Source organism: Leucobacter sp. UCMA 4100 (assembly GCF_027853335.1).
Classification (GTDB): domain Bacteria; phylum Actinomycetota; class Actinomycetes; order Actinomycetales; family Microbacteriaceae; genus Leucobacter_A.
In genome coordinates this window covers 1-55,540 of the sequence record NZ_JAFEUS010000002.1, presented here as the reverse complement: position 1 = coordinate 55,540, position 55,540 = coordinate 1, and the positions used below count along the sequence as shown (strand labels likewise).

General features: G+C 59.7%; 58 protein-coding genes (1 of these 58 cut by a window edge). 35 read left to right on the top strand and 23 right to left on the bottom strand.

All coding sequences use genetic code 11. The features are described from left to right. The 6 genes in view from JSO19_RS00475 to JSO19_RS00450 are tightly spaced (at most 4 nt apart) and all read left to right on the top strand, a layout consistent with a single transcriptional unit that may run on beyond the window. On the top strand, window positions 1-365 hold the final stretch of the coding sequence (locus JSO19_RS00475) for an SDR family oxidoreductase (RefSeq protein ID WP_270909092.1). 406 nt of this gene lie to the left of the window's left edge; the window shows 365 of its 771 coding nt (coding positions 407-771); the start codon falls outside the window, past its left edge; it ends in the stop codon at window positions 363-365. 4 nt (window positions 366-369) lie between these two features. Then, complete coding sequence (locus tag JSO19_RS00470) at window positions 370-1,182, top strand: methyltransferase (RefSeq protein WP_270909091.1); 813 nt, start codon at window positions 370-372, stop codon at window positions 1,180-1,182. After that, a complete protein-coding gene (locus JSO19_RS00465) occupies window positions 1,097-2,584 on the top strand; it encodes a site-specific integrase (protein ID WP_270909090.1) in 1,488 nt (495 codons plus the stop codon). The genes JSO19_RS00470 and JSO19_RS00465 overlap by 86 nt, the downstream gene beginning before the upstream one ends. A 1-nt stretch (window position 2,585) precedes the next feature. Next, window positions 2,586-4,418, top strand: coding sequence for a hypothetical protein (locus JSO19_RS00460; protein ID WP_270909089.1), 1,833 nt, complete (start codon window positions 2,586-2,588; stop codon window positions 4,416-4,418). Then, a complete protein-coding gene (locus tag JSO19_RS00455) occupies window positions 4,415-6,511 on the top strand; it encodes a hypothetical protein (protein ID WP_270909088.1) in 2,097 nt (698 codons plus the stop codon). The genes JSO19_RS00460 and JSO19_RS00455 overlap by 4 nt, the downstream gene beginning before the upstream one ends. Then, window positions 6,508-6,906, top strand: coding sequence for a hypothetical protein (locus JSO19_RS00450; protein ID WP_096256314.1), 399 nt, complete (start codon window positions 6,508-6,510; stop codon window positions 6,904-6,906). The genes JSO19_RS00455 and JSO19_RS00450 overlap by 4 nt, the downstream gene beginning before the upstream one ends. A gap of 4 nt (window positions 6,907-6,910) precedes the next feature. Here JSO19_RS00450 and JSO19_RS00445 read toward each other — a convergent pair whose 3' ends face one another. The 4 genes from JSO19_RS00445 to JSO19_RS00430 are packed head-to-tail and all read right to left on the bottom strand — an operon-like array spanning window position 6,911 to window position 12,147. Beyond that, window positions 6,911-7,105, bottom strand: a complete 195-nt coding sequence (locus JSO19_RS00445; RefSeq protein ID WP_270912074.1) for a helix-turn-helix domain-containing protein — start codon at window positions 7,103-7,105, stop codon at window positions 6,911-6,913. Between the two features lie 50 nt (window positions 7,106-7,155). Beyond that, entirely contained in the window at window positions 7,156-8,190 is a 1,035-nt protein-coding gene (locus tag JSO19_RS00440) for an Eco57I restriction-modification methylase domain-containing protein (RefSeq protein ID WP_270909087.1), read from the bottom strand. A 2-nt stretch (window positions 8,191-8,192) separates the two neighbouring features. Beyond that, the gene (locus tag JSO19_RS00435) at window positions 8,193-11,495 is read right to left on the bottom strand and encodes a DEAD/DEAH box helicase (RefSeq protein WP_270909086.1); all 3,303 of its coding nucleotides are present in this window, start codon (window positions 11,493-11,495) and stop codon (window positions 8,193-8,195) included. Further along, window positions 11,488-12,147 carry a hypothetical protein gene (locus tag JSO19_RS00430; RefSeq protein ID WP_270909085.1) on the bottom strand — a complete coding sequence of 220 codons (660 nt, stop codon included), beginning with the start codon at window positions 12,145-12,147 and terminating at the stop codon, window positions 11,488-11,490. The genes JSO19_RS00435 and JSO19_RS00430 overlap by 8 nt, the downstream gene beginning before the upstream one ends. A 366-nt stretch (window positions 12,148-12,513) precedes the next feature. Between JSO19_RS00430 and JSO19_RS00425 the strand changes: the two genes are divergently transcribed. The 3 genes from JSO19_RS00425 to JSO19_RS00415 all read left to right on the top strand — a co-directional run bounded on the left by JSO19_RS00425 (window position 12,514) and on the right by JSO19_RS00415 (window position 14,983). Continuing rightward, window positions 12,514-13,368, top strand: a complete 855-nt coding sequence (locus JSO19_RS00425; protein ID WP_270909084.1) for a hypothetical protein — start codon at window positions 12,514-12,516, stop codon at window positions 13,366-13,368. Between the two features lie 106 nt (window positions 13,369-13,474). After that, on the top strand, window positions 13,475-13,930 hold the full coding sequence (nrdR, locus tag JSO19_RS00420; protein ID WP_270909083.1) for a transcriptional regulator NrdR: 456 nt from the start codon (window positions 13,475-13,477) through the stop codon (window positions 13,928-13,930). A 9-nt stretch (window positions 13,931-13,939) separates the two neighbouring features. After that, entirely contained in the window at window positions 13,940-14,983 is a 1,044-nt protein-coding gene (locus JSO19_RS00415) for a quinone-dependent dihydroorotate dehydrogenase (protein WP_442915701.1), read from the top strand. 65 nt (window positions 14,984-15,048) lie between these two features. Here the strand turns inward: JSO19_RS00415 and JSO19_RS00410 are convergent, their stop codons facing one another. After that, window positions 15,049-15,630, bottom strand: coding sequence for a DUF3043 domain-containing protein (locus JSO19_RS00410; protein ID WP_270909081.1), 582 nt, complete (start codon window positions 15,628-15,630; stop codon window positions 15,049-15,051). A gap of 143 nt (window positions 15,631-15,773) precedes the next feature. Between JSO19_RS00410 and erpA the strand changes: the two genes are divergently transcribed. The 5 genes from erpA to JSO19_RS00385 all read left to right on the top strand — a co-directional run bounded on the left by erpA (window position 15,774) and on the right by JSO19_RS00385 (window position 19,786). Next, on the top strand, window positions 15,774-16,142 hold the full coding sequence (erpA, locus tag JSO19_RS00405; protein WP_217132192.1) for an iron-sulfur cluster insertion protein ErpA: 369 nt from the start codon (window positions 15,774-15,776) through the stop codon (window positions 16,140-16,142). A 167-nt stretch (window positions 16,143-16,309) separates the two neighbouring features. Further along, on the top strand, window positions 16,310-17,167 hold the full coding sequence (gene ctaC / locus JSO19_RS00400; RefSeq protein ID WP_270909080.1) for an aa3-type cytochrome oxidase subunit II: 858 nt from the start codon (window positions 16,310-16,312) through the stop codon (window positions 17,165-17,167). Between the two features lie 14 nt (window positions 17,168-17,181). Further along, window positions 17,182-18,840 (top strand): aa3-type cytochrome oxidase subunit I, encoded by a 1,659-nt coding sequence (gene ctaD / locus JSO19_RS00395; protein ID WP_217132195.1) that lies wholly within the window; start codon window positions 17,182-17,184, stop codon window positions 18,838-18,840. A gap of 14 nt (window positions 18,841-18,854) precedes the next feature. Beyond that, window positions 18,855-19,277 (top strand): aa3-type cytochrome oxidase subunit IV, encoded by a 423-nt coding sequence (ctaF, locus tag JSO19_RS00390; RefSeq protein ID WP_270909079.1) that lies wholly within the window; start codon window positions 18,855-18,857, stop codon window positions 19,275-19,277. A gap of 2 nt (window positions 19,278-19,279) precedes the next feature. Continuing rightward, window positions 19,280-19,786, top strand: a complete 507-nt coding sequence (locus JSO19_RS00385) for a GNAT family N-acetyltransferase (RefSeq protein WP_270909078.1) — start codon at window positions 19,280-19,282, stop codon at window positions 19,784-19,786. 1,168 nt (window positions 19,787-20,954) lie between these two features. On the opposite strand, the gene qcrB is transcribed toward JSO19_RS00385, so the two are convergent. The 4 genes from qcrB to ctaE are packed head-to-tail and all read right to left on the bottom strand — an operon-like array spanning window position 20,955 to window position 25,130. Beyond that, window positions 20,955-22,565: a cytochrome bc1 complex cytochrome b subunit gene (gene qcrB / locus JSO19_RS00380; RefSeq protein ID WP_270909077.1), complete on the bottom strand. Its 1,611-nt coding sequence runs from the start codon at window positions 22,563-22,565 to the stop codon at window positions 20,955-20,957. Beyond that, the gene (gene qcrA, locus JSO19_RS00375; RefSeq protein ID WP_270909076.1) at window positions 22,562-23,632 is read right to left on the bottom strand and encodes a cytochrome bc1 complex Rieske iron-sulfur subunit; all 1,071 of its coding nucleotides are present in this window, start codon (window positions 23,630-23,632) and stop codon (window positions 22,562-22,564) included. The genes qcrB and qcrA overlap by 4 nt, the downstream gene beginning before the upstream one ends. Before the next feature lie 47 nt (window positions 23,633-23,679). Then, window positions 23,680-24,498, bottom strand: coding sequence for a cytochrome bc1 complex diheme cytochrome c subunit (gene qcrC / locus JSO19_RS00370; RefSeq protein ID WP_270909075.1), 819 nt, complete (start codon window positions 24,496-24,498; stop codon window positions 23,680-23,682). A gap of 17 nt (window positions 24,499-24,515) precedes the next feature. Continuing rightward, window positions 24,516-25,130 (bottom strand): aa3-type cytochrome oxidase subunit III, encoded by a 615-nt coding sequence (gene ctaE, locus JSO19_RS00365; protein ID WP_217132216.1) that lies wholly within the window; start codon window positions 25,128-25,130, stop codon window positions 24,516-24,518. Window positions 25,131-25,334: 204 nt separating this feature from the next. Between ctaE and trpD the strand changes: the two genes are divergently transcribed. Both trpD and ybaK read left to right on the top strand, forming a co-directional pair. Beyond that, entirely contained in the window at window positions 25,335-26,396 is a 1,062-nt protein-coding gene (gene trpD / locus JSO19_RS00360; protein WP_270909074.1) for an anthranilate phosphoribosyltransferase, read from the top strand. A gap of 10 nt (window positions 26,397-26,406) precedes the next feature. Beyond that, window positions 26,407-26,898 carry a Cys-tRNA(Pro) deacylase gene (gene ybaK / locus JSO19_RS00355; protein WP_270909073.1) on the top strand — a complete coding sequence of 164 codons (492 nt, stop codon included), beginning with the start codon at window positions 26,407-26,409 and terminating at the stop codon, window positions 26,896-26,898. Between the two features lie 39 nt (window positions 26,899-26,937). Here ybaK and JSO19_RS00350 read toward each other — a convergent pair whose 3' ends face one another. Further along, window positions 26,938-27,375 carry an OsmC family protein gene (locus tag JSO19_RS00350; protein ID WP_270909072.1) on the bottom strand — a complete coding sequence of 146 codons (438 nt, stop codon included), beginning with the start codon at window positions 27,373-27,375 and terminating at the stop codon, window positions 26,938-26,940. A gap of 255 nt (window positions 27,376-27,630) precedes the next feature. Between JSO19_RS00350 and JSO19_RS00345 the strand changes: the two genes are divergently transcribed. The 5 genes from JSO19_RS00345 to JSO19_RS00325 are packed head-to-tail and all read left to right on the top strand — an operon-like array spanning window position 27,631 to window position 33,370. Further along, entirely contained in the window at window positions 27,631-28,800 is a 1,170-nt protein-coding gene (locus tag JSO19_RS00345; protein WP_270909071.1) for an ABC transporter substrate-binding protein, read from the top strand. Window positions 28,801-28,828: 28 nt separating this feature from the next. Beyond that, a complete protein-coding gene (locus tag JSO19_RS00340) occupies window positions 28,829-29,704 on the top strand; it encodes a branched-chain amino acid ABC transporter permease (protein ID WP_270909070.1) in 876 nt (291 codons plus the stop codon). Next, window positions 29,704-31,416 (top strand): branched-chain amino acid ABC transporter ATP-binding protein/permease, encoded by a 1,713-nt coding sequence (locus tag JSO19_RS00335; protein ID WP_270909069.1) that lies wholly within the window; start codon window positions 29,704-29,706, stop codon window positions 31,414-31,416. Before JSO19_RS00340 ends, JSO19_RS00335 begins: the two co-directional genes overlap by 1 nt. Beyond that, entirely contained in the window at window positions 31,413-32,141 is a 729-nt protein-coding gene (locus JSO19_RS00330; protein WP_270909068.1) for an ABC transporter ATP-binding protein, read from the top strand. Before JSO19_RS00335 ends, JSO19_RS00330 begins: the two co-directional genes overlap by 4 nt. Next, the gene (locus tag JSO19_RS00325) at window positions 32,138-33,370 is read left to right on the top strand and encodes an alpha-hydroxy acid oxidase (protein ID WP_270909067.1); all 1,233 of its coding nucleotides are present in this window, start codon (window positions 32,138-32,140) and stop codon (window positions 33,368-33,370) included. The genes JSO19_RS00330 and JSO19_RS00325 overlap by 4 nt, the downstream gene beginning before the upstream one ends. Window positions 33,371-33,399: 29 nt before the next feature. Here the strand turns inward: JSO19_RS00325 and JSO19_RS00320 are convergent, their stop codons facing one another. Continuing rightward, window positions 33,400-34,338 carry a LysR family transcriptional regulator gene (locus tag JSO19_RS00320; RefSeq protein ID WP_270909066.1) on the bottom strand — a complete coding sequence of 313 codons (939 nt, stop codon included), beginning with the start codon at window positions 34,336-34,338 and terminating at the stop codon, window positions 33,400-33,402. Window positions 34,339-34,469: 131 nt separating this feature from the next. Between JSO19_RS00320 and JSO19_RS00315 the strand changes: the two genes are divergently transcribed. The 4 genes from JSO19_RS00315 (at window position 34,470) to JSO19_RS00300 (ending at window position 37,378) form a co-directional block, all read left to right on the top strand. Beyond that, window positions 34,470-35,648: an NAD-dependent formate dehydrogenase gene (locus JSO19_RS00315; protein ID WP_270909065.1), complete on the top strand. Its 1,179-nt coding sequence runs from the start codon at window positions 34,470-34,472 to the stop codon at window positions 35,646-35,648. A gap of 73 nt (window positions 35,649-35,721) precedes the next feature. Then, window positions 35,722-36,276 (top strand): HPP family protein, encoded by a 555-nt coding sequence (locus JSO19_RS00310; protein ID WP_270909064.1) that lies wholly within the window; start codon window positions 35,722-35,724, stop codon window positions 36,274-36,276. A gap of 4 nt (window positions 36,277-36,280) precedes the next feature. Beyond that, window positions 36,281-36,826 carry a hypothetical protein gene (locus tag JSO19_RS00305; RefSeq protein ID WP_270909063.1) on the top strand — a complete coding sequence of 182 codons (546 nt, stop codon included), beginning with the start codon at window positions 36,281-36,283 and terminating at the stop codon, window positions 36,824-36,826. A 90-nt stretch (window positions 36,827-36,916) separates the two neighbouring features. Continuing rightward, the gene (locus tag JSO19_RS00300; RefSeq protein WP_270909062.1) at window positions 36,917-37,378 is read left to right on the top strand and encodes a DUF7832 domain-containing protein; all 462 of its coding nucleotides are present in this window, start codon (window positions 36,917-36,919) and stop codon (window positions 37,376-37,378) included. On the opposite strand, the gene JSO19_RS00295 is transcribed toward JSO19_RS00300, so the two are convergent. Beyond that, a complete protein-coding gene (locus JSO19_RS00295; protein ID WP_270909061.1) occupies window positions 37,349-37,918 on the bottom strand; it encodes a hypothetical protein in 570 nt (189 codons plus the stop codon). The genes JSO19_RS00300 and JSO19_RS00295 overlap by 30 nt on opposite strands. A 189-nt stretch (window positions 37,919-38,107) precedes the next feature. After that, window positions 38,108-38,509: a hypothetical protein gene (locus JSO19_RS00290; RefSeq protein WP_270909060.1), complete on the bottom strand. Its 402-nt coding sequence runs from the start codon at window positions 38,507-38,509 to the stop codon at window positions 38,108-38,110. Window positions 38,510-38,737: 228 nt separating this feature from the next. Here JSO19_RS00290 and JSO19_RS00285 point away from each other — a divergent pair, with 228 nt between their 5' ends. The 3 genes from JSO19_RS00285 (at window position 38,738) to ilvD (ending at window position 41,992) form a co-directional block, all read left to right on the top strand. Further along, entirely contained in the window at window positions 38,738-39,496 is a 759-nt protein-coding gene (locus JSO19_RS00285) for an SDR family NAD(P)-dependent oxidoreductase (protein WP_270909059.1), read from the top strand. 108 nt (window positions 39,497-39,604) lie between these two features. Next, entirely contained in the window at window positions 39,605-40,057 is a 453-nt protein-coding gene (locus JSO19_RS00280) for a hypothetical protein (RefSeq protein WP_270909058.1), read from the top strand. Window positions 40,058-40,141: 84 nt separating this feature from the next. Then, the gene (gene ilvD, locus JSO19_RS00275; RefSeq protein ID WP_270909057.1) at window positions 40,142-41,992 is read left to right on the top strand and encodes a dihydroxy-acid dehydratase; all 1,851 of its coding nucleotides are present in this window, start codon (window positions 40,142-40,144) and stop codon (window positions 41,990-41,992) included. A gap of 153 nt (window positions 41,993-42,145) precedes the next feature. On the opposite strand, the gene JSO19_RS00270 is transcribed toward ilvD, so the two are convergent. Continuing rightward, window positions 42,146-42,982 (bottom strand): TrmH family RNA methyltransferase, encoded by an 837-nt coding sequence (locus tag JSO19_RS00270; RefSeq protein WP_270909056.1) that lies wholly within the window; start codon window positions 42,980-42,982, stop codon window positions 42,146-42,148. A gap of 1 nt (window position 42,983) precedes the next feature. Next, complete coding sequence (locus JSO19_RS00265) at window positions 42,984-43,850, bottom strand: alpha/beta fold hydrolase (RefSeq protein ID WP_270909055.1); 867 nt, start codon at window positions 43,848-43,850, stop codon at window positions 42,984-42,986. A gap of 99 nt (window positions 43,851-43,949) precedes the next feature. Between JSO19_RS00265 and JSO19_RS00260 the strand changes: the two genes are divergently transcribed. Then, window positions 43,950-44,648 (top strand): exonuclease domain-containing protein, encoded by a 699-nt coding sequence (locus JSO19_RS00260; protein ID WP_270909054.1) that lies wholly within the window; start codon window positions 43,950-43,952, stop codon window positions 44,646-44,648. A gap of 80 nt (window positions 44,649-44,728) precedes the next feature. On the opposite strand, the gene JSO19_RS00255 is transcribed toward JSO19_RS00260, so the two are convergent. Then, window positions 44,729-44,977, bottom strand: a complete 249-nt coding sequence (locus JSO19_RS00255) for a type B 50S ribosomal protein L31 (RefSeq protein WP_217132243.1) — start codon at window positions 44,975-44,977, stop codon at window positions 44,729-44,731. An 84-nt stretch (window positions 44,978-45,061) separates the two neighbouring features. After that, a complete protein-coding gene (locus JSO19_RS00250; protein ID WP_217132245.1) occupies window positions 45,062-45,850 on the bottom strand; it encodes an ABC transporter ATP-binding protein in 789 nt (262 codons plus the stop codon). A gap of 90 nt (window positions 45,851-45,940) precedes the next feature. Between JSO19_RS00250 and serB the strand changes: the two genes are divergently transcribed. Next, window positions 45,941-46,606 (top strand): phosphoserine phosphatase SerB, encoded by a 666-nt coding sequence (gene serB / locus JSO19_RS00245; RefSeq protein WP_270909053.1) that lies wholly within the window; start codon window positions 45,941-45,943, stop codon window positions 46,604-46,606. A 75-nt stretch (window positions 46,607-46,681) separates the two neighbouring features. On the opposite strand, the gene fabG is transcribed toward serB, so the two are convergent. Beyond that, window positions 46,682-47,392 carry a 3-oxoacyl-ACP reductase FabG gene (gene fabG, locus JSO19_RS00240; protein ID WP_270909052.1) on the bottom strand — a complete coding sequence of 237 codons (711 nt, stop codon included), beginning with the start codon at window positions 47,390-47,392 and terminating at the stop codon, window positions 46,682-46,684. Between the two features lie 111 nt (window positions 47,393-47,503). Between fabG and JSO19_RS00235 the strand changes: the two genes are divergently transcribed. The 5 genes from JSO19_RS00235 (at window position 47,504) to JSO19_RS00215 (ending at window position 51,152) form a co-directional block, all read left to right on the top strand. After that, on the top strand, window positions 47,504-47,986 hold the full coding sequence (locus tag JSO19_RS00235; protein WP_270909051.1) for a DUF3099 domain-containing protein: 483 nt from the start codon (window positions 47,504-47,506) through the stop codon (window positions 47,984-47,986). Then, complete coding sequence (locus tag JSO19_RS00230) at window positions 47,983-48,204, top strand: hypothetical protein (protein WP_333734743.1); 222 nt, start codon at window positions 47,983-47,985, stop codon at window positions 48,202-48,204. The genes JSO19_RS00235 and JSO19_RS00230 overlap by 4 nt, the downstream gene beginning before the upstream one ends. Window positions 48,205-48,212: 8 nt before the next feature. Further along, entirely contained in the window at window positions 48,213-49,094 is an 882-nt protein-coding gene (locus tag JSO19_RS00225; RefSeq protein WP_270909050.1) for an SURF1 family cytochrome oxidase biogenesis protein, read from the top strand. An 88-nt stretch (window positions 49,095-49,182) separates the two neighbouring features. After that, window positions 49,183-50,244 carry a hypothetical protein gene (locus tag JSO19_RS00220; RefSeq protein WP_270909049.1) on the top strand — a complete coding sequence of 354 codons (1,062 nt, stop codon included), beginning with the start codon at window positions 49,183-49,185 and terminating at the stop codon, window positions 50,242-50,244. Next, window positions 50,241-51,152 carry a hypothetical protein gene (locus JSO19_RS00215; RefSeq protein ID WP_270909048.1) on the top strand — a complete coding sequence of 304 codons (912 nt, stop codon included), beginning with the start codon at window positions 50,241-50,243 and terminating at the stop codon, window positions 51,150-51,152. The genes JSO19_RS00220 and JSO19_RS00215 overlap by 4 nt, the downstream gene beginning before the upstream one ends. 14 nt (window positions 51,153-51,166) lie before the next feature. On the opposite strand, the gene JSO19_RS00210 is transcribed toward JSO19_RS00215, so the two are convergent. The 5 genes from JSO19_RS00210 to sufD all read right to left on the bottom strand — a co-directional run. Continuing rightward, the gene (locus JSO19_RS00210; protein ID WP_270909047.1) at window positions 51,167-52,765 is read right to left on the bottom strand and encodes an ABC-F family ATP-binding cassette domain-containing protein; all 1,599 of its coding nucleotides are present in this window, start codon (window positions 52,763-52,765) and stop codon (window positions 51,167-51,169) included. A gap of 205 nt (window positions 52,766-52,970) precedes the next feature. After that, the gene (locus tag JSO19_RS00205; protein ID WP_217132257.1) at window positions 52,971-53,309 is read right to left on the bottom strand and encodes a metal-sulfur cluster assembly factor; all 339 of its coding nucleotides are present in this window, start codon (window positions 53,307-53,309) and stop codon (window positions 52,971-52,973) included. Between the two features lie 20 nt (window positions 53,310-53,329). Then, window positions 53,330-54,085, bottom strand: coding sequence for a Fe-S cluster assembly ATPase SufC (sufC, locus tag JSO19_RS00200; protein WP_270909046.1), 756 nt, complete (start codon window positions 54,083-54,085; stop codon window positions 53,330-53,332). Then, window positions 54,085-54,414 carry a non-heme iron oxygenase ferredoxin subunit gene (locus JSO19_RS00195; protein ID WP_270909045.1) on the bottom strand — a complete coding sequence of 110 codons (330 nt, stop codon included), beginning with the start codon at window positions 54,412-54,414 and terminating at the stop codon, window positions 54,085-54,087. Before JSO19_RS00195 ends, sufC begins: the two co-directional genes overlap by 1 nt. After that, window positions 54,414-55,540: Fe-S cluster assembly protein SufD (sufD, locus tag JSO19_RS00190; RefSeq protein WP_270909044.1), on the bottom strand; the 1,127-nt coding region annotated here is incomplete at its 5' end. The genes JSO19_RS00195 and sufD, both read right to left, overlap by 1 nt.

Sequence of the window (55,540 nt, the reverse complement as noted above, 5' to 3'; positions counted from 1 at the left end):
TTGTGTTCGTCACGAGCCACCAGGCACACTTCATTCACACGACCCCAACGATGCCCGAGTACGAACCAGTAGCGCTCTCGAAACGTGCCGGTGAAGACGCTCTGCGCGAGCGAATCCCGGGCCTCGCCGAGCGCGGCATTGAGTTCGTTGTCGTCTCAGGTGACATGATTGAGGGCACGATCACCGCGACCCTGCTCGAGCGTTCGAACCCCGGTGCGATCTCAGAGCGCCGCGAGTCGGCCGGCAAGCTGTACAACGTCGCTGAGTTCGCCGCCGAGGTCGCTCTCGCGGCGGTCGAGCCCATCGCCGAGAACAACACCCGCTACGTCGGTGACGTCTCGGGCTTCGCTCCCGTCGCGAAGTAGCCTCGTGCAGCCAGCAGCGCTGAACCGTCTTCGCGAAGACCTTCTGCGGTCTTCATACACGGCTGAACAGTTTGAAGCGTTCGTCGCTGCCGACGCTCGCGACGCGCTGCGCAGGGGAATCGTTTTTCCTGCGCAGCGCGAACTCGCTGATCGCGAGCACGCGGGGCAGATCGATGCCGCGACGCTCACGCTCATGAGGTTATTCGCGCTTGGGCTCGACGTGTCGCGCACTGAAGCTTCAGAGGCTTTCTCTTCGCTCGGTCTCGAGGGAGCTGAGACGCTCGGGCTTGTGAGCACCGGTCGCAACGATTCGACCGTACGTGCTGCCGTGAGCCTCACACCCTTCGGGTCGTGGTTTATTCTTTCCGATCTCGACGACCATCTGCGACAGGCCGAAGCTCGTCCCGATCACGTCATGGGCGTTGGTGGGGCGACTCGCTCGCTCATTGAAGCCATCCCGCACCATGCCGTTGCCAGTGCGCTTGAAATCGGTACCGGTTGCGGAGTCGTGGCCCTCATTGTGGCTCAGCACGCAGACCAAGTCGTCGCAACCGACGTCTCAGAGCGTGCCATCATGTTTGCTCGCGCTAATGCGGTGCTCAATGAGGTCGAAAACATCGAGGTACGCCTCGGCGATCTCTTCGACCCGGTCGCGGGCGAAACCTTCGATCTCGTGGTCACCAACCCGCCCTTCCCTCCAAAATGTCCGTGTTGGGGTGTAGGGTGCTGCCATGACGAGCAACGACGAGATTGCCGGATGGAGACTACGCAGCGCCCGGCCACGCCGACCAGACACTCCTTCCAGCTGGCTGCCTGAAGATTTCCTGAATCTCGCCCAGCGAGAAGAGGAAGCGGGGCTTCGCAACGACGAGCTCTTCCTCCTCAAGCCCGATGGCTACCCGGACCTAGATGTTAGTGCCTATCTGCACGACCGGTCGTTCCGCCGTCTATCCCGCGCGACACAAGTTTCCTACGCCAAGGATCTGCGCACACACTTCAACTTCCTGTACAGCCAGCACATTGGCTGGCGAGAATGCACAGTCGAACTATTTGAAGATTACGAATACTGGCGTCGCCGCGATGAACGGAATCCCTCCAGGATCTCTGGGGCCAAATTCAGCAGAGAGCTTGCAGCCTGCCGCCGATTCTACGAGTGGCACGCTAGACGCGGCACCATCCGCATCTCTCCCATTCAAACGTTCACTGATGACAGCTCCTCGAACCGGGCCGGTGTATCTGTACCGCTGATGCCCAAGAACGCCCGGAACAACCGGGTCAAGTGGCTCACCCCCGAGGCCTACCGCCAGTGGAAGCATGTTGGTTTGTCCGGCTACAACTTGGAAGGCCGGCAGAGGCACAACTGGCGCGGGAGGAACGAAGACCGCAACATCTGTTTCGCCGACCTGCTCTGGGATTCCGGGCTCCGGCTCCGTGAAGGCGCAACGCTGCTGTGGTGCGAGGTCCCTGCACTCCAAGAACGTACGAACTTCCACCAGGCGCGGCTGGCGACCGCAGTGGCGAAAGGCCGAGGTCGTAACTTCTGGGTGTCGAGGGCAGCCTTGCAAGGCCTCGGGGCCTACAAGTTGACCACTCGCGCAGAAGCTGTTTCACGGGCCCAGAAGGAGGGGCGGTACGACAATCTTTCTGGCAAACTGGTGCTTCAGTCCGTGGACGCAAACCGCCGAGCCAAGCTCATCGATGACAACGGCCGCGTGACCGCTTGCTCGCTGGACGACCTCTACGCCGAAGAACGCGAACGCCTGTTCATCCAAGGCGATGCGGGGCTTGAGCCAGCAATGGTCTGGCTGGCTGAATCGGGTCTGCCGATGAAGTACATGACCTGGGAGATGGTGTTCAGTACAGCTTCACAACGCTGTCGGTCCCAGTCGGTTCCGATAGCCTGCACTCCGCACATGCTGCGTCACTCATTCGCTTTGAGAATGCTGGTGTCGCTCATCCACGCCACCGATACCCGGCTTGGCATCACGCCGGAGGAACGGCGCGAGTACCGGATGCTCTTTGGAGACCCATGGGTTCTGGTACAGACCATGCTCGGTCATGTGAACGTCGAAATAACCAGGCAAGTGTACTTGGAACCGGTCCAGGGATTGCAGGTTGACTTGTTCCTCAACGCCGGCGAAAACGACGAGCACGACTTCTCGGCTGTACTGTCCAGAGAAATCCTGTCCTCACCTCTAGTCAACAAGGGAGTTCGTTAGCATGCCACGACTCAGAGCTGAGTTTCCGTCCGAGGCGTATCGTCGCCCGAAGAGGACGGACAGCAAAGAAACTGTGGTTACTGTTGTTGGTGAGAACGGTGAGTCGCTGGGTTCTTTCGACTTCAGCCGGTACCCATTAGTCGGGACGCTTCGGCAGTCTCTGATCCTTGCGTTCATCAAAGCCACCAGCTCGGGTGGGCGCTGGAGGCGTGCTGGAAGCTGCGCGGCAGGGCAGAGCGTGATTGGTACATTCCTGAAGTTCGTGGAAGCAAATCACCCAGATGTAGAGAGCATTGAGGGCATTACACCGGAGGTCTGGAATTCCTGGCGTGCCGACCTTGAGAGCCGGGTGAAATGGCCAGGACAGATCAATCTGAGCAGATCCTTGCTTGCTGACGTTGAAGGTCTTCCCGAGGCTACCCAACTGGTGCTACGAACCAGGGCACCGAAGCCAAAGTCCCGTGATTACAACGCCTATTCCCGTGAAGAGTTTGCCCGGATCAAGCGTGTGTATACGGGCTACGTGATGGAGGCTGAGAAGCGCATTACGTCCAACGTGAAGACCCTGATCGACTACTGGAACGGAGTAGAAGATCCTGAGGATAAACCGTATAGGGCGAGATGGAAGGATTGGAGCAAAGGCCAGATTCTTGACCATCTGCTGACCACCGGTGAGATACCGAAGGTCATGGAGAAGTTTCCGCACCATTCAGGTTTGAAAGAGCACTTCGGTCTTGAACCTCATCAACGGTCGAGGAATTTGCTGTTTCCAAGTCCTGCGGAAATCTTGGCCCTGGTAGTGCTGTTCATTTGCGAGCGGGGTTACAACTCGTCGGTAGTGTTCGGCATGGAAGTTCCCGAGTTGGCGTCTGGGATCCCCATCAAGTCCAGCGGATCGGTGTATACGGCCCATTTGGACAAACCCCGGCGTGGTCCAGCCAAAAGGTATTTCACCAGCAACTTCGCGGGAAACGAATCCCGTCTCATGGAGCGGGCTATTCGGATGACCCAGCCAGCTCGCTACACACTTGAGCAATTAGGGTTCCCCACAAACCAGTTGCTTATTGCTTTGGGCACACACACGACCAGGCATCCTTCCGGGATTTTCATTACGGACTGGTCAACGAGCGGTTACTTTGTGAAGTCCTTGGAGAAGCTGGCTCCAGTGCTCGGTGACGACGGTACTCCACTTCACCTGAATCTTCGCCGTCTCCGGCTGACCGAGCAGGTACACAGCCAGAGGAGCCGGCAGAACTCCGAGACGGTAAGCGAGGAAATCTACCGGCGGTCCGAGCCAGCGACTGTCAAGCAAGCGGTACCGGTGCTCTTGCAAGGGCAGCAAGAAGCTCTCCAGCACGCACAGAGGTTTGTCGAAATCCGCACCGTCACCACACAAGAGCTGCCGGCGGACGGAGCCCATGTGGAAGCGCTGTCCGCACGGCTGGGTATCGGCCAGGAGGCAGCCCAGTCGCTGCTCAACGGGGCACTGGATACGGCTACTGCCGCCTGCACTGACTTCTTCCACAGCCCCTTCGATACAGACCAGAACGGTGCCTGTGCGGCTTCCTTCATGATGTGCCTCGGCTGTGACAACGCTGTTGCCACTCCACGGCACTTGCCCCAGCTTGTGGTGCTATTTGATGCCTTGCAGTCCATCTCGTCCACGGTCAGCGAAGAGCGGTGGAACCGGGAGTTTGCAATGCACCAGGCAAGGCTGCGGAACCTCTTGTCTCGGCTTGCCACCAAGGCAGAGATCGCTGGAGCACGGTTGCAGAAGACAACGGAAACTGAGGATTTGATTTCTCGACTCATCGGAAGGGAGCTAGACGCATGACTACGCAAAGGCACGCTGAGGTCGCCCAACGTTTGCCTATCCAGGGGCACACGAAAGTCCATCCGGAGCTGTCAGACTCGGTCTTTAGCGACGGCGTGTGGACGCTTGATGTCAGCCGGCAGAAGTCAACGGCCCCATTGATCAACTTTCATTTTGCGAACGTGCCACCTAGGACTAGGGACTTTTGTAAGCATTTCCTCTGGTTGCTTCTGAATGAGGAAACGCCAATTAACCAGATGAACCGCAAGCATTCGATTCGCAGCCGGTTATCGGTGCAGAGCGTGCGGACAACCTACCACGACATATTACCGTTCCTGAGATGGTTTGAGTTTAGTAAAGAACGGAACCTGTCGGATCTGACCCCGGAAGCGCTGGACCAGTACGCGGATCTCATTGCTGACAGCAAGGTCTCCTACAACCCCAAGCGGCGGCAGTTACTGGCGGTGAGCCGCGTCTGGTTGCTTAGTCCATTTCTGCCTGCCCACTACCGACTTGTGTCCCCGCCCTGGGAGCGGCTGGGAAACCTCGAAGACATCGTGGGGGCCTCTGACTGGACTGCGGAAAACAAGACTGAGCCAATTCATCCAGCCACCATGTCGCCACTGTTGATCTGGTGTCAACGACTGGTCAACGATCTGTCCACCGATGTCATCGAAGCCTCCTCGGTGCGAGACAAGATGAAGTCCTCAATCCCCAAGGAACAGCCATCGAACGGGTTGGAAATCATCAATTCATATATCCGAGAACTCCAGCTAACTGGACAGAAGTTACCAGCAACGATCGTAAGGAATCGACGGCAAGGAAGAAGCACAGCTGTAGCAGCTGAATACCTCTCCGCGACACTAGGCGTACCCCAGTTCGCCCTGAAAGGGATTCACCACAAATACGAGGTATCCAACGAAGCCTCTGCTCCACTGCCCTACAAGCCGATGGGAACTATCGACGGCAAACCATGGACTGATTCAATCGACTACTACGAAGCTACCCGCCTGAAGCGGCTGGTGCTTACTGCCTGCTTAGTGGTCGTCTGCTATCTGAGCGGGATGAGAGGTGAAGAAGTCAGAGCGCTCAAACGAGGATGCTGCACGGAAATCACAGACGACGACGGATCGACGAGTTTCCGTATCGAGGGTCAGACTTTCAAATCCGCTACTAATGAGCATGGGAATCTCATTCCTGGAGGCAAGACCCGAGAGGTTCCGTGGACTGTGATCGGACCTGTCGCTCATGCTATTCATATTGCTGAACGACTGCACGGTCAAGAATTGCTCTTCCCGCAGAGCGAATTTAACGTCATATCTAGGCCTTCAGCAACAAGAGGAACCAGCGTCAGTAACCAGAGTGCTAAGGCGAATGTCGGCTGGCTCATCGACTGGTGCAACGAGCAGGCCGAGCGGCTGGAACGCGAACACGAAATCATCCCAGAAGACCCGGCCGGCCTGGTTGTCCTCCGTCGGTTCCGGCGTACCCTGGCCTGGTTCATCTACCGACTGCCAGGTGGCCGGGTCGCGTTGGGTGTCCAGTACGGGCATCTGCACAGCTACACCACTGATGGCTACGGTTCCAGGGTATCGGCAGGGTTACGCGATCTGTTTCCCATGGAGGAAGCCCTGAGCGTGTCAGATGGGCTGGCCCGTGCAGTGGATGCCGCTGACAACGGGAGCCACGTCAGCGGACCTGCTGCCGAACGGTACAAGCGTGCGGTGGAAGAATACCGGGATGTGTACTCTGGCAAGGTCATGAACGCTAAACAAGCCGCATCCTTGATGCGGAATCCGGCATTGCGTATCTACGACAACGGGCCGCAGATTCTCGCCTGCTGTTACGACCCCGCCAAGGCCCTGTGCCACCCAGACCGGAAAGTGAGCACGTCTGTAGGGCAGAGCCCGGACGCGACAGCCTGCGACTCACGGTGTGCCAACATTGCGCGGACCGATGAGCACATCGAACGCATCCAGCAGCTGATTGACGAGTCCAAGCGGGAAGCAGAATCCGAGGCGGTGCCATTGCCATTGCGTGAGCGTTCGAAGCAGCGCGTCAGCTTGCTGGAGGCACTGGTACAGGCCCACGATGAAACAGGGGTGGAGCTATGACTGACGAAACTCAGCGCCAGGCAATCCGTGATGCCATGACCAGGCTGGTCGAGGGGAAGCCACTGCGCTCAGACGGCAAGCTCACCATCAAGTCACTCGCGAACGAAGCCGGGGTCAAACGCTGGCTGCTGACCCACAAGTTCACCGACCTGCAAGACGAGTTCAAGGTCCGCATGGAGCTCACTGGCGGCGAACCTGCCGTGGTGGTCAAGCTACGCGAACAGCTCAAAGAACGCGACGAGACGATCACGCGGCTCAGAGCAGAGATCCGCGAGCTGACCAACGACCGGCAGCAGCTGGAGCGTGTTATCAACGTGCTGTCACTGGAGCAACAGCATGGTAGGACGGACAAGTCCAAGGTGGTTGGCATCCGGCGGCCGAAAGACGGTAGCTGACGGTCTACTGATCGTCGTCGGGTGGCACCTCAGCGAGGGTAAGCTTAAGGCCCAGCACCTCGGAAATCTTGCTCAACGTATCCGTGCTGACAGCGTCACTTGCTTCGACTCGTGCCACCGACGGGCGGGATACACCCGCCTTCGCAGCGAGTAGGCCCTGAGACCACCCGAGGTCTTTGCGCGCAACACAGACCTGCATGGCGATCCCAGACATGGCGGTTGAATCGGTTTCAGCCATGACTGTCGTGCTCAACTCATTGCTTTGACATTGGTTTCGATGAAGTCCATTTCCGAAGCGCTGAGATTATATTTCTTGTACAGCTGCTGGTCAATTTCGGGGATTGACTTCGACCAATCGATATCAGACTCGGACGAAAAGTCCTGTGCCGGGACATGCTCCCAGACACGAGACGGATTATCTTGCGTAATCTTTAACACGCCAAGAAGTGCACGAGCAAACTTCGTTCGGATGTAGTTGAGACAAGCAGAAGCCTCTTCAGACTTCTCAAAGCTTCCAACAGTCAGGAATGTCTGAGTAGTCGCGACTTGCGGCTCGAGTACAACTGGGGTGGAAAGAGCTTCGCCAAAATTCCCAGAACCATTAGCTTTTGCGACGGCCACTTTGAAATGTTCAAAGCTTTTTGGCCCTGTGATGAAATCACGACGAACCCAGCGAATTTCCCTCTTATTGCCCGATAGACCCATAATCCGTACATATTTATCACTCGAATCCGGCTTACCAGCGGTAAATAGGAAAGGGAGCTTTTCGAAAGCGTTAGCAATCACGATGTGCTGGGCAGAATGCGACATAGCTTCCGACGCTTCTGGATGTTCCTCGTGCATTTTGTGCGTGTATTTGTAGGCATCCCGCTTGGTCACGAGACTCGCAAATGAAGTTCCACCGAATGAAGTAACTTTTCGCATGATGCTAGTGAGCTCTTCGTGCTTGGTGAAGACTCCAAGTGGACCCAAATTTTGCTCAGAATCGCGATAAGTGACAGCGACGCCTCCCTTGATGTCCGTTCCTGGGAACAGTGTATTGCTATTTGGTACGTAGACCGGGACACTCAGATGTTTGTCATCGAGCATTTTCTGGTTCCATGTCTTCGTTGTGTAGCCCGCGTTGAACAGGAAACGGGCGGGTGTAATCAGAACTGCTTTCGAGCCGATTTCGTATGCCGCATCCATGAATTGCGGATAGATAGGCGGCGCACTGGTGGCACCGCCCACAGCTTCATCTTGATATGGTGGGTTTCCGATGACTACATCGAACTTCTTGGTCATGATTAGTTCCTTTCGGTAAGCATGTTATCGACAAGCTTCGCGAGTTCTGCTGTGCTCATTTCGGTGACGTTCTGCACCCGGAAATGGCCTGATTCCGTCATCCACTCTTTGCGTTCTTCCAGGCCGCCAGAGACAGCTTCGATGGTGATGTCATGGAGAATCTGGTTATGGCTCATCTCGAAGACTTGCTTCGTCAAGATGTGCTTGAGCCGCTGGTGCTGATCAGGGATCGTAGTAGCAAGCCCCGAATCCAGGCGACGAACCAGTTCCATGATGAACAGACCTGCCGTTGAGAAAGGATCGATAAAGGTCTTTGACGGATCCTCAAAGATTCCTGGGTTTTCCTGTTCAAGCAAGTCAACCATTTGGTTCACCACAGCCTGTGGCGTGAACACCAGTGACGACTTCTGCCGTGGAATGTAGGCAAAGATGTTCTCGGTGAGCGAGTTGTCAAAGTAATCAGCGAGTTCTTTCTTCTTTGCAAGGAACTCCTGGATTGACTGATCGAATACAGCCTCATCGAAGAAACCAGGGATCTGGACTACCTTCCCGTCTTCTTCGACTATTTCCTGGCCGTCCCGGAGGATGCGGAACTCGGATTCGCTGATACCGGTGATTTCCTTGAAGACCTCATCTGGGGTGTGGTCATCGAAGTTTGCCAGACGCATGTCCTCGCGTCCATATGCCATCAGGAACAGAGGGATGGTGCGTGCAAAACCGCGCAGATGGGAGCGAGCATCGTCCATCGTGGTGTTGGCACGTTTCTGCTCCTTCTTGGTCTCTTCACGGGTAACGGTTTCCATTGCCACGTCCTCGGAAGATTTCTTCAGAATGGCCATGAGCTCTGTCTCAAACACAGAATCATTTTCGGCCTTCTTTTTTTCGACAGCTGCCACTTCTTCGTCAGTGGTGGCCTTCTCCCGTTCGTCGTCGAGGTGCTTCTCAGCAATGTTCTTTTCGACGATGGCACGCTCAACAGCAGTCTCCACCTTGGCTTCAGTCTGCTTGATGTCCCGGTTCACCTGGGCGGCAGTCAGGCCGTATTCGTTTTTGAGTCTCTCACGAATGTCTTTAGTCTTCTCAGTGACGAAGCTGGCGAGCTCTTTGGCTAACTTAGTCGGTGGCTTCGCTGGATTGATGGCAGGCGCTTCTTCCTTGCTCCACACAGGAGCGCCAAGTTCAGCAACCTTCGGGTTGATGACCGTGTCAACATCAACCTGGACGTTGCCTTCGCGGTCGGTTGAAGGTACTGGTTCATCAAGGGAGATCGTAGTGCCGCTCTTGAGCTTGCCTTCTTTGGCTTCCGGGAGCTTCTCAAGAATCTTCTTGACGTGCTCCGAGTAGCGGAAGATTCCGGCCACGTTATCGAACAACAGATTCGAGAGGAACCCACGTCGCACCACCTCCTTGGCCTTGAAAACCTGCGGAATGGTGAGCACCTGGGCGGCGTCAAGCTCCACCATCCGGCCTTCTGAGTCTTCACCAATGACCGGGAAGAAGTTCAGTAGGCGGCGGATGTTGTCTTGACGCGCCTCCGGGCTGCCGGATTGGTTGGAGCGCAGATTGTTGGCGAACTCGTCAAAAATCGTGAGGGTTCGCTCGGGTGCAAAGTCGAAGATGTAGGCGTTCTTCTTCTGCAACACATGTTCGCCCCGCATGAAGGTATGGGGATTCTGAGCACGAAAAGCTGCCTGCATGTACAGTGCCGGCGAGGAAAGGTTCGACAGCATCAGCACCGCTGTCCACTCCGGCACGGTGACTCCGGTGGTCAGCTGCCCGACAGAAAGAGTGATCGTCTTGCCGCCGTTCTTCTCGGCTTCAGCGATAGTCTTTCGCACCTTGTCCAGCGACTTCTCGGAAACCGCCGTGTCCATGCTGTCGTGGCTCTTGCCATCGCCAGCAGCGAGAATGATCGTGTAGTCCTTGAACACCTCGTGTTGCTTCAACAGCTTTTCGAGCGCCTTGGCCGAAGCGACACGGTCCAGCAGCCAAAAGGAGTGCCGGATTTCTTCGCGTAGTTCAGGCGTGGAGAACGGGTACTTCTCATTGTGTGTCAGGCAGTCCAAGAACTTGAGGATGTCCTCGCGGTGCTCGAAAACGCCGTTGTCCTTGGTCGTGAAGAACTCGTTGAGGTCGAAGGCATAATCAATGTTGGCCGCGTCTTCGGAGATCGCTACGCCCTGGGCAAGACGATCGGTGATCATGCGCGAAATCTGGTACGTGAACATGTTCAGCGTAGGCAGGGATGCGTAAGGATTGTCCCGCGACTCATCCGACCACTCTTCGCGAGCAGTCTGTTCGTCTTCGTAGGTCCAGTTGAAGATCTGTTCCTGATCGAACTTCCCTGAGGCCAAGGCCTTGAACGGGGTGCCGGACAGGTGCAGCGTCTGCGTGCGAGTGATGTTGTCAAACGCGATGTCGGTTTTCGTGGTGTCGATGCCCTCGTGGGCTTCGTCGATGACCAGCAGGTCCCACTCGAAATCGGCGATGTGCTTCAGCTTCTTGTGGTGGCCGCCGAAGTACTGGGAACCCTTGAGGTCCTGCAGCGAAAGGAACTCCACAACGCGAGGGTCCTCGTCCTGATTCTGGGCAGAGTACTTGCGCCAGTCCTCACGGGTCATTGTCTCGCGGCCAGCCAGCGATGCTGATTCTGAGACGAAAACATAGGAAGTCTGATGCCCGATGAAGCGGGTGAAATCGTCGAACCATGAGTTGGCGATAGCAGGACGGTTGGTCACGATGAGGACCTTGCGAGCCTCAAGGTGGCGCATAAGGTCGTAGGTTGTCAGGGTCTTGCCGAAACGTGGCTTGGCATTCCAGAGCACTTCGTCATGTCCAGCAGCGAACGCTTCCAGCGCCTGTTTGACCGCAGCTTCCTGTTCGGGGCGTAGGCTGTACTCATCAGTGCCCACGCGCTGCATATCGACTTCATCCTGGCTGGCGAACTGAAGGAAGTAATCCTTGGAGGTTCTCGGAGCGTCGGCGAAGTGATGCCACTCGGTGCGCTTTGGCTGGGCATCGGGGTTGTATTCCCGCTCAATGCCCTGCTGCTTCAAGTAGGTATGGAAGTCCTTGTCGGTGAATCGTCCACCGCGTTCAGTCTGGAAAAAAGCCCGCAGCGCCCACAACTTTTCCTTGCGCACGGACAGTTGGGATGCCTGCTGCGCGATGCGTACATCTGGGCCGCCGGCCTGCTCGGTGTATCCGATTTTCTCCCAACCTGCGTACTTGGGAATGTCGGGGGTAGTCCACGAGTATACGTACGGAGTGACTTCGTGGAAAGTGCTGATCTTCGGGTTAGACATTAGCCTTCACTTCTTTGTAGACGTGCTCGACGCGGCAGACTGCGTAGGAGTCGTAGATCGCAAAATCGAACATCCCTATGCCAGTAGATGAGTTTCGCAATGATGAAAGAGAGAATGGTTCTCGCTGGACCATGCCTGGTTCGTTGAGCACGCGATGCCACCACGAGAATTGAATCTCTGCACCAGCGGCATCAAGACCTGTGAGGGTGTTGCCCTGGAGAATGTTGCGCTCGATAAGCTTGGCTGCCGAACGGTAGAGGTTCGTGCGTGGTCCACAGGAGTTTCCGGCGCGTTGGTGGAACTCGACGAAAATGTCTAGAAGCGATTCTTGCGCTGCCCGGTGATTGTCTTCGAGGAGCTCGATAGCGTAGATCGAAGCGAGGGCAAACAAGGATTCGGTCTGCCACACTGTCGGCTGGTAGCGCTTCTCGATGGCGTGCAGCTTCCGGCGAAGTATGGCGATCAGGAAGTTTCCGTCGCCAGCGGCAGGCTCGAAGAACGTCTTGTCTACGAAGTTAGGGCCGGTTTCTAACTCTGGCTTCACGAGGTCAAGCATCCGATTGACCATCGACCTTGGGGTGAATACCTCACCATGCGCTCTCACTCGATGGCGCGACTTGATGAGTTGCTCATCTGGTGTCAGTGCTGTCATTGATCCTCGTGAATTAGGTGCAAGTTAATCTATTCTTCAATGTATCAGATTCTTTACATTCGATTGATGGTTACGCACTCCTTTTGCCGACTACCCAGCTGATGGCGAGGACAACCTGTCTACAGTCTCGTGCTATGTCCATGCGGAGAAAAATCATGGGGGGTGTCTTGCAACTGTTAGCGCCCCGATCGCGGAGACGATTCGATTTTCGTCCGGGCGCTCTGGGGTGCGTAAAGAGGGAAGTACAGACATCCTGACTCTGACGCGCGGATGCTTAGGGACAGATGGTTACTTTTCAAAGTAGCGGTCAGGCCGGTCGAAGAGTCAAGTTACAACACATGCGAACAATGCAGGGAACCGCCATTCGTGATTTCGCCACAACACACCGATGCGGAGAAACAGTTCGTCTACCGCTCGTCAAACGAACCGGGTGATCGGCTGCTCAGGCGGCTGCTCGCTGAGGTTCCTGCCGTGCTCAACGAAGGTGCATGCCTCGTCACCCTCGCGAACTGGGAGTTCGTGTGGGGCAGCGAAGACGGTGAGCAGGCGCTCGCCTCGCTCGTTCCTGAGGCGGGTGACACATGCTCGGCATGGCTCATCGAGCGCGGCAGGCAGACCCCGCTCGAGTACGCCTCGCTGTGGTTGCGCGACGGCGGGCTGCGCGAGCACGAGACTCGATACCACACCCGTTTATCAGAGTGGATCGCCGATCTCACCAGCCGTAACGTTTCACGAGTGTGCTTTGGTTACGTGATGTTGCGCAAGGTGGCAAGCGGCGAACGCGCGTTCGTGCACGCTGAGCGCGTCGCAGGGCAGTTGGGCGGCGAGACGCATTTTGGTTCGGCTTGGTCTGCAGCCTTCGCTGAGCACGCAGCCGCGACGCAACTGAGCGACGACGCACTCCTCGATAAGCACTACTCGCTTTGCGATGGTGTTGAAGAGGTGCGCACGCTTGTGCCTGGCACCGAAGAAATCACGAGCATCTCATTTGTGTTGCGTGACGGTATCGAACGCTTCGAGTCGGTCGACACCTTCACGAGCGCAATGCTGGGAGCCTGCGATGGCGACCTCACGCTCGGTGAAATTGCCGGTGCTCTCGCCGAGTTACTCGATGTCGCGACCGATGACGCACGTCTCGAAGCGGCAAGAGTAGCGCGAGACTTCATTGCGCGGGGTCTCCTCGAAGACTCGGCGCCTCAGCACCAGCTAGAATTGACGTAACGAGAGAGGTCGCTCATGGGGTAGGGCGTTCGCATTCGTGAGACGGTACCCTCTGCGCGAGCGCCGACCTCGGTGAAGTCGTACCCTGAAACCCAAGGAGCACCCCGTGCACTGTCCGTTCTGTCGCAACTCAGACTCGCGCGTTATCGATTCACGCACCTCTGATGATGGCGCTTCGATTCGTCGCCGTAGGCAGTGCCCAAAGTGCGGCGGGCGGTTCAACACGCTCGAGTCGGCCAGCCTCATGGTGATTAAGCGCAGTGGGGTCATTGAGGCCTTCAGCCGCGACAAGGTCGTGACGGGCGTGCGTAAGGCGTGTCAGGGAAGGCCCGTCACCGACACAGACCTCGCAAAGCTCGCGCAGAACGTTGAAGAAAGCCTGCGACAGAGCGGAAGCTCACAGTTCGACGCAAACGATATCGGTCTCGCAGTACTGCCACACTTGCGTACCCTTGACGAAGTCGCGTACCTCCGCTTCGCGAGTGTCTACCAAGGTTTTGATTCGCTCGATGACTTCGAGGCAGCGATCGCCGACCTTCGTCAAACCACCTCAGAAAGCTAAGCCATGCGCCTGTACCCGACACTGTTCAAGCACGTCTTCTGCCGTATGGACCCTGAGACGGCGCACCACCTCGCATTCGCGGCGATTAAGGTGTTCGGCGCCTTTCGTTCGCCCGTGCGTTGGTTCTGCAAGCCTGACCCGAGCCTCAAGGTCGAAACGCTTGGCCTCACCTTTGAGAGTCCATTCGGTATCGCTGCCGGCTTCGATAAAAACGCCGAGGGCATTGACGGCCTTGGCGCCATCGGCTTCGGGCACGTTGAGATCGGCACGGTGACCCCGGTGGGGCAGCCGGGAAACCCCAAGCCCCGCCTCTTCAGGCTCGTCGATGACCGAGGCGTCGTCAACCGAATGGGCTTCAACAATAAAGGCTCGTGGCTTGCCGAAACGCGCATCTCGCAGGCAGCCAAACGTACGAAGCGCCCAATCATCGGTGCAAACATTGGCAAGAACCGCTCAACACCGGTCGAACAGGCGACTGACGACTACGTCATCAGCACACAGCGTCTCGCCCCCGTGGCCGACTACCTAGCCGTCAACGTGAGTTCGCCGAACACGCCAGGGCTCCGTGGTCTGCAAGAACTCGAGTCTCTCGAGCCATTGCTCGCAAGCGTCCTTGAACATGCCGCGGGCACCCCGGTGCTCGTGAAAATCGCTCCCGACATGCACGATGAGCAGATTGACGCAATCGTTGACCTCATCGTCAAGCTCGGCCTCGACGGCATTATTGCGACGAACACAACTATTTCAAGGGAAGGGCTTAAGGCCGCTCCGCAGGAGCTCACGCGAATCGGCGATGGCGGGCTCTCAGGAGAACCGCTCGCAGAACGTGCCCTCGAAGTACTGAAGCGCATTCGCTCCCGAGCACCCGAAGAGCTCTGCGTCATCTCTGTCGGCGGCATTACCACCGCAGACGATGTCATCGAGCGGCTCGACGCCGGGGCAACCCTTGTGCAGGGCTTCACCGCGTTCCTTTATGAGGGGCCCCTCTGGGCTCGAAGCATTAACCGTGGTCTTCGCAAACGAGGCTGGCGGCAGCCAAGCACCAAGCGCTAGCGCAAACAGCTCGGCCCCCTCATCTCTGTGAGAGAGGGGGCCGAGCTGTTACTGGCTTAGTGCGCTTACTGGAGCTTGTGGCCGCGCTTGACCTGAGCCTTTGGCATGCGCAGCATGCGCATTTGCAGTGAACGCATGGCAGCGTACATCTTGGTGCCAGACTGGACCCGATCCGCACCGAATCGCTCTGCGACGAGCTTGTAGGCCTTACGACCGCACAACCAGGCGTCAACGACCGAGAGTGCAACGTAGCCCCAGATGGCGCTCAGGAAGATGAGCTGTAGGCCGTCGTTCGGAATGAGCGTGAGCAGCAACACGACAACCATGAGCGGAATCATCCACTCGCCGAAGTTCAGTCGTGAGTCGACAAAATCGCGCACCAGCTTGCGCTGCGGGCCTTGGTCGCGCGCGGGGAGGTACTTCTCGTCACCCATCATCGCGCCGACACGGGCCTTCTCACGGGCCTCGCGCTCGGCGAGCTTTGCTTGGCGCTGGGCGTCTTTGTCCATCTTGCCTGGCACCAGCGGCCTTGCGTTTGCTGCCTGAGCAGCCTTTCGCGATGGGGTGGGGCGCCCCTTCGGCGCGGTCTGCTTCGACTCGCGCTGTTCGTTCTGGGTGCTTTCGCCTTTGTCAGCGGGTTCTGCCACTGTTCCTGCCTCACATATTCAATACACAGTCGTCAAGAAATTAGTACCCAGTAAGCCTACCAAGTCTGGCATGTGCTTAAAGGTGGAGTACACTGGATACCGATTGCGTTTGCCATAAACGCGTGTGAGGAGTGTGCAGCATTATGTCTGTTGAACAAGCAGTGGCAGAGGCCACGAATACCCCGGCTCACGGGGTCACTCTGAGCGACGAAGCACAGCAGAAGGTGAAGGCCTTGCTACGCCAAGAGGGGCGTGACGATTTGCGGCTTCGCATTGCGGTTCAGCCGGGTGGGTGCTCAGGTCTCATTTACCAGCTCTTCTTTGACGAGCGCGAACTCGAGAACGACGCGATTGTCGATTTCGATGGCGTAGACGTCGTGGTTGACAACATGAGCGTTCCATATCTCAACGGCGCGTCGATCGATTTCTCAGACACCATTGAGAAACAGGGCTTCACGATCGACAATCCGAATGCTGCTGGAAGCTGCGCTTGCGGCGATAGCTTCAGCTAATCACTCAAAATCCGTTAAATAAGCACGAAATCGTCATGATTACCCTAAAAGCACGGCGTGTGTCACGAGCATCAGCAGATTCACGCTAAGCTATCAGGGAGTAATCAGCTTTACGACATTACAAATAATTCACTTTCGAAAGGTATGCGGTGCGTTCCAATCGTCGAATGAAGTGGGTAGCAGCCCCGGTAGCTTTGGCTTCCGTGCTGGTGCTCTCTGCCTGCACACAAGAGCAAAAACAGGGGTTCCTCCCTGGAGAGTCGGGTGTCACGAACCACTGGGATGGCATTGCCGGTCTCTGGGTGACCTCATGGATCGTCTTGCTCCTGGTTGGCGCGATTACATGGGGGCTCATTATCTGGGCAACCATCGCGTACCGTCGCCGTAAGGGGCAGACGGGTGTTCCAGCCCAAATCCGTTACAACATGCCAATTGAGACGTTCTTCACTGCGGTTCCAGTGATGCTCGTACTCGGGTTCTTCGCCTTCACCGCACAGGAGCAGGCCAAGATTGAAGCCCGTTACGATGCGCCTGAGACCAAAATTGAGGTCGTCGGCAAGCGTTGGGCGTGGGACTTTAACTACCTCGATGAGGGTGTCCACTTCTCAGGTGTGCAGGTGCAGACCGATGAGAATGGCTCGGCCCTCCCCGAGACCATGCCAGTGCTCTACTTGCCAGTTGGCAAGACCACTGAGATCAAGCTTGAGTCACGTGACGTGATTCACTCGTTCTGGGTTGTTGAGTACCTCTACAAGAAGGACATGATCCCCGGCAAGAGCAACTACATGAGCTTCACCCCGGAGAAGACCGGTACCTACATGGGTAAGTGTGCCGAGCTCTGTGGCGAATACCACTCGATGATGCTCTTCGAGCTGCGTGTTGTTGAGCAAGACGAGTACGACGCGTACATCGCCGACCTCAAGAAGGATCCAGATAACCACGGCTTCTTGGGCGTCGACTACAACCCGAACCAGAACCTGCCTGGCGCTGGCGTGCCAGCTGACGAAGTGAGCCAAGAAGGTTAAGGCGAGAGATATCTATGTCTAAAAAAGGTAATATGGTCGTCTCGTGGATCACATCCACCGACCACAAGGTGATTGGGTATATGTACCTGATCAGCTCGTTTGCGTGGTTCTTGATCGGTGGCCTCATGGCCCTGATTATCCGCGCACAGCTGTTCCAGCCTGGCCTCGAAATCGTCGCCACGCGTGAGCAGTACAACCAGCTCTTCACGATGCACGGCACGATCATGCTGCTCATGTTTGCAACGCCACTGTTCGCAGGCTTCGCAAACGTTCTCATGCCACTGCAGATCGGTGCTCCTGACGTTGCGTTCCCGCGCCTCAATGCCTTCGCATTCTGGCTCTACACCTTCGGTTCAACCATCGCGGTTGCAGGCTTCCTCACCCCACAGGGTGCGGCATCATTCGGTTGGTTCGCATACACGCCGCTTTCTGACCAGACCTTCTCGCCCGGTGTGGGCGGTAACCTCTGGGTGCTCGGTCTCGGTATCGGTGGCTTCGGCACGATTCTCGGTGGCGTGAACTTCATCACCACGATCCTCACGATGCGTGCTCCTGGCATGACCATGTGGCGCATGTCGATCTTCACCTGGAACACCTTGATCACCTCGATCATCGTGATCCTCATCTTCCCGATCCTGGCAGCGGCCTTCTTCGGCCTCGCCGCAGACCGTATCTTCGGTGCGCACGTTTACGGGGTTGAAACAGGTGGTCCGATTCTCTGGCAGCACCTCTTCTGGTTCTTCGGACACCCAGAGGTGTACGTCATCGCGCTTCCGTTCTTCGGTATCGTTTCAGAGATCTTCCCGGTGTTCAGCCGCAAGCCGATCTTCGGTTACAAGACCCTCGTTATCGCAACGATTTCGATTGCTGCACTCTCGATGACGGTGTGGGCTCACCACATGTACGTCACCGGTTCAGTACTCCTGCCGTTCTTCGCCCTCATGACGATGCTCATCGCCGTGCCAACCGGTGTGAAGATCTACAACTGGCTCGGTACGATGTGGCGCGGTTCCATCACCTTTGAAACCCCGATGCTCTGGTCACTCGGCTTCCTCGTGACCTTCGTCTTCGGTGGCCTCACCGGTGTGATCCTTGCTTCACCGGCGCTTGACTTCCACATCTCAGACACCTACTTCGTGATCGCTCACTTCCACTACGTTGTGTTCGGTACCGTGGTGTTCGCCATGTTCGCAGGCTTCTACTTCTGGTGGCCAAAGTGGACTGGCAAGATGCTCAACGAGAGCCTCGGCAAGATCCACTTCTGGACGCTGTTCATCGGCTTCCACATGACCTTCCTCATTCAGCACTGGATCGGTGTTGTCGCGATGCCACGTCGTTACCACACCTACCTGCCAGAGGATGGCATCACCTGGATGAACCAGATCTCGACCGTTGGTTCGATGATTCTCGGTGCTTCGATGCTTCCGTTCCTCCTGAACGTATACCTGACGCACCGCAATGCGCCGAAGGTTACCGTCAACGACCCATGGGGCTTCAGCCGCTCACTCGAGTGGGCAACAAGCTGCCCGCCCCCACGTCACAACTTCACCTCGATTCCGCGCATCCGCTCAGAATCTCCCGCATTTGACCTCAACCACCCCGAGGTTACCGGCGTGAAGCAGGTTGAATACCCCGTCAAAGAACAGCATGAACTTGCTGGCGATAGTAAGTAGGGAAGGGCTCACACATGAAGAGTAATATCATCATCTTCTGGTCGCTCGCGACCTACTGCTGGGTGCTCGCAGTCGTGTACTCGGTTTGGAACTTCATTGACCACGACAGCCTCGAGTGGGTCGGTACCACCGCCCTCATTCTCTCGGGTGCACTCTCGGCCATGATTGCGTTCTACCTCGGCCTGGTCGTGAAAAACCAGGGCGGCACGCTGCACGAAGACCTCGATGACGCTGATATCGACGATGGCGATCCAGAGATCGGTCACTTCGCTCCTTGGAGCTGGTGGCCCATCGTGTTCGCCTTCGGTGGCTCAGCAGTCGTGTTCGGCTTCGCGCTCAACGGTAACTTCTTCGTCATCTTCTTCGCAGCGCCAATTCTCGTTGTTGGCGCCATCGGGTGGGTGTACGAGCACTACCGTGGAATGCACGCTCGCTAAGCATGATTATTCACACCAGACGTGCCGAGCGCGAAGATGCTTACGAGCTCTTCGCGCTCGCGCGTCAATACACGACCGGAAGAACGGCTATTAGCAAAGACGATTTCATCGTTACGCTTGATAACGTTCTCAAGTACCGCGACCAAGAGACGAACGTTCTTTTCGTGGCCTACTCAGATGAGAAGGTGCCGGTTCGTTCACTCGATGGGCTTGTCTCTAAGGGTGATGAGCCAGAGATGCGCAACAAAGTCGTCGGCTACACCCTCATGACGGTTTCTCGTCTCCTGCATGCTTCGGGCCTCACCGCCCACATCCAAGAGATTGTGGTCGACCAGGGCGTTCGTGGCCAGGGTGTCGGTGAGCGTCTGATGCAGGTCAACGAACGCTACTGCAATGTCCGTGGAGTTCAACAGATCTCAGCATCGACCGCACGCATTGGTTCGTTCTTTAACCACATCGGCTACCAGCCTGTTGGCGAGCACTACCGTAAGGTACTCGACCACGGCTAGTCGCTCGTGAATCCTTCTGTGGGCCTTCTCGTGAGAGAGGGCCCACAGTTGTTTCTGGCCCTCTCTGTCCCGTGCTGTGACGAGATCGCAGGGCCATCGTCACTCGCCTCGTAACGGCGCAGTGAATCTCACGGCCAGCTCGTAGAGCGTAAAATCGCCCCGACCAGTCATTCCACAAACGGGGCAATACAGTGGATCGCTTCGTTGGTGAAGAGGCATGCTGGGCCTTCTGGAGGCCCAGCATGCCTGTACCAGCTGAGAAGCACTGTAGCCGCGATACCGTTCAACACCGGTGAACACCCAGATGTCAGCGATGATGGCGCCGCTTGACGGTCACCCGGGTGCCGCAGCAACGTGCTCTCAAAGTCACGACGGAGTGTTAGCGACGCTTCCGGCCGCCAACACCCGTGACGCCCTCACCATCGTCTCCTATTCGCGGTATCTCTTCTCCGAAACTTGTACCCTCATCGTGGTGCGCTGGGCTCACTCTTGACAGGTCCACCGTCCCAGTAGCCGGAACGTTTGCACCCTAGATCTGTCGCGGCAGCAGCGCTGGAAACTCTGCTGCGAGCTCGTACAGTCTGTTGCACTCGAATGGTTACCGAGCGTTGAGTGGTCTCGGTCAGAACCAGGCGCCTTTGAGAAGAGCCTTGCTAGCATGCTCGTGTCCTTGAGAACGCTTCAGTATGCTCCAGAACGCTTCAGAAAGCTTCTGAGGGAACTCACCCCTTCGTCTCATCACGAGAAGGAGGCTAGCCCCTGGGGCAGGTTCTGAGCTTCACGACCATTGCGTGTCGCGGTCGTGCGGGGCACTGCGGCGTCCAGTCACAACGATGTGTCGACGCCACGTGGATCGCGGGGCACGTGCCGAGTGAAAATGAACGACCTAATGGGCCGGTGTATCGAGAAGAGCGTGCTAAGAGCAATGTTTACCGTGCGCAAAGGTGTAGCTCTCAAAGGGGCACCGTCTCCGCCTGCCGGCCGCGTTGAAAGTGCTCAGGTGCATGAAAGATGGTGGGTTCTGCACAGTGACGTGTTTGCTGCTCGAGTTACCGAGGGTTAAAGCAGTGACGCTCTTCACACATACGCATGCACGTGGAGCCCGTGGCGCAACGCAAAAGCCCCGCACCACGAAAGTGGTGCGGGGCTTGAGACTGGCGGGGAAGGACTAGTGGTCTTCGCCCGACTCGATTTCCTTCTGCGTAGGAGGAACAACGCGATCTTCGTAGAACCAGCGGCTGAAGCCAGCACGCAGGCGCTTCGAGAACGGGATGCGACCGTCAGCATCGGGGCGCAGCATGAGCGGCGCGTAATCGTGGTAGCTCACGAGGTTCCAGAGCTCGTACTCATCGACGGGCTTGTGCACCTCGACGAACTCGCCGCCCTGGAGGCGAACAATGCGTCCTGTCTCGTAGCCGTGCAGTGCGATCGACTTGTCCTTCTTCTGAAGAGCAATTGCGATGCGCTTCGTCACGTTGTAAGCAACGATCGGAGCAACGATGAGGCAGAACTGCAGGGCGTGAATCACGCCTTCCATCGAGAGCTGGAAGTGGGTTGCCATGAGGTCAGAGCTTGCTCCGGCCCACATCACCGCGTAGAACGTGACACCTGCAGCACCGATAGCGGTACGAGTAGGAGCGTTACGTGGGCGGTCAAGGATGTGGTGCTCGCGCTTGTCGCCGGTCACCCAAGCTTCGATGAAGGGGTAGATCGCAACGAGAACGAGGAAGCCACCCATGATGATCACGGGAACAAGCATGTTCCATGACCAGGTGTAGCCGAACCATTCGGTCTCCCAGCCCGGTGGGATGAGACGCAGCATACCGTCAGCAAAACCGATGTACCAGTCAGGCTGAGTACCAGCAGAAACCGGTGAGGGGTCATATGGGCCGTATGCCCACACGCCGTTGATGCCTACGAACGAAGCGATAAGCATGATGACACCGAAGACGATGAAGAAGAAACCGCCGGCCTTCGCTGCGTACACAGGAAGGATGGGGTAGCCAACAACGTTCTGCTGGGTGCGGCCTGCGCCAGGGAACTGTGCGTGCTTGTGCACGACAACGAACACGAGGTGCAGTGCGACGAACAGAATCACCAGCGCCGGCAGGACCATGATGTGCAGCATGTAGAGGCGACCGACAATGTCTGTGCCCGGGAATTCGCCACCAAAGAAGAGCCATGAGGTGTAGGTGCCCACAACGGGGAACGACTTCATGAGGCCGTCAATAATGCGAAGACCGTTACCTGAGAGAACATCGTCAGGGAGTGAGTAACCGGTGAAGCCCTCAGCCATCGCGAGGATGAAGAGGAGGAAGCCGATAACCCAGTTGAGCTCACGGGGCTTGCGGAACGCACCAGTGAAGAAGATGCGCAGCATGTGCAGACCGATTGAAGCAACAAAGAGCAGGGCAGCCCAGTGGTGCACGTGGCGCATAAGCAGGCCGCCGCGAACCGAGAATGAGATGTCCATCGTCGAGGCCATAGCCGCCGACATTTCGATGCCCTTCATCGGCACGTACGGGCCGTCGTAGATAACCTCGGCCATTGACGCCTGGAAGAACAGGGTCAGGAAGGTACCTGAGAGCAGGATCACGACGAAGCTGTACAGAGCAACTTCACCGAGGAGGAATGACCAGTGGTCGGGGAAGACCTTACGGCCGAATTCCTTGACGACGACGCCTACCTTGGTACGGTCGTCGAGGTACGTCGCTGCACGTGACGTAAAGGTGCTTGCGCCGGCAGCTGAGGTAGTTTCTTGGCTTACCTTTGTACTCACTTGAGACGCTCCCAGTAGCTCGGTCCAACAGGTTCTTGAAAGTCGCTCTGCGCGATGAGGTAGCCCTCATCGTCGACCGTAATCGGAAGCTGCGGCAGCGGGCGCTTTGCGGGACCGAAGACAACCTTCGCACCCTCAGAAACGTCGAACTGCGACTGGTGGCAGGGGCAGAGCAGGTGGTGCGTGTGCTGCTCGTAGAGAGCAACGGGGCAACCAACGTGGGTGCAGACCTTCGAATAAGCGACGATGCCGTCGTACGACCACGACTTGCGCTGTTCTTCTTCGATGAGCTCCTTGGGGTCAAGGCGCATGAGAAGAACGATAGCCTTCGCTTTTTCGTTGAGGTGGTTTTCGGCCTCGTGCAGGTTCTCGGGGATCACGTGGAAAACCGAGCCGATCTGAACGTCGGTGGCCTTGATGGCTACGCCGGATGGGTCGCGGGCAAGACGAGTGCCCTTCTCCCACATGGTGTGGCCGAAGACCTCGACGGGATCAACGTCCTGGGGGCCGAGGCCACGCAGCAGAACGATGCCGGGCAGCGGGAACGCTACAAGCGCGCCGATGAGGCTGTTGCGCACGAGCGTACGGCGGCTGAAGCCTGACTCTTCGTCAGCGATCTCGAAGATCTCAGCTGCGTCCTTACGCACCTCTGGGCTGCTGGGAATCGGGTGGCGCACGTCGATCGACTCGTGGTCTGACATGAGGGCCTTGCCCCAGTGAACAGCGCCGATACCGAGTGACAGCAGTGCGAGGGCCATCGCTGCACCAACGAACATGGTGTGCAAGCGGATGTCCATTGCATCGCCAGATTCGATGGGGAAGTACATGTAGGCAAGCACGGCAGCGAGGCTTCCGGCGAGCGACACGTAGAAGAGTGAGTAGACAACTCGCTCAGCAGACTTGTTTTTCTTCTCGTCGAGGTCTGTGACTCGACGACCATGAGGTGGTAACCCAGGGTTTTGCACTGCGTCGGGCGCAATGACGGCTGTGCCGACGAGCTCCGACGATTGCTGGCCCTGAGCTGCGATAACGGCATTATCGTTGCCGCTGTTCGCTTCCTTCGCCATGTTTCTCCTTGATTAATGACTGATGTCGTCTAAGTGAGCAGACCGAGTTAGTTTGACTTTGCAGTCACCCAAACGGTGAGCGCAATGATGCTGCCAAGACCAATGATCCAGATGAAGAGACCCTCTGAAACCGGGCCGATTGAGCCGAGTGAAAGACCGCCGACAGCAGGCTCGTTCTCAATGAGCTTCAGGTAAGTGATGATGTCAGCTTTGTCCTGAGGGGTGAGGTTTGCATCGTTGAAGACGGGCATGTTCTGCGGGCCCGTGATCATTGCTGAGTAAATGTGCGTCTCGGGCACGCCACCGAGTGGGGGAGCGTACTTGCCCTGCGTCAGCGCACCACCGGCGGCTGAAACGTTGTGGCACATTGCGCAGTTAATGCGGAACAGAACGCCACCGTTTGCTGCGTCACCGTCGGCCTGAAGGTATTTCTGATCAGGCAATGCGGGTCCGGGGGCCAGCGAAGCGACAAAAGCCGCGAGCTGCAGCGTCTGCTCCTCGGTGAACTGCTTCGGCTTCACGATGCCCTGGGGGCCCTGGAAAGCGAGCGGCATACGACCGGTGCCTACCTGGAAGTGAACTGATGCAGCACCAGCACCGATGAGTGAAGGGCCGCTCATCTTGCCAGATGACTCCTGGATGCCCTCTGCGTTCATACCGTGGCAAGTTGCACAGTTTGCCGCGAAGAGCTTCTGGCCCTCATCGATTGCCTCTTGCGAGTCAAGCGAAACCTCTGCGGTTGCAGCGGTTGAGGTGAAACCCGTGTAGGCGGCACCGGTGATCAACAGACCGGTGATCACCAGAGCAGCGGTTGCAAGTGGGTGTCGACGCCCTGATTTGCGTACGTTTTTATTGGCGCGAGCCATAATCAATATCTCCTGAGCTACTTCAAGATGTAAATGACAAAGAACAGGCCGACCCACACGACGTCGACGAAGTGCCAGTAGTACGAGACTGCCATGGCGCTGGTCGCTTCTTTGTGGGTGAAGTTCTTCACGGCGTACATACGGCCAATAACGAACAAAAATGCTACGAGACCGAGGGCAACGTGAATGCCGTGGAACCCTGTGGTCATGTAGAAGGCTGCACCGTAAGCGTCGGCAGGAAGGGTAATGCCGTGCTCAACGAACTGTGCATACTCCCAGGTCTGCCCGGCCACGAAGATCGCGCCGAGGGCGAAGGTGAGGTAGAACCATTCGATGGCACCCCAATCCTTCAGAGCCCAGCTCGTGCGTCGTGGCTGCATCCGCTCTGCCGCAAAGACACCTGCCTGGCAGGTGAATGAAGACAGAACGAGGATGGCCGTAATGGTCAGCGAGAACGGGAAGTTGTGCTTCGCGGTCTGGTACTCCCACAACTCTGGCGCCATGGCGCGGAGGGTGAAGTAAATGGCAAAAAGACCCGCGAAGAACATCACCTCGCTGCCAAGCCACACGATGGTGCCTACGGCAACGGTATTAGGCCTCTTCACGGAAGCCGCTGCTGTTTTGGTATTCATAGTGCTCTTCGTCACTCCTCCATTATGGCTGAAAATTTGGTGTGTGTTTTCCAACTGCTCTCGGCGTGGCACAAATTTGACCAATATCTCATCCACTTTACCTCACTTTTTGAATCCTGATGACAAGCTGTGAGCGCGCGCCGTATTTGGCGTTTTTCACGGCGTGTTGTTTGTGAAAAACCGCGAACAACTAGACTTGAGGTCATGGAAATTACGCACACCTGGCCGAATGTCCTTGATCAACTGCTCGGAGCTGAAGAGCTCAGCATGGCGCAGGCGGCTTGGGCGATGAACGAAATCATCACCGGTAACGCGTCTGACGCACAGATTGGCGGCTTCCTCACGCTTCTCGCGGCTAAGGGTGTCTCGGTTAACGAGATCGTGGGCTTCCGTGATGCGATTCTCGACACGGCAATGCCCGTGGGGCTCGAGCCCGACTGCGTCGACATTGTCGGCACCGGCGGCGACCGTTTCGGTACCTTCAACGTCTCGACGACCGCGTCGATCATTACCGCGGCAACCGGCGTGCCCGTTGTTAAGCATGGCAATAGGGCGGTCAGCTCTAAGTCAGGAGCCTCTGACGTTCTCACCGAACTCGGGGTCGATCTCGATTACCAGTCAGACAACATCACCGAGGTCTTTGACGAAACGAATATCTCGTTTGTCTGGGCTGCGAAGTTCTTGAGCGGGTTTAGGCACGTCGCAACCGCTCGGGCAGATCTCGGCATTCCGACCGTCTTTAATTTCCTCGGACCGCTCTGCAACCCTGTGCGCCCTGAAGCGAACGCGGTTGGCGTCGCTGACATTCGTCAGGCACCGTTGCTTGCTGGTGTTTTCCAGTTCAGGGGCGCTTCAGCACTCGTCTTCCGCGGTGACGACGGGCTTGACGAGCTTTCGACCACGGGCCACTCCCACATCTGGGAGGTGAGCCGTGGCTCGATCACCGAGCACGACATCGACCCCCGTGACGTTGGGCTTCCGGTGGCAAAGATCGCCGATCTTGTCGGGGGAACGCCAGCAGAGAACGCTGTGACGATCCGCCGTATTCTCGAGGGTGAGCACGGGCCAGCTCGCGATATCGCGCTACTCAACGCCGCCGCGGGCATGGTTGCGTACGACCTCTACAAAGACCCAGCAACGGCCGAACTTGGCATGCACCAACGACTGCAGTCGAAGATTGAGATCGCGGCAGAAGCCGTCGATTCTGGCAAAGCGCTTGATCAGCTCGCTCGCTGGTCGAAAGCGACGCACCCAGCAGGGGCATAAGCGAGGCAGGGTGGCCAAGAAGAAGGCGAAAGCCGTTACGACGCCGGCAACTCAGGCGCTTGACGCGCTCGGCGTGAGCTACTCGTTGCACGAGTACACGCACGACCCGCGCAACACCGACTTTGGTCGTGAGTGCGCCGAGCAGCTCGGGGTCGACGAGGCACGCGTGTTCAAGACGCTCGTGGTGCAGGCTGATGGCGAGTTTGCCGTCGTCGTCATTCCGGTCTCGAATAAAGCCGTATTCAAGAAGGTTGCCGCTGCGCTCGGAGCAAAGAAGGCGGATCTCGCCGCGTCCGCCGATGCCGAGCGTCGAAGCGGTTACGTTCTCGGTGGCGTGAGCCCTTTCGGGCATCGGCAGCCCATGCGAATCGTGGTCGACGAGAGCGCGAACGACTGGCCAACCGTATTTGTCTCAGGAGGCAGGAGGGGGCTCGACCTTGAGATCGCGCCCGACGCGCTCCTCAAAGCAGCCGGAGCGGTGAGCGCATCACTCACGAGCTAAACCCGAGGGAGTGAAGCCCCAAGGGGCGGGAGCGCTCTGCTATTCGGCGACCGCTCGCTGCGAAGGATGAACGGTGATGGGAGCCTTCACCGAGCGGGCGATGAAACAGTACTTCTCGACCTCGGTGTGGAGCCCGATGATCGTTGCTTCATCGCCCGTGCCAGCTTCTGCTCGATCTCTAAAGCTCACGACGGGGAAGAGGGCGATCTCGGCGAACTCGCCACCCACTCCATCGGGATCGATCGAGAGGGTGCCCTCGGCGCGGCACTGGTAGTCGACTATCTCGAGCCCCTCACGTTTCGCGAGAAACAAGAAGGTCATCATGTGACACTCGGCCACGGCCGAGATGAGGAGCAGCTCTGGGTTCCAGCGATCGGCATCTCCGTGAAACACCCGTGCAGCTGACGCTTCGATCGAGTCCAAGCCCTCGGCTTCTATAACGTGCTTGCGCGAGAATCGCCGTTCAGAGGCTCGCATGGGGGCGCCTTGCCAACGAACTTCGGTCGTGAATGAGTGCTGCTGTGCGATCACGCTGGCCCCTTCTCAAGTGACGGTAACGGCCATTCTGCCGTTTGTTCGTCACCATACTCGCACGGCTTGATGCCCTCCGGGTGTTGCGCACGACGCGCCAATGACCGAAAAGAGAAATTGTGAGTGGTGCACAACTGTGGAACAATTTGTCTGAGGACCAACGAAGATCCACAAAAGAAACCCATTTCAACGGAGATCATTATGATGAAAAACACCCTTCGCACGGTCGCTTTGGCTTCTGCCGCAGCGCTCGTGCTTTCTGGTTGCAGCAGCTCAAACGACACGGCTGGCTCAGGCGAGCTCGTTGGTACCGGCAGCGGAGACCAGTGCACGATTGACGCTCCCGTGACCCTTGGCGCAGCGCTCAGCCTCACCGGCGGAGCAGCGAGCTACGGCGAGTCGCAGAAGAAGGGCATTGATCTCGCCCTTGAAGAGCTCACCGAGCAGGGTGGCATCGATTACAAGGTTGAGATTGAAGACGACGCGAGCGAGCCACGCCAGGCGATTAGCGTCATGGAAGACCTCGTCAAGAAGGGCGCCAGCGGCGTTCTCGGCCCAACACTTTCGAACACCGCATTCCAGGCGATGCCAGTGGCTCAGGACGCGGGCATGCCAGTTATGGGCATATCGACCACGGCTTCGGGCGTAACCGACATGGGCGAGTACGTGTTCCGTGATTCGCTCACCGAGGCACAGGTTATTCCGCAGACCATCGAGGCAGCGGTTGCTGAAAACGACATCAAGAAGGTCGTTGTCATGTACAGCAACGACGACGCCTTCACTGAGTCGGGCTACAAGGTCATGGCCGAGGCGCTCGAAGATCAGGGCATCGAGGTGCTCGACACCCTCACTTTCTCGGCGAACGATACCGACTTTAGGAGCCTGCTCACGGCAGCCCAGGCCGAAAAGCCCGACGCGCTCATCGTTTCGGCGCTCATCGAGGCCGCAATTCCGCTCGTCACTCAGGCACGCGAGGCAGGCATCGATGCACCGATCGTCGGTGGCAACGGCTTCAACAACCCACTGCTCATGCAGGACGGCGGCGAGGCTGCCGAGGGTGTTATTGTAGGTGCGGCTTGGAACTCGGCTTCAGATACCCCTGAAAACCAAGAGTTCCTCGCAGCGTTCGAAGCAAAGTTTGGCCACCAGCCAGACCAGTTTGCGGCACAGGCATACACCGGCCTGAAGCTCTATGACGCTGCAATTCGTAGCGAGTGCTCGGCCGAGCGCGACACCCTTCAGCAGAGCCTCGGCGCACTCAAGAACGTTTCAACCCCTCTCGGTGAGGTGAGCTTCAACGCGAATCGCGATGCAGAGCACCCAGCCGTCGTGCAGATCGTCAAAGACGGCACGTTTGCGGTGTTGAACTAACCCTTCACTACCTAGGAATCTACTTCTCATGCAGCAGCTGTTAAACGGTGTGTTTATCGGCTCGATCTATGCGCTCTTTGCCATTGGGTTTACCCTGGTGTTTGGCATCCTGGATCGACTGAACCTGGCACACCCAGCCGTCTTTGCCGCCTCGGCATTCGTGGGCATCGGCATCGCCGAAAAGCTTGAACTCTCTATTTGGGTCATCATGCTTATCGTGTTCGTGTTCGGCGCCATTCTCGGCCTCATCATTGAACGCTTCGCGTTTCGGCCCCTCAAAAACCGAGCCGACGCCCACTTCGCCGGCCTCATCGCGTCAATCGCCATGAGCGGCATGATCGTCGCACTGCTGCAGGCCGTGTTCGGCCCAAACACCCGGCGCTTTCCTCAGGGCACAGTCCCTGAGGGCAGCATCGAGGTGTTTGGGGCGAGCGCGACCTACCTTCAAATCGCGATCCTTGCGATCTCGATTGGCCTCGTGATCGCGCTCACGATTCTCGTGCAGCGTTCATCACTCGGGCGCTCAATGCGCGCGGTCGCCGAGAACCCGACCGCGGCACGCGTGCTCGGCATCAGCGTCGACCGCGTCACCGCGACCACCTTCGCCATCTCGTCGGCACTCGGTGCAGTTGCTGGTGTGCTCTTCGCACTCAACGTCAACAGTGCCCAGCTCTCAATGGGCAGCTCAATCGAGCTCAAGGGGCTCGCCGTGATCATTCTTGGTGGCATGGGATCGCTGCCTGGCGCTCTCGCCGGTGGTCTCATTCTCGGCATCGCCGAGGTGTTTGCGATTCAGTACTTCGGTTCGAGCTGGCGCGACCTCATTGCCTTCGCGTTGCTCTTCATCATTCTTCTCCTGCGCCCGCAGGGGCTGTTCGGCAAGAAGAAGGTGCGTGAAGTCTAATGATCAGCGAATCAGTTCTCGTTTTCATCGCGCTCAACGCGATCTTTGCCTTCTCGTTCTACGCCGTGCTCGTTGCCGGCCAGCTGAGCCTCGGCCAGGCGGGCTTCGCGGGCATCGCTGCCTTCACGGCGGCCGCGATTACGCCTGCTCCCACGACGTGGGGAACCATCCCGACGCTCCTCTTTGCCATCGCCGTGGGCATGGTCGTTGGCGCACTCGCGGCAACCATTCTCGGCCTTCCCACGATGCACTTGCGCGGGGTCTTCCTCGCGATCGCTACTCTCGGCTTTGCCGAGGCCATTCGTATCTTCATCCTGAACCAGGAGTGGACAGGCGGTGCACAGGGCATCCAGGTGCCCAAGATCCTTACCCCGACCATCGCTTGGGTCATCCTCGCACTCGTTGCATACTGGTTCTGGCGCCAGGGCCGCTCGCGCTACGGGCGCGCACTCGAGGCGATTCGTGAAGACGAACTCGCTGCCCGCGCTATTGGCATCGACGTTGGTCGTCACCGTCTCTCGGCCTTCATCGCCGCAGGCGCGATCGCGGGCCTCTACGGCGTGCTCTGGGCCTTCTACATGCGCCTCGTAGCCCCAGAAGACTTTGGGTTCAGCACCGCAATTGACGGCCTCGTGACGGCGGTCGTTGGCGGCACCACGAACTTCTTCGGCCCGCTGCTCGGCAGCGGTTTCCAGACGATGCTGCCAGAGGTGCAGCGCATGATCGGCATCGATGCGGGGTGGATCAGGCCGTTTATCTCGGGCTTGCTCCTGCTCATCGTCATCCTGTACCTGCCAGGCGGCATCGCGAGCCTCGTGCCGCGCCGTAAGCAGAAGATCGACGTCGAGGCTCTCAAGACCATCAACGCCGAGGGCCTCGCACTTCGCGAGCACCCCAAGGCCGGTGAGACCGTCATCGAGCTGAAGGGCCTTGCCAAAGAGTACGGCGGCGTTCACGCCGTGCAGGGCGTTGACCTCACGGTGCGAAGCGGCGACGTCGTGGGCCTTATTGGCCCCAACGGCGCTGGCAAGACGACGCTCGTGAACATGATTTCGGGCCTTATTCCACCGACCTCTGGCACCGCTACGGTGCTCGGCGTCGACATCTCGAAGACCCCGGTGCACAAGGTTGCTGCTGCAGGCCTTACCCGGACGTTCCAGCACTCGAAACTGTTCAACCGGTTGAGCGCGCTCGAGAACGTGCTGATCGGTACGCACCTCATCGCTAAACCGACTTTCCTGCGCCGCCTCATCTGGCTGCCGTCGGCGAAGCGCGACGAGCAGATTGCTCTCGCTCACGCAGCACGTTGCCTCGACAAGGTCGGTCTGCTCGACAAGGCCAACGTCGAAGCCGGGGCACTCTCGTACGGCGATCAGCGTCGCCTCGAGATCGCCCGCGCTCTCGCGGCCGATCCATCGGTACTCATTCTTGACGAGCCCGCCGCCGGGATGAACCACGTTGAGGCCGAGGGACTCTCGGCACTCATCACGCAGCTTGCGGCAGACGGCCTCACGGTCATCTTCATTGAGCACAACGTGGGCATGGTGCTCGGTACCTGTAACCACATCGCCGTGCTCAACTTCGGCAAGATGCTCGCGAGCGGCACTCCAGAAGAGATCGCCGCCGACGAGCGTGTGATCGAGGCGTACCTCGGCGCAGCAACCGAAGACGATGACGCTAAGCAGGAAAGTGGGGAGGCGGTCTCAGAATGAGCGAACCGATTCTCAGTGTGAAAGACCTCGCCGTTTCATACGGCAAGGTGCAGGCCGTGCGCGGCGTCTCGTTCGACGTTGCCGAGGGCACCCTCGTGACGCTCGTTGGTGCCAACGGCGCCGGCAAATCGTCAATCATCAACGCCATCACCGGCATGCTGAAGCCCTCGGGCGGCAGCATCACCTTCGAGGGGCGCAACATCACTCGCACCTCCGCCCACAAGCTCGTGAAGCAGGGGCTCGTGCAGGTACCAGAAGGTCGTCAGATTCTCAGCACCCTCACGATCGAAGAGAACATGCAGCTTGGTGCGAAGAACCACCGTAAGGGCTCGGCACAGGCCATCGGCGAGATGTTCGAGCGCTTCCCGGTGCTCGGCGAACGCCGTCACCTCGCAGCCGGATCACTCTCGGGAGGCGAGCAGCAGATGCTCGCGATCGCGCGAGCCATGCTCACGAAGCCGCACCTCATTCTCATGGACGAGCCCTCGATGGGTCTCGCTCCAAAAATCGTCGACGAGGTGTTCAAGGTGATCGAAGAGATTCGAGCCTCGGGTTCGACCGTGGTGCTCGTCGAGCAGAACGCCCGAAGGGCGCTGCAGGCGGCAAACGACGGCCACATTCTGCAAAACGGCGAGGTCGTTCGTTCGGGCTCGGCCCGAGACCTACTCGCCGACGACAGCATCATTCAGGCATATCTCGGTACGGGAGGTACCACCGCATCATGACTGGCAGCCAGTCTCCACGCAACATTCGCCGCAGCGTTCCCAAGTGGAGCGATATCTCGTCGTATCTCGAGTTCAAGAAGCCAAAGTTCAACGCGACCGAGCGTCGCCTCAGCCAGGCGCTCACGGTCAAGGACCTCGCTAAGATCGCACGCCGCCGCACGCCACGCTCGGTATTCGACTACGTGCACGGCGCCGCCGAGGGCGAGGTCAGTATTGCTCGCGCCCGATCCACGTTTCAAAAGGTCGAATTTATGCCGCGGGTGCTGCACGACGTCTCTGACGTGAGCACCGAAACGACCATTCTCGGCAAGCCTGCCGCGTTCCCGCTCATCCTCGCGCCAACCGGGTTCACCCGCATGATGCAGCACGAGGGAGAGGTCGCGGTCGCTCGCTCAGCGGCCAGGGCAGGGGTTCCGTACTCGCTCTCAACGATGGGCACGACCTCACCGGCAGAGCTCGTCACCGAGGTGCCCGACGGCAACAACTGGTTCCAGCTCTACCTCTGGAAGGATCGCGAAGCATCGCGCCAGCTCATCGACGAGGTGCGAAAGGCGGGCTACGACACGCTCGTGCTCACCGTCGATACCCCCGTCGCTGGCAACCGCCTGCGTGACGAGCGTAACGGCCTCACGATTCCGCCGACGCTCAGCCTCAAGACGATGATCGACTTCGCGCTCTACCCGCAGTGGTGGGGCAATGTGCTCACGACCGAACCGATCGAGTTTGCCTCGTTCCGTTCGTTCAACGGCACCGTCGCTGAGCTTGTGGGGCAGATGTTCGACCCAGCGCTCAGCATGAACGACGTTCAGTGGCTACGCGATGAGTGGGAGGGCAAGCTCGTCATCAAGGGCATCCAGTCGGTCGAAGACGCACGTCGCGTGCTCGATTTGGGCGTCGACGGCATGGTCGTCTCGAACCATGGCGGGCGTCAGCTCGACCGCGCACCAACACCGCTCGAACTGCTGCCATACGTCGCAGAGGCGGTCAACGAGCGTGCCGAGATCTACATCGACACCGGCATTCTCTCTGGTGCCGACGTGCTTGCGGCGGTAGGCCTCGGAGCGACCGCCGCGATGGTCGGTCGTGCGTACCTCTACGGGCTCATGGCCGGGGGAGAGCGCGGGGTCGACAAGATGTTTGACATCATGCGGGCAGAGGCGGTGCGCACCATGCAACTCATGGGCGCGCAAAACGTCTCAGAGCTGCGCGGCAGAGTCACCCTGCCGTAAACGATGTACCGAGGGAGCCCGGCCTGTTTTCAGTGAAGCTGAGCAGCCGGGGCTTTTTCGATGCTTCGCGCGGTCTCGAGAAACGCTCTCGCGGCAAAACCGGGTGGCTGCGAACCCTGTTTCCAGATCGCACCGAGCTGCCGGCGAAAACTCACTCGATCGACTCGCACCCGCACGAGCCGTCTTTTCTCGAGGTAGCCAACCGCTGTGCAGGTGCTGATGACCGCAGGGGCAACGTTCGCCGCTGCCGACTCGAGCACGGCGGTATTGCTCGCGAGTTCGAGAGCTGGCTGCACGAGGAGCGTGCGATCGACGCCATGTTCGGTGAGCGCGCGGGCAACCACCGCTCTACAGCCCGAACCTTCTTCGCGGGTCACGAGCGGGGTCTTCGCGAGGGTCCATCCGCTGATGCGTCGCGATTCGGCCCAGGGGTGATCAGGCGAGACATACACCGAGAGCTCGTCGTCGGCGAGAAAGCGATACCTGAGACCGGGTGGGGGAGCCGCGCCCTCGACGAAGCCCAGTTGCACCTCTTCATCTGAGACGAGGCGGATCACCTCACGCGTGTTCGTGGCACGCGATCTCAGGTGTTGCGAGTCGTGGCCGGCTTTCACGAAGGCGCTGATCCACGTCGGTAAGAAGTATTCGGCGATCGTGAGGCTCGCTGCGAGTTCAAGCCTGGTGTCGGCTGCGAGCCAGGCCGTCACGTCGCGATCCATCGCGCGGGCTGCCTCGAGTACGGGGCGGGCGAGCGCCATGAGCTCCTCACCGGCGGGCGTGAGGTGTGACGAGCGCGATGAACGAAGAACGAGACTACGACCGAGTCGCTGTTCGAGTCGTCGTAGGCGCAGCGACACCGCCTGTTGCGTGACACCGAGTTCGGCTGCCGCGAGCGTGAGTGAACTCGTGCGCTCGACCGCTTCGAGCAGCTCGAGGGCCCGAAGGTCGGGAAGGGAGTCGCTCAGCACCCTCTCATTCTAGCCACAAGCTTTGATTGTTGTGGGGCAAGTGATGGTTCGTTGTTGAGGCTTTGAGCGCTTCCTACAGTGAGTATGAGGGCCTTGCAACGGCATACGCCCCGTGAAGAAATGGAGTCATCATGGCTAAGATTCTCATCGTTTTGTACCCGGATCCAGAGACCGGCTACCCGCCACAGTACGCACGCGACACCGTGCCCGTCATCGAAAGCTACCCGGGCGGAGCAACGCTGCCAAGCCCCAAGGCCATCGACTTCGTTGCGGGTGAGCTCGTCGGTAGCGTTTCTGGCAACCTCGGGTTGACCGACTGGCTTGAGCGCGAGGGGCACACCGTCGTCGTGACGACCGACAAGGAGGGCGCCGACTCGGTGTTTGAGCGCGAACTGCCCGACACCGACATCGTGATCTCACAGCCATTCTGGCCCGCGTACCTCACCGAAGAACGCATCGCACGCGCAGACAAGCTGAGCCTCGTCATCACCGCGGGCATCGGCTCAGACCACACCGACCTCGCCGCCGCCAACGCCCGAGGCATCACCGTTGCCGAGGTCACCTACAGTAACAGCATCAGCGTCGCAGAGCACACGGTCATGCAGGTACTCGTGCTTGTGCGTGACTTCGTCAAGCAACACGAGATCGCGGCAAACGGCGGCTGGAACATCGCCGACGCCGTCTCGCGCTCATACGATCTCGAGGGCATGCGAGTGGGCATCTTCGCCGCTGGCCGCATCGGCAGGGCAGTGATCGAGCGCCTCGCGCCGTTCGGCGTCAAGCTCAGCTACACCGACCGTTTTCGCTTGCCCGCCGAGTACGAGAAGCAGTACGGTCTCACCTACGTCGAGAGCATCAAAGAACTCGTCACGCAGGTCGACGTGCTCACGGTACACGCGCCGCTCACCGATGAGACCCGAGGGCTCCTGAATGCCGAACTGCTCGCAACCATGCCGCGCGGGGCATACATCGTGAACCCGGCGCGTGGCGCAATCGCCGATCGAGACGCGATCGTCAACGCGCTTGAGAGCGGGCAATTGGCCGGGTACGCGGGCGACGTGTGGGATCCGCAGCCGGCTCCGGCCGACCACCCGTGGCGCACCATGCCACACAACGCGATGACGACCCACACTTCAGGAACCTCGCTTTCGGCGCAGGCTCGCTACGCGGCAGGCACCCGTGAAATTCTCGAGTCGTGGTTTGACGGCAAACCGCTGCGTGACGAATACATCATCATCGAGGGCGGCAACTACCGCGGCACGGGCGCGCACTCGTACGCTGCCAAGCCGACCCACTACACCGAACAGTAACAATGCGTCTTGGGCCCCGGCAGCTGAGCGAGCTCGGCGCCGGGGCCCAGCCGTACAAACGCAAGAAAGTCTCATGCATTCTTCATCAACCGACTTCGACCAGCAGCAGGCCACTCCCGGCGTAAAACGGTGGGCGCGCAGGGCCGCCCAACCCAAACTGCCCTGGCACACCATTCTCGCGGCGTCGCTCGCGGGCTCACTCACGATCGGCATTCTGGGCCTAGCCGGCGACGTTGCGGAGATCCCGCTGCTCATTGCCGCCTTCGGGTCGTCGTGCGTGCTCATTTTTCTGCTTCCCGAAGCGCCACTCTCACAGCCAGCAAACGTCGTTGGTGGGCACAGCATCGCCGCCGCGGCTGGTCTCGCAATGCATTCGGTACTGCCGGCCGCCTGGTGGAGCATCGGCCTCGCGGTCGGGCTTGCGATGGCCCTCATGGCCACGACTCGACTCATTCACCCGCCGGCTGGCGGAACCCCGATCGCGATCATGCTCACCCACGAGGGGTGGAGCTACCTCTTCGTTCCCGTGCTGCTCGGTGCGGTCGTTTTGAGCGCCTGCGGCCTCGCGTATCGATTCATCGTGAAGCGTTGCCAGCAGCCGCGCGTCGCAAAGATCACCGTAGAATAGCCGCATGACTGTATTGGCCCGCGATCGCGACCTGACCGCGTGGGCGCTACTGTCGCTCTCGTGTCTCACGCTCGCCCTCGCGGGCCTCTGCGAAATCACCCATGCGTTGCTGAGGCAAGGGGAGCCCCGCGCGCCGCTGCTCTCGGCGAGCGTAGGATTGCTTGCGGTCTCGAGTGTGTCCTTACTCACCATGGCACTCGCCACCCTGGGCCGCCGCGATGCCTACGACTGGTCGAACCAGGGGCGCCGAGTGTCGCAGCCACTCGTACGGTGGCCGCTCACCGCGGGCTGGGGCGTTGCCGTAGGGTTTCTCTTTGTCACAAACCTCTGGCTCATCATGAGCCCCGGGTCGACGGGCATGGCGGGAACGGCCAACACGCGTTTCACAATGGCAGCCCTCGCTCTCGTCGGCTCGTTTGCCACGTTTTTGACCGCTCCGGTGATCGCGCCATGGGCCTTCGCTGCGATTCAAGCGTTCTGGTGGCTCGTCATCATCGTGGTCACCGTGAGGGGCGTTGTTTCGCTGGCGACGAGGCGATCCGCTCGCTAGCGGGGTGGGGGAGCCGCGCTTCATGGAAGCGTCATGGGTTCGTTGCTTTGCCGTCACGCAGTCGACAGTTTGAGGGACCATGCTCGGTGTATGACGATCTTCGACAGAGCACTGTGGCACAGCGAGGGCGATTACCCCGACGATCTCGCGCCCGAACGCGCGGCAACGCACATCGGTATGTACCTCGCGTGGTGCGCTGAGCAGCGGCTTAGTAGGCCGTTGGCAGGGGAGACCGCACGTGACCTTTCTGAGCGACGACTCACCCCGGCAGCGTTTGCCGAGAACGCGGGCAATGAGGCGGTTGATGCCGCGTTGCTCACTACCGAGGGCGAAGCGTTCACCGAGGACTACTACGACAACGACGGAGACGAGACGCGGCCGTCATACCTCGACGACTACATCGACGTATTTTGGGACGATGGTGAGACGATTTATCATGTTGCCGACACCTGGCAGAATTACGCACGCATCACGCCGCTGCTCACGCGCAGGCTCGCTGAGTGGCGGGCCGAGCGGCCGTCATCAGCCGTGGTGAACGAAGCAGGTCTCTGACTTTTCCCGTGACCAACTCACCTCAACGCGCATGCCAGGCGAAAGCGCCAGGCCGTGCTGGGTCGCGACGAGCAGAAACCGTTCGCCGCCCGTTTCGACCTCAATGAGGGCGCGCTGCTGAGCGTCTTCGCCGAGCACGACGCCCGCGCGGTCGGTCATGAGTACCGCACCGATCCCACGGTATCTGCCGCCACGGTCGAGTGAACTGCGCAACCGGGGAAGAACGAACACGCTCACGATTCCGAACACGATCGGCACCATCAGCGAGGCAAGCCACACGCTGCCAGAGTCAATCGTGCGCAGCCACAGGAAGGCTGCGACCGTGCAACCGATGGTCACGAGTGCAACATATGGTGCGAAGCCGGCTTTGGGACGCGGGAACGCTGGACTCGATTGCTTGTGCAGATAGTGAACATCGCTGACGGCCGGCGACACGCCAGCCGGTGCTGCGGTCGTTTCCTGAGTCGTGTCACGAGCCACGTCGAACCGCACCGGCCGTTCGGTGCCGGTTTGCCTGCCGAGTTCAATTGCTTCCTCCATGCGACTCACGGTAGCGGGGCAATGTTTCGGGATGGTGAACAGCGCAGCAAGACGGGTGCGGATCGGAGGGCCGGTGCCGTGGGGCGGGCTGGTCGATCCACTCAAGCTGACATAATATATATTATCAACGAATACGTCCGGAGAGGGTGTCGCCCTACAACCGCGTGCAAGGTGCGCTCAAACGCCGCGCTACTCGGCGCGAGCAGCCTGGACCGTCGTCACTGCCGCTACCACTGCCGCCGCAACCCCAAAAGCGGCAACGAGAGCCGCGGTGTGGCTCGACGGGATCGCGCTGAGCAATGCGAATGCCGTGGCGGCAGAAACCACGATGCTCGTCAGTGCAACAAGCACCAACTGAAGATTCATCGCAAGTTTCGTTGCAGCCCAAGCGATGACGGCGCCGCAGACCCAGCCGAGCCCAAGTGATATTGCCCCGATGCCCGACAACATGAATGCAACCCAGACAATGAAACCGCTTGGTTCGGTGAACCAGACAACGCCGGTAATACCGAGGCCAATCGCGAGGCCCGTTGCGACATACAGTGCGCAGGTTTTCATCGTGACGAAATGACGACGTGCGGCAACAGGCATCGGTGTTCCTTCTGAGCGGGCGCTCGTGTCCTCACGGTGCCGCCGTGAGAGTGGCGGCTTCCCCGTTCTCGGCTGAGTGTTGTGTCATCCCAGCGTTTTGAGCATAAACCCACGACGGTGATTTGTACAGGACGGTGAACGTTCACAAAAGATCGTCTCGCGCAACACTCCTGCGGCTCTTCCCTTGCTTACGTCAGCCCATAAATGCGCAGGACTTACAATGGGTCCATGACCCCGAGCACCCAACCACGCACCATCATCATCACCGGCGGAACCCGCGGCATTGGCCGGGCCGTCGCGCTTCGCATGGCTGAGCCCGGCAGAACACTCGTGCTCGGTTACGCCGGTGATGATGAGGCAGCCGCCGCAACGAAACGTGAGGTCGAAGCATTTGGCGCAACGTGTGTGACGGTGCGCTCTGATGTCACGAGCACCAAGGGGGTCGAGGCTCTCTTTGACGCGGCAGCGGCGGCTGGCGTGGCGAGTGGCAACCCCATCGACGCCGTCGTGAGTAACGCCGGCGCGACGCTGCACATTGGGCCGCTCGCAGATACGCCGGCCGACGTCATTCGCCGAGTTGTCGACCTGAACCTCACGTCAGCCCTCCTCGTCGCGAAGCGTGCCGCGCAGGTGCTCGTCGAGGGCGGTGTTCTCGTCAACCTTTCGTCGGCTGCCGCGCTCAGCGGCGCTCCTGGCGAATACGTGCACTATGCCGCGGCAAAGGCCGGCGTTGACGCCCTCACCAAGGGCCTCGCAGCAGAGCTTGCGCCACAGGGCGTGCGAGTCGTCGGCGTCTCCCCCGGCACCGTGAACACTCGCATTCACGCCGACGCAGGCGACGAGGGACGCCTCGAGCGGGCTGCCGGGCGACACCCGATGGGCCGCGTTGGCGAACCCGAAGAGGTCGCGGCTGCCGTCGCATTCGCGCTCTCCCCCGGCGCAAGTTTTATTAGCGGCACGACGATCGGGGTGACCGGCGGCAGATGACCGAGGTGCGGGGCTTGCGGCCCGATCCGCCTCAGAAAACACTGTGCTAGACCTGGGAATAGACCCCGTGGAGGCGCTGGGAGCCCCGAAGCTTGGTACATTCGCACCATGAAGAAGCGCCAGCCCCACCTCATGATGTTCAGCACCCTGATCGCACTCGGGCTCACCCTCACCGCGTGCGGCCACGAACAGGTCAGTGACGACACGGCCACGAGCGATGCCAATAGCTCAGGCTCGTCGCAGTCGGCTTCAGGCGCCGATGATGAGCAGCGCACCGACACGAGCGACCAGCGAGCTGTGGAGTGGGAGCGCTACGAAAAAGTGAACGACGACACCGTTCGTGTCTTTTATCTCGGCGGCACCGAAGAGTGTTACGGCTACCACGCGCAGACCACCGAAAGTAACGATGAGGTGCACATCGCAATCGTCGAAGGCTATTTGCCTGACGCCCCAGAAGCATGCCCAGACCTTGGCCGCGAAGCCTCGATGCTCGTGAAGCTCGATGCCCCACTCGGTGACCGCACCGTGGTCGCGCTCGAGAACCCACGCCTCGCTGATTAGTCGCCGGGGGCACTCACTGCAACTTGTCTGAGAAGTGCGCGTTGTTGCACTTCTCGCGCCCATTTCGGTGATTAAATAGGTGGCATGCCTGCATACCGCTCATTTACCGTTACCCATGGCCGCAATATGGCTGGCGCCCGCGCACTGCTGCGTGCCGCCGGCGTTCCCGGCGCCGACATTGGCCGCAAGCCAATCATCGCAGTCGCCAACTCGTTCACCGAGTTCGTGCCCGGCCACACCCACCTCGCCCCCGTCGGCCGCATCGTCTCTGACGCGATCACGAAGGCTGGCGGTATTCCGCGCGAGTTCAACACGATCGCGGTCGACGATGGCATCGCGATGGGTCACGGCGGCATGCTGTACTCGCTCCCCTCACGCGACATCATTGCCGACTCGGTCGAGTACATGGTCAACGCGCACTGCGCCGACGCAATCGTGTGCATCTCGAACTGCGACAAGATCACGCCGGGTATGCTGCTCGCGGCGTTGCGCCTCAACATTCCCGTGGTGTTCGTCTCGGGCGGCCCCATGGAATCGGGTCGTGCAACGCTCGCAAACGGCATGGTGCGCACCCTCGACCTCGTCGATGCGATCTCAGACGCGGTCAACGACAATATCTCAGACGAAGATCTCTTGCGCATTGAAGAGTCGGCCTGCCCCACGTGCGGCTCATGCTCTGGCATGTTCACCGCGAACTCGATGAACTGCCTCGTCGAGGCGATTGGTCTCGCGCTGCCCGGCAACGGCTCGGTGCTCGCGACCCACACCGCCCGCCGCGCCCTCTATGAGAAGGCCGGCGAGCTCATCGTTGACATCACGCGCCGTCACTACGACGACGATGACTACTCACTCCTTCCCCGCAACATCGCGACGCAGGAGGCCTTCGAGAACGCGATGGCCCTCGACATTGCCATGGGCGGATCAACGAACACCATTCTGCACCTGCTCGCAGCGGCGCACGAGGCCGGGGTTCCCTTCGGTCTCAACGAGATCGATGCCGTCTCGCGGCGCGTTCCTTGCCTCGCGAAGGTCGCCCCGAACGTTGCCAACGGCCGCACCTACTACATGGAAGACGTGCACCGTGCTGGCGGCATTCCCGCACTGCTTGGTGAGTTGCGTCGCGGAGGCCTGCTCAACGAGGGCGTGCACACGATCCACTCGAAAACACTCGGCGAGTGGCTTGACGAGTGGGATGTGCGCGGTGGCACGGCCTCAGAAGAAGCCATCGACCTCTGGCACGCCGCTCCAGGCGGCATTCGCTCGTCTACCGCGTTCTCGCAGTCTGAGCGGTGGGAGACCCTCGACACCGACGTCGCGGGCGGTTGCATTCACGACGTCGAGCACGCCTACTCGAAAGACGGCGGCCTCGCCGTGCTGCGCGGCAACATCGCCGTCGACGGTGCGGTCGTGAAGACCGCCGGCGTTGACGAATCAATCTGGAAGTTTTCGGGCCCGGCCGTCGTGTGCGACTCCCAAGAAGAAGCGGTCGAGAAGATCCTCAACAAGCAGGTCGGCGAGGGCGACGTTGTCGTCATTCGCTACGAGGGACCAAAGGGTGGCCCCGGCATGCAAGAGATGCTGCACCCGACCTCGTTCCTCAAGGGCCGCGGCCTCGGCAAGAAGTGCGCGCTCATCACCGATGGTCGCTTCTCGGGCGGCACCTCGGGGCTCTCGATCGGGCACATCTCACCGGAGGCTGCCGCTGGCGGACTCATCGCGCTCGTAAAGGACGGCGATACCGTCTCGATCGACATTCCATCGCGTTCACTCACGCTCGACGTCGATAATGCTGAGCTCGAGCGCCGCCGCGCCGAGCTCGAAGCCTCAGGTGGGTACAAGCCCGCGAACCGCGAGCGTCCCGTCACTGATGCGCTGCGCGCCTACGCGCACTTCGCGCAGTCGGCCGACAAGGGCGCGGTGCGCATCGTTCCCTAGGCGGGCGTGCCGCTGCCGGTTCCCGGCCGTTGCTCGTGAATTTCAGCTCTACTTGACGAAAAGCAAACACGAACGCAGGCGAAGCCCAAAACGTCGGTCAAGCCTGGAACGAACGCCAGCGAAGCCCCAAGAGCGCGCCGAAACGGCGACCCCCTACAGCGCCCGAGGCTCACCAGCCTCGCCGCCAGCCGCCGAGCGAACCGCCCATAGCGTGATCGCGGCCGCCGTCGCGACGTTCAGCGAATCGACGCCGTGATCCATCGGAATCGTCACGACGCTCTCGGCCGCGCCAAGCGCCTGGCGGCTGAGCCCGGGCCCCTCGGCGCCGAACACGAGCGCGAGCTTCTCGGGCCGGTCCCGGCAAAAGTCTTTGAGGTCGACGGCATCGTCGTTGAGCCCGAGCGCCGCGATGTGAAAGCCCGCCTCGCGCAGCATCGGGCCCGCCTCCTGCCAGCGTGGCAGCCGCGCCCACGGAACCTGCAGCACGGCTCCCATGCTCACGCGCACGGCGCGGCGATACAGCGGATCGGCGCACGAGGGCGAGAGCAGCACCGCGTCGGCTCCGAGCGATGCGCACGAGCGAAAAATCGCTCCGACGTTTGTGTGGTCAGCGAGGCCGTCAAGCACGACGACCGTGCGGGCATCGCGCATGACCTCGAGCGGATCGCGCGGAGCCGGTCGATGCATCGAGACCATCGCGCCGCGGTGCAGATGAAACCCAGTGAGCGTCTCGATCGTCGCCTCGTTCGCGCGGTATACGGGGACGTCAGGAAATAAGGCGATCTCGTCGGAAAGCGTGTCGATCCACGCCTCGGTCACGAGAAATGAGCGGGGCCGATGGCCCGCCGCGATAGCGCGTCGAATCACCTTGGGCGACTCGGCCAGGTAGAGCCCCTCATCGGCCTCGCGTGACTTGCGAAGCTCAACATCGGTGAGCGAGGTGTAATCGCTGAGGCGCTCGTCGCTCGCATCGTCAATGTGAATGAGCATGTTATGCCGCCTCCCCCGCGACGAAGCGCGACACGAGGTCGGCGGTTTCTTGCGTCGCCTCGTAGTGCACGAGGTGACCGCTTCTGGCGATGACGTGAAACTCGCGTGCCCCAACCGAGTTCGCGAGCCGCAACTGCTCTTCGAGCGGCGTGATGTCGTCAATCTCGCCCGCGATGATTTGGGTTGGCATGGTGAACGCGGCGCTCATCGAGGTGACGGTGTTGCTCACCGATGCAGTGAACGATTCGAGCAGCGAGTCGCGATCGGTGTAGGTGCTGAAATAGCGGGCGTGCTGGTCATGAATCCACGCTCGCAGTGCACGATCGCGAGTCTTCGCCATGGCCTCACTCATAACCCGAACAATGATGGGGTTGCGCAGGAGCTGGTCGGCGATGGGTGCCGGCAGTTTTGCCCCCGCCTTGTAGTAGAAAATCGCAAGCTTCGTCAGAACGCCTCGCGGCCCCTCGAGCGCTGGTGCGCTAATCGGGTTCACGAGGGTGAGCGTTTGGGGGTCAAGCCCGTCAGACACGGCACGGGAAACAACGAGCGAACCGAACGAATGACCGAGCAACGCAAATGGGCCTGGCAGCACCTCGCGCTGAAACTCACGCAGCCAGAGCGAGTAGCCTGCAAGGTCGTGTTCGACTGGAAGGCGTTCGCTCTCGCCGAAGCCAGGAAGATCGGGCACGATGACGCGGGCCCCGGTGATCGCCTTCGCGATACCCTCGAGACCGTGGTGGTCGCCACGAAAGCCATGCACGAGCAGCAGGGGCACGCCGTCGGGATCGCCGTACTCCCAGTAGGCGGTGGTGCGAGGGTCACCCGCAACCCCCCGCAGAGTCACGTCGTGTCGCACACCAGAAAGCATGCTCATTATTGTATAAGCCGCGCACGAACGACACCCGTGAGCGCTGTCTGTCACCCGTTGCTTGTACCATCGTTAGAGACACACTCATGAAAGGCTGCCATGCGCGACTCCCTGCCCCTCTGGGCCGAACAGATTGCCGTTTTCGACACCGAGACGACTGGCGTTTCTACACAGCACTCGCGCATCGTCACCGCGAGCATCGGGCTTCTGAACGGCGAAGACGTCGTCGAGCGCTACGACTGGATGCTTGACCCCGGTGTCGAGATTCCCGACCCGGCGTTTCAGGTGCACGGTATCTCGACCGAGATGGCGCGCGAAAGCGGCACGCAGGCCGACGTTGGCGTGCGCCAGATCATTGAGCAGCTCCAGGCGATGCTCTCGCGCGGCATTCCGCTCGTCATTTTCAACGCACCCTACGATCTGACGTTGCTCTCGTACGAGGCAGAGCGGTATGGCATCGCGTTTCCCGAGGCGATCACTCCCGTACTCGATCCGCTCATTCTCGATAAGCAGCTCGACCGGTACAGAAAGGGCAAGCGCACGCTGATCGCCGCAAGCGAGCACTATGGCGTTGACCTCTCGCAGGCCCACGATGCCGGCGCCGACGCGATCGCGGCGGGCAAAGTGATGCAGGCTATCGCGTCGAAGTACGCCTCTTCCCTGCCCGACGATCTCGATACGCTGCACCAGAATCAGGTTTCGTGGGCAGCAGCGCAGGCCGAGAACTTCGAGCAGTTCATGCGTTCAAAGCGTGACCCAAGCTTTACCGCAGATCGCCGCTGGCCTCTTCAACGATAGCCATAGACTGGCTCGAGGGTAGACGAAAGGGGCCCGATCCGCTGTGGATCGGGCCCCTTTCGTATCGCAGAGGGCGTGACTTACGCGCCGAAGCCCTTGAAGCGCTTGTTGAACTTCTCGACGCGGCCAGCCGAGTCGAGGATGCGCTGCTTGCCCGTGTAGAACGGGTGTGACTCGCTCGAGATCTCAACGTCGATGACCGGGTAGGTTGCGCCGTCAAGTTCGATGGTCTTGTCGCTCGACAGGGTTGAGCGGGTCAGAAAGGTCGTGCCTGACGCGAGGTCGCGGAACACGATTGCCTTGTACTCTGGGTGGATTTCGGTCTTCATTTTGATCCTCAATAGTTAGTCACTGCTGAGCGCAGAAAGTCTCTTGCGATTTCGCCAAAAACCTACTCTAGCAGATTTCTTGCATTAATGCGGTTTTGCCACGGCGTGGTATCGACCGTGAAGCTCGGCAAGCAGGAACGGCATGCCGAACGTTGCCTCGAGATTCTCGGCCGTGAGCGTTTCGGCGATCGGCCCCTGGGCCGTCACCTTGCCCTCGTTGAGCATGAGCACGTGCGTGAACCCTGGTGGAACCTCTTCGACGTGGTGTGTCACCATGATCATCGCGGGCGACACGGGCGACTGGGCGTAGCCCGAGAGCATCGAGATGAGATTCTCGCGTGAACCAAGGTCGAGACTCGCGCTCGGCTCATCAAGCAGCAGCAGCTCCGGGTCGGTCATGGTTGCCCGGGCGATGAGTACGCGCTTACGCTCGCCATCGCTCAGCGTGCCGAACGTACGATCAGCGAGATGGTCGAGATTCCACTCGCCGAGCACACGACGTGCCTGGCGCACATCGAGGTCGTCGTACTCCTCGTTCCAGCGCCCCTCGACCGCGTACGCGGCCGTGAGCACCGTATTGAGTACCGTCTCGCCGGCGGGAATGCGCCTGGCCTGAGCCGAGGCAGCGAAGCCAATGCGAGTGCGGAGCTCAAAAACATCGACTCGACCGAGCCGCTGATCGAGAATATCGACGGTGCCCTTCGTGGGGTATTCGTGGCCGGTTGCGAGCTTCAGTGCCGTCGTTTTGCCCGCACCATTCGAGCCGAGCACGACCCAGCGCTCAGAGTCATCAACCTTCCAGTTGACCTCGTCGAGAATCGGGCGACCGTCTCGAACAAACGATACGTTGTCAAACTGCAGCACTGTACTCATGACTTCAAGACTACCCCCTCTCGCGTGCTCTGCACGCTCGGAATTCATGGCGTGGCGCAGAAGCACTCCCACGAGAAGTAGGCTTATGGCATGAACGTTTCTTCAGAGGGCTTTTCTACGCCTGCCGCCACGATGCTCGTTGTACTCGACTGCGATTCGACGCTTATTCAAGACGAGGTTATTGAGCTCATCGCCGACGCGGCTGGCACGCGTGACGAGGTTGCCGCGGTGACCGAGCGAGCGATGCGTGGAGAGCTGGACTTTGCCGAGAGCCTCACACACCGCGTTGCGACGTTGCGTGGCGTTGACGAGAGCATTTTTGCGAGGGTGCTCGACCAGGTACGGCTCACCCCCGGCGTCGAGCAGCTCATCGCCCATGTGCACGAGCAGGGCGGCGTGGTCGGTGTCGTTTCTGGCGGCTTTCATGAGGTGCTCGACGGGCTTGCCGAGCGGCTCGGCCTCGACGAGTGGCGCGCGAATCGCCTCGTCGTTGACGGCGGCGTGCTCACGGGTGAAACCGAGGGTGAAATCATTGACGGGAACGCGAAGGCGGCCTACCTCACTCGGTGGGCCGAGGCGCACGGTGTGGCGCCCGAAAACACCGTCGCAATCGGCGATGGCGCAAACGATATTCCCATGATGGGCGTCGCGGGCCTCTCGGTCGCTTTTAACGCCAAGCCGAAGGTCCGTGAGTTTGCCGATATCGAGATCGACGACGATCTCTCGAAGGTTATTGAACGTTTGCCTCGCGTGTAACCGAGCACACAACGCATGAGGCGTCCCGCATCGTAGACAGATGCGGGACGCCTCATGCGTTTGGATCGCGACGGGCTAGTGCCCCATGCCAAGGCCGCCATCGACGGGAATGACGGCGCCCGAGATGTAGCCGGCGTCATCGCCAGCGAGCCATGCGGCAACGCCCGCGATCTCTTCAACCTGGCCAAAGCGCGCCGCGGGAATCGATGAGAGGTACTGCTTCTGCTGCGCCTCTGGGAGAGCGGCGGTCATGTCGGTCTCGATGAAGCCTGGAGCGATGACGTTCGCAGTGATGCCCCTGCCCCCGAGCTCGCGAGTGAGCGAGCGCGCAAAGCCAACGAGGGCTGCCTTCGACGACGAATAGTTGATCTGCCCGGCCGATCCATAGAGACCAACGACGCTCGAGAGCAGAATAACGCGCCCGAAGCGCTGCTTCAGGAGTCCCTTCGACGCGCGCTTTACGACGCGGAAGGTGCCCGTCAGGTTCGTGTCGATCACGCTCGTGAACTCTTCTTCTGACATGCGAAGCAGGAGCGTATCTTTCGTGATGCCGGCGTTAGCGACGACGACCTCAACTGGGCCGTACTCGGCCTCGACCTTCGTGAAGGCGGCATCGATCGACTCGGCATCGCCCATGTCGGCTGTCACGGTCAGTGCGCCTGCTGGGCCTTCGCCACTGCGCACGGTGACGGCGACACGGTGTCCCTCGGCGAGCATGCGCTGAGCGATGGCGTAGCCGATGCCTCGGTTGCCTCCCGTAACAAGAACGGTGCGGGGTGTAGTCATAGGGCTTTTACTCCTTGGTGGTGTGGTCATAAGCGCACGCCCAGCCTATCGGCGTAGAGTTGAGAGAGGAATGTTTATCCCCTTACTTCTCTGCTCTGAAAGGCGGCTCTGGTGCGCGATTTTGACGTAACGTCAGCCGGGGTCTCTGCTGAGCAAGATCGCAACCATCGAATGAAGGTCTACTTCATTATGATGGCGATTCGTCTCGCGTGCGTGCTCTCGCTCATCTGGGTGCGCGGTTGGTGGGTTTTACTCGTCGCCGTCGGCGCCATTTTCTTACCGTATTTTGCCGTACTCATCGCGAATGAAGCCGCAAATACCCGCGGCAAGCAGCCAGAGCAGCCCGACCAGCTACAGCTCACGGGGCACAATGACCCCGATGAGCCCGTAGTCCCTCGGCTCATCGTCGTTGATCAGCCAGCGGATCGTCGCGCCCACTCGACCCCGCACGAAGATCCCGCGCAAAGCGATACCGAGGGCACCTTACCCGACCAAACCGATGAAGCAGCCGACCAGGAGGTCGGCAATGCGGATGATCACGCACAGGACTCTGTGAACGGCGAACCCCTCACTGACGAGGAGCGCGAGTCGTGATTCTTTCGATGCTCGGCGATCCCGAGGCGACTGTTCAGTGTTCACGGGCTGGCTGCACGCTGCCTGCGCAGACCCGCATCATGTGGCGCAACCCCAAGATTCACGATGAAACCCGAACGAAGGTGTGGCTCGCCTGCGCCGACCACGAGGACTACCTTGCCGAGTTCCTTCGCGCGAGAAACTTTCCCGTTTCAACCGAACCGTTCACGGGAGCCTGAGGAGCACGGTGACCCAGAAGATGAACCCAGAGTTAGAACCGGCTGGCTGGTCGTTTCTCACTTCCCGCCGCTGGCTCGGCTACTACGCACTCATCATTGCCTTTTCGATTGCCTGCGTGCTGCTCGGCAACTGGCAGTTTGACCGAAGGGACCAGGCTCGCGCCGAGATTAACCGCATTGACGCGAACTACGACGCCGCACCGGTCATGCTCACCGAGGCGCTCGATGACCTCGATGCATTCGACATTGACGAGAACAAGTGGCAGCAGGTCACGATGTCTGGCGAGTATCTTGGTGAACCATACCTCGCGCGCAACCGCGCAGGCTCCGACGGTGTTGGCTCGCTTCTCGTTCACCCGTTCAAGCTCGACGACGGTACCCTCTTCTTTATCGACCGCGGGTGGATCCCGGTGAATGCGAGCGAGGGCATCCCTGAGGCTCTCCCCTTGCCTCACGACGGCCACGTTGAGGTTACGGTTCGACTCAGGCAAAGCGAAACCCAACTCGAGAACCGCAGCAACGAAGGTCGCACCCTGGGCTCCCTCGACCTTGGAGAGCTCGCAAAAGAGTTCTCAGAGCCCGCCTATACCGGCGCATACGGCCAGGTGGTGAGCGAAAGCCCCGCTGGAGAAACCGGCGAGCTGCCCACCCGCCCCGAACGCGACGAAGGCCCGCACCTCTCGTACGCCCTGCAGTGGTACGTCTTCATTCTCATTGCGATCTGCGGTGCATGGTACGCCGCGACCCTTGAGCACCGCTCGCTCAACCCCGAAACACACGAGCAGCGGTACGCGCAACGCAAACCGAACCCGCGTAAAGAGGTCAAGGGTTCAAAGAAGCCCGGCAAGCTCACTGACGCTGAAGAGGAAGACGCGTTTCTCGACGCTTAGGCTCCCCTTCTTTCCCCTCGCCGAGGGCTTCTTCGTGTGATACTCTTCGTTTCGTAGTCGACAGTTGATGACGAAAGAATGAGCGCCCATGAGCGATGCCCCACCCCCTTCGCAGGGCGAAGAGCGAGACGTTGCTGCGGCCCTTGGGGTGCAACCGCCATCACGTCGAGCCCGCGTCATCACGATCTCGGTCGCAACCCTCGCGACCGTTGGCATGGTTATCGGCGGAGCGTCGGTTGCTCTTGACCTTGCCGATCGTTCGACCCGTGTCGAATCGCGAAGCGAGACGCTCGCAGTCGAGGCCGCCGAACCTGCCGACCCGTATGCCGACGCTATCGTGGTCGGTGAGCTCGAGACTCAGGAACCGCCTTCGCACGCCAGGCCAATCGATTGGAAAATACCGGTCGATGCCCCCTTCGAAACCTTCCCGACGAATTTCGTTCAGTCTGAGCATTCTGAGTCGGTCTGGCTTGAGTGCAGCGACGAACAGTTCGCTTGGCTCGAAGAACACGCAAAGCCTTTTGACTCAATGTCTGACAGCAACGCGTTCAACCTCACGCTGCGCAATTCGGCAAACACCGGCGGATCGCTGCCGCTCGGCAACCTACGTTTCGAGGGTGCCGAAACCGAGAGCGTGGCATGGGTTGCGCTGGAATGCTCAATCGGGGGCCGCGGTGCCGCGGGCGGCGTGCAGCCGATGTACATCGACATCGACGGAACCGAGGCAGTGTATGGAGAGGTGCTCTCGTCATACGCCGAAGATGCACAGCCAGAAGGCTCTCCCGTCACAGTGAACCTCGCGCCGGGTGAGATTACCGAGCTTGTCCTGACCCGCGATCGAAACGTCAATACGCAACGCAATCATGAAGGGCGTTTTCTTGCTGACGTGCTCGACGGAAGCGATGAAACCGTCGTTCTCGCGAACGATGTCGTGTTCCAACGGCAAAAGGTTCTCGGCTACAAAATTCACTACATCGGTGTCGATAATGCTCCAGAAGGCGAAGCCGGCTCGATGCTTTGCATACGCCCCGTTGGTGAGCCGAATGAACATGGCTTCTTCGACGAGAGCGACCGAAGAGCTTGCAGCACAGCGGAGGTGGCAGAAATGCTGGCCGAGGCGGCACTGATTGCTCAACAGGAGGCATCGTGACGAAAGACGCGTATGCAGAACACACGGGCAGCACTCGACCAGCTTCAGAAGCTGACCGAGCACTTCCCCAGTCCGAAGCACCTCACCAAGAGCCGAAGAAGAAAACGAAGCGCGGGTGGAGTACGACCAACAAGGTCGTGGGCGGGGTGATCGCCGTCGTTGGCGCGATTACCGGAACCATCACCGCCATTGAAATCGTGACGCGCGACACCACAAACTTCTCACACCTCGAGATGTCGTTCGAACCCGTCACCGATGAAACGAGCGAGTGGGCCGTCACTGCGGCTCAGCTCACCGAAAATGCGTTTCCCGCCGGTGCAAGGTGCACCGCGGAACAGCATGCCTGGCTCGAAGCCAACGCGGTTGCTCTTGACCGGCACTACATGCTCACCCTGCGCAACACCGCATCGACTGGCTCAATGCTGGCGATCAACGACATCCGTTCGACGGCCCCTGAACCACCCGAACGGGGCGAACTCTTCATGCGCGTGGTCTGCGACCCGGCAGGCTTTCCCGCGCGCGATCTCTTCTACGGCAAGCTTCTTGCCGACCGACCCGACCTCGTTGCCACGAACGTTAACGTGAAGGGTGATACGGCTGCGCAGCGTAACCCCGAGGTTCCAGTGAGCTTCAATCTCGGCCCCGGAGAAAGCGGCAAGATTCCTCTCGATCTCTTCGGCAAGTATCCAGCCAACGGTGAAGTCGAGGTAACGGTCTATCGTGGCGATGAGCAGCGGGTTGAGCGGGTTCCCGGAAGCGAATTCACGATGCCGGCACTACTCTTTGGCGGTGACTGGTTTCTCGTCACAACGGATTCGGGTGTCGAATGCCGTCGCCTCGAAGCTGGAGCGATCGAAACGTGCACGCTTGATGAGGCACTGCACGAGATCGCGATTGCACAGCCCTAGGGCTAGCGCTAACCCTAGGCCAACTCAATAAGCTCGAGGTACTCCTTCGACCAGTGGTCTTCGGTGCCCTCGGGCATGATGAGCACGCGCTCGGGGTTCAGGGCTTCGACAGCGCCCGGGTCGTGCGAGACGAGTACAACGGCGCCCGAGAAGTGCGCGAGCGCGTCGAGAATCTCTTCTCGGCTCGCAGGGTCGAGGTTGTTCGTCGGCTCATCGAGCAGGAGCACGTTTGCGCTCGACACGACGAGCTTCGCGAGTGCGAGACGGGTCTTCTCGCCGCCCGAGAGCACCCCAGCCGGCTTGTAGACATCATCGCCGGTAAAGAGGAACGAACCGAGAATCTTACGCGCCTCGGTCTCAGTGAGGTGCTGCGATACCGAAACCATGTTTTGCAACACGCTGGCCTTGACGTCAAGCGTCTCGTGCTCCTGGGCGTAGTAGCCGACCTTCAGACCGTGACCCTTGATGAGGTGACCAGCATCGGGCTCGTCGACGCCAGCGAGAAGCCGCAAGAGCGTCGTCTTACCGGCACCGTTGAGGCCCAGGACGACCACTTTTGATCCGCGATCAATGGCGAGATCAACGCCGGCAAAGATCTCGAGTGAGCCGAACGACTTCGAGAGCCCCTCGGCCATAAGCGGGGTCTTGCCGCATGGCGATGGGTCTGGGAACCGGAGCTTTGCGACGCGGTCGACCTGGCGCACCTCGTCGAGGCCCGAGAGCATCTTGTCGGCACGGGCGACCATCTGGTGTGCGGCCGCGGCCTTCGTGGCTTTTGCGCCAAAGCGGGCAGCCTGCTCTTTCAGCTGCGATGCCTTCTTTTCGACGTTCGTGCGCTCCTTGCGGCGACGCTCCTCATCGGCGGCGCGCTGCCTGAGGTACAGCTTCCAGCCCATGTTGTAGACGTCGATGACTTGACGGTTCGCGTCGAGGTAAAAGACCTTGTTCACAGTCTCGCCCACGAGGTCGATATCGTGCGAGATGACGATGAGCCCGCCCTTGTACGTCTTCAGGAACTCGCGAAGCCAAGTGATCGAGTCGGCGTCGAGGTGGTTCGTCGGCTCATCAAGAATCATGGTCTCGGCGTCAGAGAAGAGAATGCGCGCGAGCTCGATGCGGCGACGCTGACCGCCAGAGAGCGTCTTCAGCGGCTGATCGAGAATGCGGTCGGGCAGCCCGAGGTTGTGGGCGATTGAAGCCGCCTCGGCCTCGGCAGCGTAGCCACCGAGCGTCTGAAAGCGATCGCTCAAGTTGGCAAACTTCTTCATGGCACGCTCGGCACGCTTGGGGTCGTCTGATGACATTTCCTCGCTGGCACGCTCAATGTTCTTCGTAAGTGTGCCGAGGTCCCTCGCATCGAGAATACGGTGCCTCGCGAGCTGCTCAGGGTCGCCGGTTCGCGGATCCTGCGGCAGGAACCCGAGTTCGCCTCGCACCGTGATGTTGCCCTCTGCCGGCTGCAGCTCGCCAGAGAGTGTGCGCGTCAGCGTGGTTTTCCCAGCGCCGTTGCGGCCCACAAGGCCGATCTTATCGCCGGCTGAGACCTGAAAGGTCACGCCCTCCATGAGTCTGCGCGCGCCGACGTCAATGGCGAGGTCTTGCACGGTGATCATGTGGATTCTCCTGAATATGTGTCGATCGCGTCTTGGGCAACCTCACTAGTCTAGTCGCTAGCCCGTGAACAAACGTGCAGAGGCCATGAAAACGCAAGGAGAGCGGGTGGACAATGCCACCCGCTCTCCTGTGAGGCGGTCGCGCTTCCCTTCAGGACTTACCCAACCAGAACGCGGTTTTGACCTGAAAACTCAGCGCGAAACCCTAGATGCTGAACCCGAGGGCGCGCATCATGTCACGACCATCGTCGGTGATGCGTTCCGGGGTCCACGGCGGCATCCACACCCAGTTGATGCGGAACGCAGTCACCAAACCGTCAAGCGATTCAGCGATGTCGTTCTCGATCACGTCAGTGAGCGGGCAGCCAGCACTCGTCAGGGTCATGCTGATCACGAGCGCATCGTTTTCTTCATCAAAGCCAAGGTCATAAATGAGTCCGAGGTCGTAGATGTTGACCCCGAGCTCGGGGTCACTGACGTTCTTCAGCGCTTCAATAGCTTGGTCGCGAAAATCGGGTTCAAGCGAAGTGATGTTCGTACTCATAATTCTAACCTACCTGATGACTAGGCGTTCACGAAGCGATCGTAGCCTTCTGCTTCGAGCTGGTTCGCGAGTTCTGGGCCACCCTGCTCTGCAACGCGGCCGTTCACGAACACGTGCACGAAGTCTGGCTTGATGTACTGCAGAATGCGCGTGTAGTGGGTGATAAGCATAATGCCAACGCCGGTGTTTGCCTTCGCGCGGTTGACGCCCTCTGAAACGATCTTCAGTGCGTCAACGTCGAGGCCAGAGTCGGTCTCGTCGAGAACAGCGAACTTCGGCTTCAGGAGTTCCATCTGCAGAATCTCGTTGCGCTTCTTCTCGCCACCCGAGAAGCCCTCGTTGACGTTACGCTGCGCGAACGAAGGGTCCATGCGCAGGTTCTCCATCGCACCCTGAACCTCTTTCATCCAGGTGCGGATCGAAGGTGCTTCGCCGTCAATAGCGGTCTTCGCGGTGCGCAGGAAGTTGGCGTTCGTCACGCCAGGGATCTCGATGGGGTACTGCATCGCGAGGAACAGGCGAGCCTGTGCGCGCTCGTCGACGTCCATCTCGAGAACCTCTTCGCCGTCGAGAAGAACCGATCCGCCTTCAACGTTGTAGCGTGGGTGACCCGCGATTGCGTACGCGAGGGTCGACTTGCCCGAACCGTTGGGGCCCATGATTGCGTGAGTCTCACCCTGCTTGAGCGTGAGGTCTACACCCTTGAGAATCTGCTTGGTGCCCTGCTCGGTATCTACGCTGACGCGCAGATCTTTGATTTCAAGAACTGAACTCATTACTTCACTACTTTCGTAACTGTGGGGTCAATGTATACGTTGCCGTCTTCGATCTCTACGACGAAAACTGGCACCGGCTCGAACGCCGGAAGGTTTTCTGGAATACCGGTCTTCAGGGAGAAAGCTGAGCCGTGTGCCCAGCACTCGAGGGTGTCACCCTCTACAAATCCCTCTGCCAGGCTGACCGCGCCGTGACTGCAGGTGTCGCCGATAGCGTGGATCTCTCCCTGCCCGTCTTTGACGATGGCTACCGGTACGCCGTCGATCACGACGCGCACCGCTTGGTCTTGCTGTAGCTCATCTACTGCAATGGCAAATTCGCGAGCCATTACGCAAGCACACTCTGTTCAAGCTCGGCGTCAATCGCCTGCTGCAAGCGAGACTCAACCTGCTCGTTGCCAATGCGCTGGATAACCTCAAAGAGGAATCCGCGTACAACGAGCTTGCGTGCCTCGTCTTCAGAGATGCCACGGCTTTGCAGGTAGAAGATATGCTCTTCGTCAAAGCGGCCGGTGGTTGATGCGTGGCCAGCGCCGGCGATATCGCCGGTCTGGATTTCCAGGTTCGGGATCGAGTCGGCACGAGTGCCCTCGGTCAACGTGAGGTTACGGTTCTCTTCGTAGCTGTCGGTTCCGCTTGCGACGCGACGAATGAGCACGTCACCGATCCACACGGCGTGCGCACCCTCACCCTGCAGCGCGCCCTTGTAGGCAACGCGGCTGCGAGTGTTTGGTGCATTGTGGTCCATGTAGACCTGGTGCTCGAGGTGCTGACCCGCATCGGCAAAGTATGCGCCGTAGCTCTCGCCGTTGGCGCCCTGGCTGTCGAGGTGAATCGAGGGGTTCACGCGAACGAGCTTGCCGCCGAGCGAAACAACGATGTGCTGCAGTTCGGCGTCGCGGCCTACCGTGGCGTGGTGGCTAGCGAGGTGGATTGCCTCGTCGTCCCACTCCTGAATTGACACGACCGTGAGGTTTGCTGCGTCACCCACAACGATCTCAACGCTCTCGCTGAGGTTCGCTGCGCCGGTGTTCTCAAGAATCACGAGGCCACGTGCGTGCGGTGCTGCCTCAATGACAACGTGCGCCGCGGTCGGAGTGTTGGTGAGCGCCGAGCGCTTCACGGTGACCGTCTGGTGCTCCTCGCTCGTGAGCAGGAGGTGGTGCGCGACCTTCGCCGAGCCCCACGCGTTTGCTGCCGCGCGATCCTCAGGAATACCTGCGCGCCCGACGAGTTCTGATTCCATCGGGATCCACTCGGTACGAAGGCCCTCGGCTTCCGAGACCTCGACGGCGAACTCTCCGCCGGTGAGTTCGCCGGTGAGCAGCTCGCTAATCGTGTCGATCGGCGTGAATTTCCAGTTGACCTCGCGGCCCTTTACCTCTGGAAAGTCAGCAACGTTGGTCGACTTAAAACGGTCTGAACGAGTCTGAACCGGTACGGCATGATCCCAGT

Excerpts from the sequence above, each read along its gene's own strand:
- JSO19_RS00345 (WP_270909071.1), top strand. The coding sequence starts at position 27,631 with ATGATGAAAAACACCCTTCGCACGGTCGCTTTGGCTTCTGCCGCAGCG.
- JSO19_RS00260 (WP_270909054.1), top strand. The coding sequence starts at position 43,950 with ATGCGCGACTCCCTGCCCCTCTGGGCCGAACAGATTGCCGTTTTCGAC.
- JSO19_RS00195 (WP_270909045.1), bottom strand. The coding sequence starts at position 54,414 with ATGGCTCGCGAATTTGCCATTGCAGTAGATGAGCTACAGCAAGACCAA.
- JSO19_RS00265 (WP_270909055.1), bottom strand. The coding sequence starts at position 43,850 with ATGCTTTCTGGTGTGCGACACGACGTGACTCTGCGGGGGGTTGCGGGT.
- JSO19_RS00300 (WP_270909062.1), top strand. The coding sequence starts at position 36,917 with ATGACGATCTTCGACAGAGCACTGTGGCACAGCGAGGGCGATTACCCC.
- ilvD (WP_270909057.1), top strand. The coding sequence starts at position 40,142 with ATGCCTGCATACCGCTCATTTACCGTTACCCATGGCCGCAATATGGCT.
- JSO19_RS00435 (WP_270909086.1), bottom strand. The coding sequence starts at position 11,495 with ATGTCTAACCCGAAGATCAGCACTTTCCACGAAGTCACTCCGTACGTA.
- JSO19_RS00255 (WP_217132243.1), bottom strand. The coding sequence starts at position 44,977 with ATGAAGACCGAAATCCACCCAGAGTACAAGGCAATCGTGTTCCGCGAC.
- qcrA (WP_270909076.1), bottom strand. The coding sequence starts at position 23,632 with ATGGCGAAGGAAGCGAACAGCGGCAACGATAATGCCGTTATCGCAGCT.
- JSO19_RS00455 (WP_270909088.1), top strand. The coding sequence starts at position 4,415 with ATGACTACGCAAAGGCACGCTGAGGTCGCCCAACGTTTGCCTATCCAG.
- JSO19_RS00295 (WP_270909061.1), bottom strand. The coding sequence starts at position 37,918 with ATGGAGGAAGCAATTGAACTCGGCAGGCAAACCGGCACCGAACGGCCG.
- JSO19_RS00460 (WP_270909089.1), top strand. The coding sequence starts at position 2,586 with ATGCCACGACTCAGAGCTGAGTTTCCGTCCGAGGCGTATCGTCGCCCG.
- ctaE (WP_217132216.1), bottom strand. The coding sequence starts at position 25,130 with ATGAATACCAAAACAGCAGCGGCTTCCGTGAAGAGGCCTAATACCGTT.
- JSO19_RS00210 (WP_270909047.1), bottom strand. The coding sequence starts at position 52,765 with ATGATCACCGTGCAAGACCTCGCCATTGACGTCGGCGCGCGCAGACTC.
- ctaF (WP_270909079.1), top strand. The coding sequence starts at position 18,855 with ATGAAGAGTAATATCATCATCTTCTGGTCGCTCGCGACCTACTGCTGG.
- serB (WP_270909053.1), top strand. The coding sequence starts at position 45,941 with ATGAACGTTTCTTCAGAGGGCTTTTCTACGCCTGCCGCCACGATGCTC.
- JSO19_RS00465 (WP_270909090.1), top strand. The coding sequence starts at position 1,097 with ATGACGAGCAACGACGAGATTGCCGGATGGAGACTACGCAGCGCCCGG.
- JSO19_RS00325 (WP_270909067.1), top strand. The coding sequence starts at position 32,138 with ATGACTGGCAGCCAGTCTCCACGCAACATTCGCCGCAGCGTTCCCAAG.
- JSO19_RS00330 (WP_270909068.1), top strand. The coding sequence starts at position 31,413 with ATGAGCGAACCGATTCTCAGTGTGAAAGACCTCGCCGTTTCATACGGC.
- JSO19_RS00430 (WP_270909085.1), bottom strand. The coding sequence starts at position 12,147 with ATGACAGCACTGACACCAGATGAGCAACTCATCAAGTCGCGCCATCGA.
- ctaD (WP_217132195.1), top strand. The coding sequence starts at position 17,182 with ATGTCTAAAAAAGGTAATATGGTCGTCTCGTGGATCACATCCACCGAC.
- JSO19_RS00250 (WP_217132245.1), bottom strand. The coding sequence starts at position 45,850 with ATGAGTACAGTGCTGCAGTTTGACAACGTATCGTTTGTTCGAGACGGT.
- JSO19_RS00205 (WP_217132257.1), bottom strand. The coding sequence starts at position 53,309 with ATGAGTACGAACATCACTTCGCTTGAACCCGATTTTCGCGACCAAGCT.
- JSO19_RS00450 (WP_096256314.1), top strand. The coding sequence starts at position 6,508 with ATGACTGACGAAACTCAGCGCCAGGCAATCCGTGATGCCATGACCAGG.
- ctaC (WP_270909080.1), top strand. The coding sequence starts at position 16,310 with ATGAAGTGGGTAGCAGCCCCGGTAGCTTTGGCTTCCGTGCTGGTGCTC.
- JSO19_RS00305 (WP_270909063.1), top strand. The coding sequence starts at position 36,281 with ATGACTGTATTGGCCCGCGATCGCGACCTGACCGCGTGGGCGCTACTG.
- JSO19_RS00350 (WP_270909072.1), bottom strand. The coding sequence starts at position 27,375 with ATGCGAGCCTCTGAACGGCGATTCTCGCGCAAGCACGTTATAGAAGCC.
- JSO19_RS00280 (WP_270909058.1), top strand. The coding sequence starts at position 39,605 with ATGAAGAAGCGCCAGCCCCACCTCATGATGTTCAGCACCCTGATCGCA.
- JSO19_RS00270 (WP_270909056.1), bottom strand. The coding sequence starts at position 42,982 with ATGCTCATTCACATTGACGATGCGAGCGACGAGCGCCTCAGCGATTAC.
- erpA (WP_217132192.1), top strand. The coding sequence starts at position 15,774 with ATGTCTGTTGAACAAGCAGTGGCAGAGGCCACGAATACCCCGGCTCAC.
- JSO19_RS00385 (WP_270909078.1), top strand. The coding sequence starts at position 19,280 with ATGATTATTCACACCAGACGTGCCGAGCGCGAAGATGCTTACGAGCTC.
- JSO19_RS00340 (WP_270909070.1), top strand. The coding sequence starts at position 28,829 with ATGCAGCAGCTGTTAAACGGTGTGTTTATCGGCTCGATCTATGCGCTC.
- JSO19_RS00290 (WP_270909060.1), bottom strand. The coding sequence starts at position 38,509 with ATGCCTGTTGCCGCACGTCGTCATTTCGTCACGATGAAAACCTGCGCA.
- JSO19_RS00285 (WP_270909059.1), top strand. The coding sequence starts at position 38,738 with ATGACCCCGAGCACCCAACCACGCACCATCATCATCACCGGCGGAACC.
- sufC (WP_270909046.1), bottom strand. The coding sequence starts at position 54,085 with ATGAGTTCAGTTCTTGAAATCAAAGATCTGCGCGTCAGCGTAGATACC.
- JSO19_RS00440 (WP_270909087.1), bottom strand. The coding sequence starts at position 8,190 with ATGACCAAGAAGTTCGATGTAGTCATCGGAAACCCACCATATCAAGAT.
- JSO19_RS00220 (WP_270909049.1), top strand. The coding sequence starts at position 49,183 with ATGAGCGATGCCCCACCCCCTTCGCAGGGCGAAGAGCGAGACGTTGCT.
- JSO19_RS00445 (WP_270912074.1), bottom strand. The coding sequence starts at position 7,105 with ATGCAGGTCTGTGTTGCGCGCAAAGACCTCGGGTGGTCTCAGGGCCTA.
- JSO19_RS00335 (WP_270909069.1), top strand. The coding sequence starts at position 29,704 with ATGATCAGCGAATCAGTTCTCGTTTTCATCGCGCTCAACGCGATCTTT.
- trpD (WP_270909074.1), top strand. The coding sequence starts at position 25,335 with ATGGAAATTACGCACACCTGGCCGAATGTCCTTGATCAACTGCTCGGA.
- qcrC (WP_270909075.1), bottom strand. The coding sequence starts at position 24,498 with ATGGCTCGCGCCAATAAAAACGTACGCAAATCAGGGCGTCGACACCCA.
- JSO19_RS00310 (WP_270909064.1), top strand. The coding sequence starts at position 35,722 with ATGCATTCTTCATCAACCGACTTCGACCAGCAGCAGGCCACTCCCGGC.
- fabG (WP_270909052.1), bottom strand. The coding sequence starts at position 47,392 with ATGACTACACCCCGCACCGTTCTTGTTACGGGAGGCAACCGAGGCATC.
- JSO19_RS00315 (WP_270909065.1), top strand. The coding sequence starts at position 34,470 with ATGGCTAAGATTCTCATCGTTTTGTACCCGGATCCAGAGACCGGCTAC.